Below are 57671 nucleotides of genomic sequence, written 5' to 3' on the forward strand. Positions count from 1 at the left end.
GCATGGCGTACGCGTTGACGTACAGCAGAGGTTGTCACACCGTAATGGCGTGCAATCTCACCCAGACCCATTCCACACATCGCCTGTTTCAGGGATAACCACTCCGCTTCGCTAAGTGAGGTCAACGGACTGTCTACTGGCTCTGCGCCTCCGGTGACATAGGCATTCAATGTCAGAGCAATATGAGGGAAACTGCTGGCAGCATTCACAATCTCGCAGCCTAATATCCGGGCAAACCAGCGACGTCCCTCATCAGCCGGATCCATAAGGGCGGCAAACAATACAGGTGGCGGCTGACGACGACGCAGGGCCATCATTCGGTGCAAAGTCAACTCCGTCAGTGGTTCCTGCAGATGTAGGAAAATAAGGTCATCGTGCGTAAAGCGGTTTGTCAGTCGGTAATAGTAGTCGGTGTATTTCACCGTAAGCCCCGGAAAGAGTCGTTGCAGGTCCTGCGCGAAACTCCGCCGGTACTGATGACGGGAGGTATCCATAGGCCGTCGGTCCCCTTTTTATGTAAATAAAAGTCCTTTCCGCGCCGGGGGCGGAAAAAGCAATAAACTCCGTTGAGGTTGTTAATACCCAGTATAGAGATCTGCCAAATCAATTTAAAACAGATCTATGATCTACATTTCTTTCATATTCAGCAGAAAATAAAATAAATTCTCAATATTGATACGAATGTCAGATCTATGATCTATGAAACAATATGAAATCAGATGATAAGATCGATAATACAAATATGACAAAATAATCACCAATTAACAAAAAAGTGACTTAAATCACAAAACATTTTCGTTGCCCTAATCGGCATAAAAATATACTGGTAATTAAGGTGGTTAAATATAAGATGGACTGAGGGAGTGGTTTAGAAGGAAGATGAATTGAAATGGTGATTATTTTAAAAAGATTCTCAGGGCTCTTCTTATATATGGCATTGAAACAAAATGACACAAATTGCGAGAAAAGTTATGCGGACACTTGGCGTAAATTGAGATAATCTGCTGCATGCAATACAAGCAAATCTATAGTTCCCATTATAATTATCTTACTTTTTTATCCGGCTCCCGTGCCGGATTTTTTTTTGCTTGAAATACATCTGGAAGGTATTTTTTCAGTCCTGGCGGCCCACAATATATGGAGGGGGTATTATATTCTGCTAGCTGATACGAATATTCCTATGAAAAAAATAGCGATGATGTCGTCATTATGGCTTGTTTAACTATCCACCATATTAATTAAATCAATAGCATAAAAATATTTTTGTGGTTGTTGAGAGGCCAGTGATGAAGCCTCTCAATGAATATACGGAAACTAATGATATCAACCGTCTGGTTAAGACTATCAAGGGGGGAATAATAAACATCAACATTTATACTCATCTCATAAAAATAAGATGAATAAATTTTTAAAATACTACAAAAAAGCTATGAAAGATAAATTTCACATCATTGACCAAAGCAAACAATAAATTTATTATACAAGAATACATCACAGGATAATAAATCTTATCTAGCCCTTGTGGAAAGATGGTGTGTATTTAACCCAAAAGTCTTTTCCATGAAGGACACTTTTTTTGTAAACTCTATAACCTAACGAAAATGCCCATAATGCTGCTGTTTCAGAATCATCAAATGATTTCATAATTGAGTGTTCTATTAGAACACTGGCTTTGTCATTATCTTCTACAATATATGCTGTTTTGATCATATTCCGACACCTCTACACAGTATTGATTTTCTACAACCTGACGCTACCACTAAAGCAGGTATTGGAACAAGGAATATTAATATTCCACCATTTATAAAACAAATGATATAATTAATATCATTCCGGAGTTATCATTAGATGATTTTTTATGAAGTTAAGAATATCAAGTATTTGGTGAGGAATATGAATATCAAAATATATCGTTCAACAAACCATGAGATCCACTATTTGATGTCATACATAGGTGGTTGTATGGAAGTTATGAGCTTCATATATCTATATAAAGCTTTGATAGGGTTTATGACATCAAACATGGTTTTTGGAATAACTTCACTCGTAAAATTTAACTTTGACTTTGAATCTGTTTATCATATTTTAATTATTGTTATATGGGTTTTGATAAGTGCGATCCATCAAGTTATCGAATATAAATACATCAGCAAAATAAAAAGTCAGTGGCATGTTTATGCTATAAGCCTTACGTTAAATTGTTTTTTGATGATTACATTCATACTTCTGGGAAATTATATGATTGTAAATAATTTATTTTTAAGTCATCCGACTATTAACGTAATGCCATTAGTTACAATTGGCCTTGTCTTTATGTACATTCAAAATTTCATCATTAAAAACGGTGGTACCAAATTTCCAACATCAACTTCTGTTGTGACATCAGTTTACATACTAATGATAACGAAATTATGTCAATCTCTTCTGATAAATAAAAGCAAAGAAAAAACAAATTTAAAATTTGAAAGTTTACATTACTTCCTGGTAATCTTACATTTTTTTATTGGTGCTTTTATTACTGCAATATTGAATAAATATATTGGTTTTTATGCTCTCGTAGTTCCATTAGTGATATTAATTGCGTTTTGCGTTAAAATCTGGTCGTTACATATATCCCAATCTTCATGATATCGCAGTAGTGAGCATTATTGTGATGAAGTAAAGTGGGAATGCTATATCACTGTGTAAGTTGCAAAGGGTAAGAATATATGAGAGTGACTCTGAAGTGCCTGGTGGCAGTTTACATCACGCAATTATTTACTGGGGAAGAGTTACCTTTATGCTCAGAAGACAAACCTGAGAGTCGGAATGATTGCATATATGCATAATATGGTTGTAAACACATTAATATAACAGCAGCCAGTGCATACATGAGTATTCACTGGCCGCCGAAACAGAAGCATCTATAAAATATTCAGGGAACCTTATTACCTTTCTAAACAAAAACAAACTCAATTCATCCTAATATTATCAACCTATAGGATATGTTATCTAATCCAAAAATGAATAACGCCTATCCATTTTAATATCAGGAGCGATGACTGGCTGTTTATTTTAAATAATAGCAAACTCATAATATGAGAAGCTATAATGATTATATTATAACAGAAAACAATGATAACTATTTGATTCGTGTAAATATAAGGGTGTAGGGATTTTTATTTTCATCGAGCCATATAATTTCCGAACTATCACCAACAAACATTTCTGCATATATTGCGCGTGAGCGTAAATAAGAAATATTTTTCCCCAAGAATTTAGAAAAAGTACTGAGACTACTAAAAGATATCACATTACCCGTAGGTTCAATAACTTTAAGAGAATAGGCTCTTTGCCTCATTGCTCCAAGTATTGAAGGATTAAATGGAGAAAAGGTTCTAAATCCACTGATTGTTAATGGCATACTATACCCTCTAGAAAATGATTTCCAACATCAATTTAAAATTGACATTGTATTTATTAATGCTCCAGGTCTATATTACCATTCATATTTACTATGGCTGCGCGAATCAGAGTATGCACGGGATCTTTTGTCGACCTTTCATGCCACATAAGATTATACGCATAAGATGATGTTGCATTATTTAATTTGATCTCTCGGTATTCTCCTTCTTTCAGTAATTCTTCACCTGTCGTTCTGAGTGTAACTAAGATTACATCGTCGTCCGTTAGTTGCGAAATCCATTGTCTAAAGTTATTTGTCACCGTCATAAGAATATTTAACGTATTTTTGTTTATTCCATTTTTCTCAATAAAACTATTGAATAAATAGGGGCTAATGTTGTATACCAGAAGTGGTGCAGAGCATATCTTTTCAAGATCGATTTCACTCGCATACAGGCTGTTATTTTTCTTACATAGAAAAATCAATTCCGAGAAACCAAGAATGTTAGAGTGAAAACCTGCTGGTATATCATGAAAGAAATGACAGACGGCAACATCTATCTTTCCTTGTTTCAAATTCTCAAGAATTTCTTTAGAACCAGAGATATAGGGTGGGTAGAAGTTCAGTGAAATATCAGTATAGTTTGTTCTAATCTTTTGCAATAACGTAGGAGCTTCGTACAAATTAAACCAATGTGGTAAAATTATATTATATGATTTTTTAACTCCATTCTTTAATTGCTCTAAGATTGACTGGTTTGCATAGATAGTATTTTTTACGAGTGAGCACAATACTTCACCCACTGGCGTCAATGTGTAAACGTTATTTGATTTAATATATAATAAATCATTGAATTCCTTTCTCATCTCCATTAATAACTTACTCATTGATGGCTGACTTATACCAAGTGCAAACGCAGCAAAGCTGACACTCTGCTCATCAAAAAGCGTCGCTAACGCCACCATCCCTTGGTATGAGTTGTTAAACATTGAACGATAATAAGTATTATTCATATTAACCTTGTATTACATCTGATTCAATCTATCGAGCTACACGAAGTCCGCCTCTGACTCCATTCTTACTAAATAATACTTGCCACAACTGAATTTCTCTGGCTCTAAATGCACCAGCACAAGAACAAAGATAATAATGGAACATCCTTAAAAATCTTTCATCATAATCTTTTTTGTTATACTCCCAGTTATCAAGAAAGTTTTTGTCCCATGCCATCAATGTCATATCATAGTCTGCACCGAAATTATGCCAGTCTTCCATTATAAAACGTCCTTCGGTACATGATACGATTTCTTGTATGGAAGGCAGACGTCCATTAGGAAAAATGTAGCGATTTATCCATGGATCTACCCCACCTCCAGACTGATTGCTACCAATACAATGTAATAAAAATAATCCATCATCTGTTAAGATGTCATGCATTTTTTTGAAAAATATATCATAGTTTTTCAATCCAACATGCTCAAACATACCTACAGATACAATCCTGTCGAACTTTCCTTGTAACTCCCGATAATCGGTGAGTTCTATCACGACATCTAATCCATCACATCTGTCTTCAGCGAGTTTCTTTTGTTCGTCCGAAATCGTTATTCCTGTTACAGAAACATTATATTTCTTAGCTATAAATGAAGCTAACCCGCCCCACCCACAACCAACATCTAAAACCTTCATCCCTGGTTTTAACATTAATTTATCACAAATTAACGATAACTTTTTAACCTGTGCTTGTTCGAGATTATAAGCATCTTTCCAATATGCACAAGAATATTGCATCCATGGGTCAAGCATCGATTCGAAGAGATTATTGCCAAGATTATAATGTACTCTGGCTACTTTTCGGGAACGTGAAATAGACTGTAAATTAATTATCCTGGAAACAACATAATAAACCGCATCATGGAAGTTCCCCGTAACTTTGCTATCGATTCGCTTGTTTAATAATTTATAAAAAAATGAGTCAAGATACTCGCAGTCCCACCATCCATCCATGTAGGATTCGCCTAATCCCATTGAACCTTCTTTTAAAACACGTTTAAAAAACTGGGGGTTATGGACTTTTATATCGCCAGGTTTATCGCCATTTATAATGATGTCACATTGATATAACAATGAGTCTACAATTTTACGGCTGCGGGTAATATTGGTTAATTTTGTGCTGCTCATTACATCTCCTTAAAATACAGTAAAGAATGTTATGCAACTGACCTCACAAAAATCAACGAATATAAATATTCCAATACGGAATACTTCCGCTTTGAATATCGAAAAATATGCTTATCGTTTTCTCGTTTGCTTAAAAAATAACAACATATTATTTGATCAATGACAGCATATCTCAAAGACTAAAATCGACATGCTAATGCTTTATTTAGCATAATAATTTTAAATTGCGATAAAACCTGAAACATAAGAAAACATTTTTTCATTTGTAAGATTACTTAAAAATATTATTATCAGCGCACGCTGTTAGTCTGACCTGTGTATCATCCGTCGCCCTCGCCGGGCATACGGGTTCACGATAATGCCAAGACTACGGGTTAACGTCACACCATGTCAGTCGCACTAATAATGAACCTGTGGCGGCAAACGCAGCGAAAGTGTTATACCAACTTGTATCGCATCAAAATCAAGCGGCGCCAGGCACAGTTTTATCCAGATAGACCACTTGCAGTGGCAAAATGGTGCCGCGTTCAAAAAGCTTGTTCAGTTGAATCAGCAGGCGATTTTGTCCAGCACGAAGGGACTGCATGGCCTGCATTTTCTGAAACTGTTTTCGGGTAAAAGGCATAAATCCGGCATGCTCAGTGTGATGGATGCAGCTGTCTGTGAATAGTGGTACAACAGTCTGGAAAAAGACGATATTCCTTCAGTCAGTGAAGAGAATATCCTGAGCACGTTTGAGCAACTGCATCAGAGCAAAGGTGAGGTATTTGAACGTGACGTAATGAATGTCTTCAGGGGGAAGCTGGAACTACGGGACCAATAACCCCTGTGAAAATAATTGTCAGCGGGTTGATCAAATTGGACAGGTGGGGTTTTGGTCTTAACCAGTGCTGGTGCTCACTACGAGTCCGTAAACGGTCAGCCACCAGAAATAATTAAAATGGACGTAAAAACATCCGTTCAACCGTTAAATTTTGATGCTATGCAAACGAGGCCTTATTAGGGTGTTTTTATTTTATGAAACAAAATCCCTCCATGATTACCACTGTGATTGCACATCAAAATCTATTACTAGTCAGGATTTCAACATTATTATAAACACATTAATAATATTGAAGTTTAACGCGCAGTTATCAAATTTCAGTTTTGCGTATGTAATCGTTCTATGTCGTCACATCTGGCTACTTCCCGCGTTCTTTCAATTTATAAAAAAATGCTGTAATCCATCTTCATAGCCAGACTACGTAGATATATTGAAAGAATATTTTGGTTAAGATGAAAGATAACACTTATATTAATAGAGAAAAATTTAAATTTAGAATGAGGACGACCAAATACAATCCCACTCCGTACAGTAATTTAACAAAATGAACATCAAGAGATTATGATATATTAAATAAAATTAACCAAAAACATATTGACGAAAGCTATAACCCAAGCGATAAACGGATAAAATCATTGCCCCCCTAAAAATATTATTAAAAGGATTGATGATATGATCAGGAAAATCATCGCTAAGATTGCCAAAAGAAATAATAGCTATAATTACAACAAATCCTCCAACATCATCGAAGCTGAGACCTCGCTCGCTGAACAAAAAACAGAAAATTATAGTAAAATTATCTGCCATCATTTCACTTCTGGCATATCGACACTGAACCTGATAAGAACCTCGTTAATTTCAACTTATGAACAATTAAATACAGAAAAAGATAAAATAATCGAATTAAACGAGCAGAATAATAAAGCCATGCATTCTCTTGAATCACTCGTGATTGAGTTCAACGAGGCAGGCAAAGAATCATCAGAAATTAAAAAACAAATGACTCATCTAAAGTCATCACTGGTTGAAATTAATGATGCAATTAAAGACATACAAAAAATTGCCAATCATACAAACTTAATTGCAATAAATTCAGCGATTGAAGCCGCTCGAGTAGGTGAGGCAGGAAGAGGATTCAGCGTTATCTCTAAAGAAGTTAGACAATTGGCTGAAAATGTCAAAACATGCACTAACCATATATTTTTGCAAACAGAAACTCTCCAGAACAATGGATCCACGGTTGATATATCTATCGAAGCGCAATTAGCAATAATCACAAGAATAACTGAACATATAAACGAAGTTGTTTGCTCTATTAAAGGCGTAATTGAAAAGTCAGCCGCAATGAAATCTATTATTGATTACATATCAAATTTACTATTTTTAAGTATCATTAAAATGGACCATGTTATATGGAAAATAGATCTATATAAAAAACTTACAGAGAATAAATTAGATGAAGCGTTGACATCATACAGTCAATGCAGACTGGGGAAATGGTATTACGGCGATAACGGAAAATGTTACGCACATTTGCCCGGATATAAAAACCTCGAGGAACCTCATCAAATGTTACATAACTCCGGCGTTCTGGCAGTCGAGTATTCTGTTTCGGGCGATCACGAGCATATGTCCCTGGCATTAAAAAGAATGGAACTGGCCAGTGATGAGGTGATGAATCAGCTTGAGATTCTTGGCAGTGAAATATTCAGGGAGATTGTAAAATTTACGCCCAGTGATAATCCCTGACGAAATTTCTCGGTTGAATGCTCATATCAAGCAAGTATGCAAAGAACTGCATAGCTCAGGACTTGATGGATACTGCCCCAACCTTCTAAATCGCCGGGAATCTTTCTCATGCCATCAGCCAGAATCAGGGAAAGCGCTGATTCTTTTAATGATATTTAGATAGCTGATTTCCAGTGCTATCTCCCTCGGATAACGCCTGATGAAGATACCACTGCACGTCCAGCCAGAAATGATTCACTCCCTCAACAAATAAGCTGTCAGTTAGCTCAATCAGTTCAGTCCAGCTTTGCTGCAAATACAGACGCTTGAGCTGGGCGCGGTAATCACTTTTAGGGGGTACCAGGCGTGTACGTCCGGCGCCATCTGGCGGTGGAAGCTGGTTAACCGTATCGAGCCGCACGCTTTTCATCAAATGATGCGCCGCCAGCCAGCCGTCCGGCTGATCGCTCAGGTATTTCGCCAGTATCCTCAATATCCTCTACCACGACACGCCCATCACGCAGCGGGTGTGATGCCTGCAAGTCATCGCCAGGATCGGTCATTTCGGTTACCAGACTGCGCAGCCAGTTATTAAGTTCAAGCTCAAGCAGACGGCGATCTTTAGTCGTGCCAATATTTTCCCGCTGCAGGATTTTCAGGTAGTGAGCGATACGAGAAAGCAGGAAGATATATGGCAGACGTGAGTTAATCCGGCTGTTAGCCGTCGCTTCCGGAGTATCAAACTGCGCAGGTTTTTGAGCCGAGTTAGCAGAAAAGAAGCAGGCGTAATCACGATTTTTATAATATGAAAGCGGAATAAAGCCGAGATTAGCGAATTCAAACTCACGGGTTTCCGGAATCATTACCTCAGACGGGATTTTCACCTGATTACCTGTACCCAGATCGTACAAATGGATAGGCAAATCTTTAACCGCACCGCCCGCCTGTGGCCCACGGATCTGGACGCACCAGCCATTCTTGATAAAACTTTTCACCATGTTCACAGCGAAAGAGAAAGAGGCGCTGGTCCACAGATATTTTTCGTGATCCGGCCCCTTAACTTCTTCAACATAGTTAAAACTACGTACCGGCACGGTATCAGGGCCATACGGCAGACGCCCCAGTACACGCGGCATAGTCAGCCCGATATAGCGTGAATCGTCGCTATCGCGAAATGCTTTCCACTTGATGTATTCAGCACGTTCGAAATAATCATTGATATCTTTTATGGCCGCGACTTCTTCCATATTTTCTTTCAGGAAGAATTTAGGCCCCACGGAACCAATAAACGGCATATGACAGGCAGCCGAGACGCCAGAAATATTGCGCAGCAGTGCAATATCCTGCGGGCTGTTATCAAATTCGTACGCTGAAATCATTGCCGCAATGGGTTCGCCGCCTGGTTGGTCATATTCTTCAATATAAACATGACGGTATAACCCACTCTGAATAAGCTCCGGCGCGTCGTCAAAATCATCACGTAGCGCATCCTTGCTGATATCCATCATTTCTACACGGACATTTCGGCGAAAATCGATGCCGGTAATCATCGAATGCAAACCACGCCAGAGCGATTCTTGTTTTTGAAATTCTACATGATGCATAACTTCATTAACCTGGTCGCTAATCTGCTTATCCAGGCGAGCAATCTGCTCATCGAGCAGCGTTTTATCCAGACGTTCCTGGGGCTGCGCAGCATCCGCCAGACATGAGACCAGAACCTGAATCGCAGCGGTCACGCGTTCAGCCGGCGCGGCATCAGATAGCGCTTCATCGCTCTGCCACGCATCGATATTTTTTAATGTCGAAACCGGGGCAAGATTAATTTTGTCAAAGAGAGACTGATAAACGCTGCGTTCACTGGTCGTGGTGGTCGCGACTGAAGAAGTATGTTCCTGAACAGACATCAGCATATTCCTTTTATGATCCTTTACTATTCCTGCCGATTAAGCGGAGGAAACCCTGTATAGCGTTAAATCTCTTTCGGCATCATGGTTGCCAGTTCTTCACGCAGTTCCTGACTCAGGGCTGGATCTTTAAGGATGATTTCCAGCTCGCGACGAAAAGCGGCGTTATCGAGTAAGTTAGATTTCAGGTCACGCAATAAGTTACGCATAGCTAACAAAACGCGTAATTGTGGGATATTCCTTGCGACCTGTTCGGGTTCAAAATCGCGGATATTTTTAAAGGTAAGGTTAATATCGTCTTTTCTGTCATCGCCAGCCAACGTATTTTTAACACTCAGATTAACTACTGGTGAGAACTTAGCCAACACATCGTTAAAATTATTCTTATTAATATCAACCTTTTCGCGCTCTGATAATGGTCGTTGTTCTCTACCATTACTGAAATCCCCCACGGTCAAAAGCTTTAACGGCAATTCAACCTTTTTTTGCACGCCTCCGGTATGTAAATCTAACTTAATATTAACGCGTGCCGTCGGCACTTCATTCTGAAAACTGTCACCCATACGTCCCTCTCAGACCGGCGATTCCTGCCGATGTTTTGCGTTTCCTGACGGAGCACTTTTCCAATTGCTCAACGTGTTTCTTACAACGTCATTTCTGTGGGCAGTCAACAATTACCGTTAATGACAATTAATGATTATAATTAGTATGTCGATGTAATCCGATATATTCCACGCGGGAAAACATGATCGGCATCACTAATCAACCAAATAACATATTAGTGATATTTATTTAAAATCAAAATCAATAAAACATTTATTTAATACAAGCAGCAGGAATTAATCATCGTTAAAAGCATTCATCAGCCAAATGCATTTAAGCTATAAAATATTACCCAAGAAAATACTTATGAATTTATATATACACTACGTAACTTATTTAAATATAATCAGCACCAAGTTAACTGTAAATTAAAAAAGCCGGAGATAGACTCCGGCTTTCGTATTGCAATCAGAAACATGCCAAAAGATTACTCTTCCTTTACCACAATCAGCGGTTCGATATCGCTCTCTTTTTTAATCACCAGCGACTCATCGCCGCGCAAGCAGGTCCCGCCGTAGTTACCGCCTACGGTGAAAGTACAAACCTGAATATATTTACCGGCAATGTTTGGCAGACACCAAAGCTGCTGATAAATGTTCTTCTGCTCGGCAAACTTACCGCTGGTTTTATCCAGCAATTCTTCCTGATGACTCACCAGATCGATGTTGCTGCCACAGCGTCCTGCAATAGGTTTCACCGCATAACCGGTTTGCGCCAGCTCTTCATTAACCGTGAAATCGGTATCAAGCAGATAGCGGTGATGCGGAAAAAGCTGCCAGAGGATCGGCAAAATCGCTTTGTTGCCTGGGATCACCGTCCAAAGAGGTTCGAAGACCAGCACCTCCGGGCGCAGCAGCACGTCGATTAAACGCACTTCCTGATTGGTATGCCCGGTACGAATTGGCACCGCGGCGTACTCCGTTTCGCTAACCTCTCGCACCTGCTCTATCGCAGTTTCCCACGCCCAGGTTTTCCAGACACAGTTCACCAGGCGACCGTCACCGTCAATCAGTTGACCGGCATCATCCCAACATAGCTCATCGAGGCCATGCAGAATTTTGCTGTCAAACCCAGCCTGACGCAGCGCCTGCTGCATAAACTGTGCATGGTAATTTTCCTCTATATCTTTGTCCTGCATGATGTGGACAAAAGGACGCGCGCGGCTGTGCTTCCAGGCACCCGCCAGTTCGTTGATCAACCCTTCAGCCGGGTTGTGTCCCTGCCCTGTGTAGCCCCGCTCAGCCCATCTTTCGAGGATCAAACCGGCTTCGGTATGGCACGATGCGGAATCGGCGTTGTACTCATACACCTTCAGCCCGCGTTCATCCATACAGAAATCCATACGCCCCGTAATCATATGATGCCGACGACGCTGCCAGGAAAGGCGCAGTCGCGGCCAGAGGATTTTCGGAATATCGAACAGCGCCAACAGGTTGTCGTCTTTCAGTACCTTGTCGGTCGCGTGCAGGTACATCAGGTGCAACTCGTTCGTGGCTTTGATCAGCTCCTGCTCGGCACTCTCGGTAATGGTGAAGTACTGATGCGGATCCTGATTAATGACGTGGCCGTTGGCCAGCACGTAGGCTTTTTGCAGCGGATCCTGCTCATCCAGCCATTTACCGTCAAACTGTCCGTTATCTTCCAGTCGCGCACCGCCAATTTTCAGCGAGTCATTGGCGATTTCCGGCTGCGGCAGGCTGTAACGAGTATCCTCGGTCTGGATCATCCAGCCAAGGATGGTGGTGTCGTCAAAGGTATCCCGCAGAGTGTAGCAACCGTTTTCAACCACCATCTCCAGCTCGCGGGTCCACTGCTGTCCGGGAGGCAGCGGCGTATGGAGCACGTTCTGTTCGGCAATACGGATTTTGTTTTCCAGCAACTGGGTGACGACCGCCACATGGCCGGTATCTTTAAATTCGCCGCCTTTTTGCCAGATAAGCAACGCGCCTGCTACCGGTGCGCGGGGTGAACCATTGGGAAATGCCTGTAACGGCAAGATATTGTCATTCACCACTTCACGCAGGAAGCGTAAGGAGAAGATCTCCCAGGCCATGCCTACATCGGTGAAGACCACACCATAGTTAAGGAAGAGAAAGCGGCGTGCGAACTCTACGCACTGCCATTTGTGGCCCATGTATTCGTCGTCGATATAGCTGCGAAATGCCGCATCATCGTCGTAGTCCCGTGGGTCAAGGGAGCTGTAATCTGAAGAGTAGATTGCTACGCCGCCTGGGGCGTAGCCCAATAATGTCCCGAATGGGGCATCCTGACTGGTCGTTCCTTTGCTCATGCACCTTACCTCAAAACAATACAGCCTGAGCAGGTTGGCGTGAATTTTTCGCTCTGATTGCCTGCTCTGCGACACTAACCGGACAGAGGTCGACACCATCATACACCTCAACGCAGCGGCTGGCGCTCAGAGGCGAAAAATTCACAGCAGGATCTACGCCTGGGTAAGGATTACCGGCACGCTTTTATAGGCCGGAGTCAAACTTTGTGTATCCACCGCGTCCAACGAGAGCAGGACATTCGCTTCAGGCAGATACGCGCCAATTGAGCCCTCCGCCATGTTGTAAATCACCACCGTTAAACCGTACATGATGCGATCCGCACACGGCTGACCGTTGTCGTCCAGCGCCTGAACGTTAACCACATCACCCTGGCTCAGACCACGAGCCGCCGCTTCCTGGGCGCTTAAAAACACCACATCCCGACGACCAGTAATGCCACGATAGCGATCGTTCAGACCATAAATCGTGGTGTTGTACTGATCGTGGCTGCGTAGCGTCGCCAGCACAAGCGCAGCAGCAGGCTGGTTCTCCCGCTCTACCGCCCGCTGATGGCTGACGATAAAGTTGGCTTTGCCATTTACCGTTCGCCATTCACGGCGCGATGCAGGGGTATCCATACGAAACCCGCCCGGTTCAGCAATACGGGCGTTGTAGTCGTGGAACGCCGGGATCACGGCTTCAATGGCATTACGGATCAGCGCGTAGTCCCCGGTCAACGCTTCCCAGTTTACCGGCGAAAGCGGCAGCGTGGCGCGCGCCATGCCCGCCACAATCGCGGGCTCTGATTTTAGCCAGCGGGAAGCCGGTTTCAGCGCGCCACAGGACGCGTGAACCATCGACATCGAGTCTTCGACGGTCACCGACTGAATGCCCGTCGCCTGCATGTCGCGCTCGGTTCTGCCCAACGCGGGGAGCAGGTAGTTATGTTTTGCCAGCAGCAAATGCGATCTGTTAAGTTTGGTCGCAACGTGAACCTGCAGATCCAACTTTTTCATCGCCGCAAAGGTACGCTGCGGCTGCGGCATCGCCACCGCCAGATTACCACCCATGCAGATAAGCGCTTTTACGTCTCCGCGCTCAATGGCGCGAATACTCTCCACGCTGGAGCGGCCATGTTTGCGCGGAACGCGGATAGAGAAATGCGTCTCAAGGCGTTGCAGGAATTCTTCGGACGCCGCTTCGTTAATACCCACGGAACGATCGCCCTGCACGTTAGAGTGACCGCGCAACGGGCAGATCCCCGCCCCCGGCTTACCTATATTGCCTTTCAGCATCAGCAGGTTTACCAGTTGCTGGACGTTCTCAGTGCCGTTTTTATGCTGGGTGATGCCCAGACCATAACAAACGATAGTGGCACTGGATTTACTGTAGCTGTGCGCCAGATCTTCCATCTGACTGCGCGTCAGGCCTGAGTCCTGTTCCAGTTCCGCCCAGCTACGCTGGCGTAAGTCATCATACAACGCGGCATATCCGGCAGTGTGATCATCGATAAACGCATGATCGAGCGTCGGTTGTTGATCCAGTAAGATCCGTGCCTCATCCATTTCGATCAGCGCCTTCATGATGCCTTTGAGCAGCGAGGCGTCACCGCCCATTTTTACCTGGTAGTAGTCGTGGCTCAGCGCCGTCGCCTGACCGGTGAACATCTCTTTCGGACTTTGCGGGAAGCTAAAGCGCTCAAGCCCCCTTTCGTTCAGCGGATTAATGGAGATAATTTTAGCCCCGCGTTTGGCAACGTCGCGTAAGGTGGTCAGCATGCGCGGATGGTTAGTGCCTGGGTTATGCCCGATACAAATCACCAGATCGCAGTGGTCAAAATCCTCAAGTTCAACGGTCCCTTTTCCAAGACCGATAGCCGGCGTTAGCCCTGCGCTGGTCGGTCCGTGGCACATGTTTGAGCAATCAGGGAAGTTGCTGCTGCCATATTCGCGGGCAAACAGTTGATACAGGAACGCCGCCTCATTTGACGTTCTGCCGGAGGTGTAAAACTCAACCTGCTGGGCTGAATCATAACTGTGCAGACGCTCGCCGATTTCCTGAAATGCGATATCCCAATCCACCGCTCGCCAGGTATCTGATGCGGCATCGTATTTCATGGGATGCGTCAAACGACCGATATTTTCCAGCTCATAATCGCTGTAGTGCCAGAGTGCGGAAACCGGGTGACGGCTGAAAAATTCCGGTGACGCTTTCTTGTTGGTTGTCTCCCAGGAGACCGCCTTAACGCCATTTTCGCACAACTCCATTGGCGCCCGATGCTCTGGGTCCGGCCACGCACAGCCTGGACAGTCGAACCCTTTAACCTGGTTCATTTTGAACATCGCGATAATGTCGCGGGCGACAGCCTTTTGCGAAAACAGCGAAGCAGTAACGGCTTTTACCGCGCCCCACCCACCCGCCGGGCCCTGATAACCGCTTACTCCTGGAACACCTTTTTTCATTATTACTGCTTATTCACCACCAATTTTTGATGGTGAATACGGTAGCAATTTCCGTGCAACATTGATTTCCTCTTCATGGGGTACGAGCCAGGTACAATGAACGGGTTAGATTTATCTTCCCCTTTCAGCACAAAACGGCATAAAGTCCCAATCTGTTAAATTGAGTTCTACCTGGCTGCTACACTGCATCAAACAACCACTCAGAAGGCAGATCACTATGTCAGACAATACCTATCAGCCCGCGAAAGTCTGGACGTGGGAAAAATCGAACGGCGGCGCGTTCGCCAATATCAACCGCCCTGTTTCCGGCGCCACCCACGAGAAAACGCTGCCGGTTGGCAAACATCCGCTGCAGCTCTATTCGTTGGGAACGCCAAATGGGCAGAAAGTGACGATTATGCTGGAGGAGTTGTTAGCACAGGGCGTGAAGGGCGCGGAATACGATGCCTGGCTCATCCGCATTGGCGATGGCGATCAGTTTTCCAGCGGCTTTGTGGAGGTGAATCCGAACTCGAAGATCCCGGCGCTACGCGATCACTCGCAAAACCCACCGGTTCGCGTATTCGAATCTGGCGCAATCCTACTCTATCTGGCGGAAAAATATGGTTATTTCCTGCCGCAGGATTTGGCTAAGCGTACAGAAACGCTGAACTGGTTGTTCTGGTTACAAGGCGCTGCCCCGTTCCTTGGCGGTGGCTTTGGTCACTTCTATAATTATGCGCCGGTTAAAATTGAATACGCGATTAATCGCTTCACCATGGAAGCCAAGCGCTTACTCGACGTGTTGGATAAACAGCTAGCGCAGCATCAGTTTGTCGCCGGAGATGAATACACCATTGCCGATATGGCGGTCTGGCCATGGTTTGGTAATGTGGTTCTGGGCAACGTGTACGACGCGGCAGAGTTCCTTGACGCCGGAAGCTACAAGCACGTACAGCGCTGGGCAAAAGAGGTGGCAGCGCGTCCGGCGGTTAAACGTGGTCGGATTGTAAACCGCACTAACGGACCGCTGAACGAGCAGCTTCATGAGCGCCATGACGCCAGCGACTTCGACACCAGCACCGAAGATAAGCGCCAGGGCTAACGCAAGATGCCGGATGGCGGCATAAATGCCTTATCGGGCCTACATCTAAGGCATAGGCCCGATAAGCGCAGCACTATGAGGCACAAACCGGTTGTCACGCGCTGGTGACGTCGTACTCCATGCGGCGAAGTGCGTCTAACGTGGCTTTAGCTTCATCTTCATCAATGATGCTCATGGCGAACCCTACGTGCACCAGCACCCATTGCCCGACCAGCTCAGCCGTATCACCTTCACAAATCAGGGCAATATTGACATCACGTTTGATGCCGCACACTTCAACCTGCGCAAGTTGGTGAATATCTTCACCAACGGCCAGAACCTGACCAGGGACTCCAATACACATATCTGACTCCGCCCCATAGCAACCTATGGGTTATTCGACTTCAATACTTTTCACTTTCAGTGAATCGCCCGCATCAACTCGCAGACGATCCCCCTGACAATGTGGGCACTGCGCATCATGCTGGGTGATTTCCACAACCTGACTGCAATCCCAGCACCATGCCTGGGCTGGCTTGTAATCAATATGCAGCTCACACCCTTGCGCCAGCGTCCCCTGACAGACGATGTCGAAACTGAAACGCACGGCGCTCTCTTCAACGCAGGAGAGCGCCCCGATTTCCAGCCAAACGCCGGTTACTCGTTTGACACCGTGCTGCTCTGCCTGCTGTTGAACAATCTCAACCGCGCTCTGACAAAGGGACAGCTCATGCATTTTCGCAGTTCCGACGACCCAGCAGCAGCGCGCGGCGATTGAGCTGCGGCGCATTTGGATCGCTCACCGGCAGCGATAACAGCATTCGCGCGCAATCGTCAGTCAAGCGTACGCCTTCCTGCGCCGACATATTGTGCGAAAGCGGTGACATCAGTGAACAGGAAAGGTATTGCGATACGCCCTCCAGTTCACCAACGGTAAAGGTCATCTCGCCATACGGCAGACGCAGCCCGATTTTTTCGCTGACTTTACGTACCGGCCAGATCTGGTCTGGTCCAGGGAAAATCAGTGCGCTGAGCATCCAGGGTGTGATAACACACCCCGTCCACTGCCCTTCAAACAGCGTAAAATCAGAGACATATACCGGCATGTTCGGATGCAGAAAAGAAAGATCGTGCATCGAGCGCCGGGCAACCTCTTCAAACGCTGCCTGAATCTGCATCTTCGGGGCCGTCTGAAAACCGACAAACTCCTCAGACATGAGCCGCCTCCCGAGGGATCGCTTCAACGCCTGATTCGCGAAGCGCGGCAAGAACCTGCTCAAGCGCAGGTTCAATCATCGCTTCGACCGTTGGCGTTAGCCCGATATGCGGCTCCAGCGATTCCGGAATAATGCCGACTAACGTCAGCTTTTTCGGAAACTCGCCGGTGAAACGCAGGGCCGACAAAACGTCGGCCAGGCCAAGCTGGTGCGGTGAGATTTTGTTGGTAAACAACGCCGGGATCTCTTCATCCCGCAGGACCATCATCGTTCCTGGCGTGTTTTTCTTCGACACAATAGCGTCAGCAATGATCAGATGATCTCTGTTCACCATATCGCCGAGAAGCTCCATCCCAGCCGTACCACCGTCCAGAACATCAACAAAGTCTGGCAGGATGTACCGTTGCTCTAATGCCTCAACGATACGTACCCCGATGGCTTCGTCGGTCAGCAAAATATTGCCGACCCCTAAGACTAATATCCGCATTACAGAACCTTAACTGAGACCACTTCGTTCCCGTCAACGTCCACCACATGCACCGCACATGACATACAAGGGTCGAAGGAGTGAATGGTACGAACCACTTCCAGCGGTTTGTTTGGATCGGCAATCGGCGTTCCTACCAGCGAGCGCTCATACGGTCCCACTTCATCATTAAAGTTACGTGGGCCAGAGTTCCAGGTTGACGGTACAACCGCCTGGTAGTTGCTGATAATGCCATCTTTAATCACCATCCAGTGAGACAGCATACCGCGCGGCGCTTCGAGGAAACCAACACCTTTGAATTCGCCCGTTGCCGGAATATCCGGTTTCACGAAGGTGGTGTGGTCGCCTTTACCGATGTTCACGATCAGCGCGTTGTACTGATCCTGCAGAACGTTCTGCAGTTCACAGCAGTGAACGGTACGACCAATAATACGGCCCAGCGTAGAGTGCAACTGCGACACTTCGATAGTTTTACCGGTCAGCTTGGTGTAAATCGCGATGATTTCATTCAGCTTGGCATGAGTAGACTCGCGTTTGGCCGCCAGTTTACACAACATGTTGGCCAGCGGCCCCACTTCAACCGTTTTACCGTAGAAGGTCGGCGCTTTAACCCAGGAGTACTTACCGTCATCTGACCAACCGGTGTAATCAGGAACCGTTGTACCTTCCCACGGAGCCTGCGGCGCTTCGTCTTTGTACCACGCGTGTTTCGCACTCTCCTGAATCCCTTTGATCAGGTACTCATCGGAGTGAGAGGTGATCGGACGATAGGTCGACAGATCTTCATTGGTGATGTAACCCCCCGGGAACAGGAAGCTGCCGTTTTTACCGTCAGTCGGGAATTCCGGTGCGCTCAGATAGTTAACCGCACCCTGACCACGTTCCAGCCACTCAGGATAGAACGCCGCAATAACCGCAGTATCTACCTTGTAAACCTGCTCAACGAAGTCGCTCAGCTTATCAATGAAAGACTTGATGTACATCAGGCGTTCAAGGTTCAGCACGCCAAGACCGTCGAGGTTAATTGGGTTAGCAACCCCCCCTACTGCCAGGTTCTGGATGTGCGGCGTTTTACCGCCCAACAGCGCCACAACGCGGTTGGCATCACGCTGGCATTCCAGTGCCTGCAGGTAGTGAGCGACCGCAATCAGGTTCACTTCCGGCGGCAGTTGCATTGCCGGGTGACCCCAGCAACCGTTGGCAAAAATACCTAACTGACCGCTGGCAACAAGGTCTTTAATCTTGTTCTGAACCTTAGTGAACTCTTCTGCGCTGTTCAGGTGCCAGGAGGACACACCGTTCAGCATGGCAGACGCTTTCGCTGGATCGGCCTTCAGCGCAGAGGTGATATCCACCCAGTCCAGCGCTGAGAGCTGATAGAAGTGAACAATATGGTCATGCGTGGTGTGCGCGGCCAGAATGATGTTACGGATATACTGTGCGTTTACCGGAACATCAATATTCAGCGCGCTTTCTGCAGCACGAACGGAAGAGATAGCGTGAGTGGTCGTACAAACGCCACAGATACGCTGCACAATCATCCAGGCATCGCGCGGATCGCGGTTTTTCACGATCTCTTCCATGCCGCGCCACATGGTACCGGAAGCCCATGCTTTAGATACCACGCCATTTTCGATTTCGCAGTCGATGCGTAAATGACCCTCAATACGGGTTACCGGATCAATAGTAATTCTCTGGCTCATGCTTTGCTCGCCTCATGACGATTTTGATCGTTTTGTTTTAAAGGAGGAAGTATCGGCAGTAGACGAATGAGTACGATGTATGCACAAATCTCAATAGCCACAAAACCAATAGAAATCAACAGTTCTTCCCAGGTCGGGAAGTAGTGGTAGCCACCACCAGGATTGAACGCCACCAGCGAATAAGACAGACGCCATGTCGCACAACCCAGCAATGCGCTCAGCGCAGACAGATACAGCATGCGCGAGTCGTTACGCAGCTTAGTGACGCGCAGCACCACCAGCGGGAAGACCATCAGCACGACCTCAAGCCAGAACATGGCTGAGTAGAAATCGCCTGCAAACGCATACGACAGCTTGTCGCGATAGATCAGTTCGCCAAAGCGCAGAACCACGAAAATCGCCAACAGCACGCTGATGGTGTTCGTCAGCTTGATGAACAAACTTTTCTCGTCAGGGCCGTTACCTTTCAGACCAGCTTGTACTAACGAGCCTTCAAAGATGACGATCGAGAAGCCCATTATAAAGGCGGTTAATACCGAGAAAAGTGGCAACATTTCATAAGCTTGCCAGAGCGGATGCACCTTATAACCCGCAGAAATCATCAATGAACCCATTGAAGACTGGTGCATGGTTGGCAGCAGCGCGCCGAGGGCAATAACAAAGAACATCACTTTATTCAAACGCTTGAGAGAAACTTTCCACCCAAGACGTTCAAACAGAGCCGGAGCAAATTCCAGCGCCATGATGCCGATATAGATGGTCATACAGACCGCCGTTTCGAACAGTACCGAGTTCACATTGAAATGACCCGGAATGTAGAAATACGGCAGGTTCCAGTAACGACCGACGTCAATGGTGATCGACAGACCGCCCAGCGAGTAGCCAAACAGGCTCGCCAGCAGCGCCGGACGTACCAGCGGATGGTATTGTCCTCTGTTGAAAACATACACCGCCCACGCCAGCGCCCAACCGCCGCACGCAAAGCCAGTACCAATCAACAGGTCAAACGCGATCCATACACCCCATGGGAAACCGCCGTTCAGATCGGAGACTGAACCCAATCCGAAGACCAGACGTTTCACGATCAGGAGCATGCACAGGACGATAAGCGGCCCAAAAATAATGACCGGTTTGCTGATTATTTTTCCGCCCAGCGGTTTAGGATCATGACTCATGATCGTCTCCTCCATCGTGATGGTCGTTTTTCGTGTTACGACGAACCAGCACGGTTAAGCCCGCCAGCGCAGCCAGGGGTAGTATCATGCCCTTGTACAGGGAATGTTGAACATGTTCGGAACGCGCACCGGTTGAAAGATCATCCAGTTTCGGAAGATCCAAATCCTCGTAAGGAACACCCGTCAGCACCATAACCTGCGTACCACCACCCTCATTCTCACCGTACAGATGGGGGTAATACTTCGGTACCGTATGCAGGTAGGTATCGCCTGCTTTCACCGTTTGACGCGGATAGTGGTATTCGCTGCCAGGCTTCAGCGCGAGACGTTTTTTCGCCTCAGCCATCAGCTCTTCACGGGTACCAAAAATCACCGCACCGGCAGGACACACTTCAACACAACCCGGTAAACCGCCTTTGTCCAGACGCTCAACGCCTTTCTGGTTACAGAGTTCACATTTGTGAAGCGCACCAAACGGGTTGTTGTAGTCGTACTTAGGCACGTTGTACGGGCAGGCAACCATGCAGTAACGACAGCCTGTACAGACATCTTTGTCATAGTGGACGATGCCGGTTTTCGGATCTTTCTTCAGCGCGGAGACCGGGCAAACGGAGACGCAGTTCGGATCGACACAGTGCATGCACTGTTTCTTAATATATGCGTAGCCATTTTCTTCCTGGTCTTTGTTCACACCTGTTCCGCTACGCCACACCTGGATGATGTTATTGGTATACGGAGACAGTTTGTCGTTGTTCGACCAGGTCTGCTCGCCTTCCGGGTTACGCGCCGGGAAGTTGATATCCTGACACTTGGTGACACAGGCCTGGCAGCCTACGCACAGCGTCGAGTCATAGAGCATCCCCAAAGAACCAGGGATCGGCGGACGGTTTTCTGCAGCCGCATGGCTGATGGACGGCGCGGCGCCCAACAGCAATGCCCCGCTGGAGGCTGCTTTAATAAAGTTACGTCTGTTCACGGTTATTCTCCCCGTGAGTCAGCGTTATCTTTCTTCTGCTGACGCCCCAGTTCACGAACCGCCATCACGCTGACACCGGCAACCAGTCCTACTACGCCGCCAAGCAGCCCAATCGCTCCGGCAGAAACATTGCCGCCTTCTTTCATATTGACGTCAGGTTTCTCGGAACGTGGCGTTTGGTTTTCTACATGAGCAAGCTGGTGAATACCTTTATGGAAACCGACGCCTTCTTCGTTACAGCCGTAGCAAGGGTGACCGATAGCCACCGGCCACACGCCACCAACATCGCAGAATTGCAGCGTTGAACAGTTACCGTAGGTTTCTGGTCCTTTACAGCCCAGATGGTAGAGGCACCAACCTTCACGGTGGCCTTCATCGCCAAACTCTTTCGCAAAACGGCCAGCATCGAAGTGCGGGCGACGTTCGCAGTGTTCGTGAATCAAACGGCCATAGGCGAATGTCGGACGGTTTTTGGTATCCAGCTTCGGCGGCTTACCGTAAGTGATGATATGCGCGACCGTTGCAAGGAAGTTATGTGGGTTCGGCGGACAGCCGGGGATGTTGATAATGGTTTTGCCTGGCAGAACTTCCTGCAAGCCGACTGCACCCGTTGGGTTAACGCCAGCGGCAGCAACACCACCCCACGCGGCGCAAGAGCCGATGGCAATGATAGCGGCAGCGCCTTCAGCGGCCCGGCGGATGTGATCCACGATCGGCTCACCGGCAACCATGCAATAAATACCATTATCTTTTAGTGGGATAGAACCATCTACAACTAAAACATATTGCCCTTTGTACTTCTCCAGAGCGTTATGTTTATTCTCTTCAACCTGGTGGCCGAAGGCGGCAGAGAGTACCTCATGGTATTCGAGAGAGATGGTCTCCAGAACGAGGTTTTCCACTGTAGGGTGTGTCGCGCGAAGCAGCGATTCAGTACAACCCGTACACTCCTGAGCACCAATCCAGATAACTGGTGGGCGCTGAGGACGAGAAACTGATTCGGCCATTTCTGCGGCGGCTTTGCTACTGAGCCCCATGGTAGCGGCCAGTGCTGCACAAAGCTTCATGAAATCACGGCGATTGATGCCGTTCGAATTGATGAGAGAGTTATCTCCAGTCATTTTATAGTTATTCCGTTGCGAAGACCTGGCTTTTTATTTTGCACCATTCGCATGTTGCATATTGCGATCGGCGCGCCATTTACCACACTTTTTATATGGTTATGTGCGATATATTACTTCGACGGAGCAACAAAACGAAGGTGTTGGTCAATAGTGTAATTAATTAAAGCAACGGAATACCCCTTTCGGATCAAGCTTCGAGCCGATAGCCAGCCATGAAAAACCGAATTGTCGTACTGGACTGGTTCTCTTTAAAGAAATCCATCACCATCTCTTTATCCAGGCCATAGCGGCGCGTGAGGATGCCCGCCTCCCACGCGCTAAGCTGCCGATCGCCCGTTTTTTCAAACATACGATGTGAAAATCCCAGTATAAAACCGCGTTTATAATCAGCACAAAAATTGGCCACCATACGGGCGCTATCCGCGCTTGACGCGTTTAATCCGGCCATCAGACCTTTTCCAAAATGATTGTCCATGCGTAACCCCCAATCGCTATATAATAAATTATATAGCGATTTTTTAAGCAAAGGCCAGAGGTTTCACGTACTTTTTTGCGCCTGCTTAAAAGGACACCCACTCGTCCGTTTTGGCGGCCGCAGACGTTTTGCTGTCTGCTGAAGGGGAAGTGGTATTCGCAGCAGCGTATTGCACATCATTCGCAGACAGGCGGAACTGTTGCACCGAGCGTTGCAGCTCTTCCGTTTGTCGTTCCAGCGCCACAGCCGCGGCAGAGACTTGCTCAACCAATGCAGCGTTCTGTTGCGTGACGCTATCCATCTGGGTGATCGCCACACTCACCTGCGAGATGCCCTTGTTCTGTTCTTCCGAGGCAGAGGCAATTTGTTTCATGATAACGGTCACTTCGGTGGCACCGCGGAGAATTGCCTCCATGGTTAATCCCGTCTCTTTAACCAGACGAGCGCCCTGATCGACACGACGCGACGATTCGCCAATCAGCGTCTCAATTTCTTTCGCCGCTCCGGCGCTCCGGCTGGCAAGGTTACGTACTTCACCAGCAACGACGGCAAAACCACGTCCCTGCTCGCCCGCTCTGGCAGCTTCAACTGCGGCGTTAAGCGCCAGAATGTTGGTCTGGAAAGCAATACTGTTAATAACAGACGTAATTTCGGCGATCTGTTTCGAGCTGGCGGCAATGCCATCCATCGTCTCAACCACTTCAGAAACCAGCGTGCTGCCTTTACCTGCCGTCTCTGTCGCCGTATCGGCAAGCTGGCTGGCCTCACGCGCATTTTCGGCGTTAAGTTTTACCGTGGCGGTCAGTTGCTCCATGCTGGCAGCGGTCTCTTCCAGCGCCGCAGCCTGCTCTTCAGTACGTGAGGAGAGATCGTTATTACCGGTGGAAATTTCCGTAGCTCCTCGCCAGATGTTGTCACTACCTGAACGAATGGTACTGACGGCTTCGCGCAGGCTGTCCTGCATCGCGCATAGTAACGGCACCAGTTGGCCCACGCAGTTACGCCCAAAATCTTCAATAGGATGGCTGAGATCGCCCTGCGCAATCTGTTGGAACTGCTGACGGATGCGTCCCAGAGGTTTCACCATCATGGCGACGAGGTAACGGTCGGTAAAGAACAGTAGGGCAATACCGAGGATCACGGCAGTAATAATTAACGTCCGGATGATAGACGTTTTGCCATCGACCATAACACGGGTGGTATCAAGCCGCTCTCCTGCCGTGGCGTTAAAACGTTCGGCACTGGCGCCAAATTCACGGCTCAGCGCTGGCGTTATGGTGCTGGCATGTTCCGCAAAGGCCGTGAGCGTGCCCTGCTTTGCCAGCTGCATTTGCGGGATCACGCCATTGTCCAGCAGCGCCTGCCACTTCGTCAGTACCGCCGCGGCAACTTCCGGATCCATGGGGCCTGGAGACAATGTTTTCATCTCCTGGAGTTTTTTGCTCATGTTCTCAAGGGACTGCTGCGCCGGCGCAAAATCAGGCGTTCCGCCACTCATTTTGACGTCCATGGCGCGACTTAACCGCGTAACGAAGCGAAAGTACTGATCGTTCCCCTGACTGAGCACCGTCATCTGATGGACGAGATGACGGTCAATATCATTGCCTTCAGATATTTTTGATAAAGAATGAAGACTGAATAAACCCACGCCCGACCAGAGCAGGCAAAAAAGTCCTAGTATTGCCAACATGACAATACGAATAGTGAAGTTTTTCAGCAAACGCATAATAATTTCCTTGCCGTTGATGAGGAATTCGCCATCAGGCGATACTTATCCTTGTTATCGGCAGGCAACAGAGAAGATATAATGCGTTCTTTATTTTTTTACTTTCTTAAGTACATTCAATATCTATTTACACTATATCAACATGAATGCTAATGAAATTAGCTAGCATTACTATTCAGATGATTAGCCTGAATCATTTAATAATCCTTTGTTTTATATCGTAAATATTCATTAAACCATGTAAGAGTGCGTTTCCAGGATAAATCAGCAGCAGTGTTATCATAACGTGGTGTCGAATCATTATGAAAACCATGATTAACGCCGGGATAGATATATGCCTCATAGACTCTCTTATTGGCCTTGAGTGCCTCCTCATAAGCAGGCCCCTCGTTAATTCGGATACCATCATAGTAATCGAGCAACTCTTGTGGAAAGTCTTTCGCAGTTAAACGCGGCATGGCAGCGCTCCTGATTGATGTTTTTATACGCAAAACACAGTGGTCTGTTTTTACCCAGTTTTTCATCCCAGTGTGACCTGGTGAACGGGATCTTCAGCGGGAACCCGCTAGAATAGAAACGTTGTTTCGAAATTCACCTGCACTAAGGAGATCTCATGGCCTGGTTTGCCAATCCTGAACGTTACGAGCAGATGCTCTATCGTTACTGTGGGCGCAGCGGTTTGCGTTTACCCGCGCTATCGCTGGGTTTATGGCACAGTTTTGGGCACGTTCAGGCGCTGGATTCACAGCGCGCCCTGCTGCGTAAAGCATTTGATTTAGGCATCACGCATTTTGATTTAGCCAATAACTATGGACCGCCTCCGGGCAGCGCAGAAGAGAATTTTGGCCGATTACTGCGCGAGGATTTTGCACAATATCGTGATGAGCTGATCATCTCCAGCAAAGCAGGCTATGACATGTGGCCAGGTCCATACGGTTCTGGCGGTTCGCGCAAATACCTGCTCGCCAGCCTCGACCAGAGCCTGAAACGCATGGGCCTCGACTATGTCGATATCTTCTACTCACACCGCGTTGACGAAAATACGCCAATGGAAGAGACCGCCTCAGCCCTGGCCCATGCGGTGCAAAGCGGTAAAGCGCTGTATGTCGGTATCTCATCCTATTCCCCGGAGCGTACGCAGAAAATGGCCGAGCTGATGCGGGAGTGGAAAATTCCGTTGCTGATCCACCAGCCTTCTTACAACCTGCTTAACCGCTGGGTAGACAGTAGCGGTTTGCTGGATACACTGGAATCCAACGGCATGGGCTGTATCGCATTTACGCCGTTGGCCCAGGGGCTGCTGACGGGGAAATACCTCAACGGCATTCCGGAAGGTTCACGCATGCAACGTGAAGGGAAAAAAGCCCGTGGGCTGACGGAAAACATGCTGACGGAAGAAAATCTTACCAGCCTGCGTTTGCTCAATGAGATGGCGCAACAGCGAGGACAGTCGATGGCGCAAATGGCCTTAAGCTGGCTGCTGAAAGACAACCGGGTGACTTCGGTATTAATTGGCGCCAGCCGGCCGGAGCAACTGGAGGAAAACGTTCAGGCGTTGGCGAACCTGACGTTCAGTGCCGAAGAACTGGCGCAGATCGATAAGCACGTCGCAGACGGTAAGCTGAACCTGTGGCAGGCCTCATCGGACAAATAGCTGTTTATCACTCCGTGCCGGAAGGTGTCGTTAACCTCCCCGGCACGTAATGCAGACCCGACAGTCCCCTCACACTTCTTCCGCGTTGATCTCCGGGCGTTGATACTCCGGCCAGACCAGCGCGACAAGTGCAGGATAAGCCTCAAGACTGAACTCCCTGAAGCACTGACGCAGGTTGAGCACGTCCAGGTCAGCATGCGGGACCTTCTCACCGCTCAAACAGCGTTTTTTAATATTGTCGTAATATTTATACACCGCAGAGTTGAGGTCGCTGCAACGCCGCTGTGCATCAAATAATCCAGGAATCTCATTCAACTCCACCATTGTCATCAGTTTGATCGTGGAGTGGATAAAATCGATATATTCGTGATTAACGCGCCAATACCAGACTGGGGTAATCGAATTCATCAATACCGAGAAATGGTCCTCGCCTTCTTCTTTACTCAGCATTTCCGGCTGGTTTTCAGAATGTCCATTTTCTGCATATCGGTTTTTATTTACACTGCGCATTAAAAAAAGTACCCCGCAGGTCAGCAATAGCAGGGTTATAACAGAATAAAATATACTGTTCATATACTGGCTCCATTTTTTTTGATTTTAAAATTACGCCATGCTATTGTCAACGCGGCCTGATTTATTTAAAACAACATATCATTGGCATCAAAGGATATTTCAACATGCTTCCTGAGCATCTTGTTCCCTCGCATTTTCACTTATCCAGTCCATCTACCAATACTGAACCCGTAGATAATAGTGAAAATTTGAATCAGGGAAAGAGAACGTTAAGCGATTACGAACCCGATATTTTGATTAGCGCTACAGCTACCGGTCAGGCACGCAATATGTTATTTGAAGAGTGTGATCGTCATTTAAAAGAGCGTTTGTTTCGTGCCGCGAAAATTGAGTCATTCACTCGCTTGCTCAATTCACTACAAGCAGAAGGCGACATTAACGCTCAAGAATTAAGTAAAATTTTGTCCACAAAAACAGCTATCATAAATGAGCAAGGTAATAAAATTTGGCTTAATTTAATCACACGTGAAACCAGCGATCCTATTTTTTATTCTCTGGAAAAGAAATAAAATGAAAGATATTGAGGATAATAATGTTTATTTGGCTTTAGATGACCATAAAAGCGATGAGTTTGTCTTAAAGCAAAATTTAGCCGTGTTGATTGCCAATAAAAACGCGACGCTGGAAAGCGTCGCTCAGGAGATTGTTTCTATCCCCGCCGCGCTGGTACGAATGAAATGGCAAAATCGCCGTGAGATTTATGCGCTACAAGCTAAAGAAGAGATCTACGGCGCCGCCATTGAGGCCATTATGGAACAGCAACCGGAACTGCGGGACAAAATAATGACCCGGCTGGAAAGCGCATATCAGCATATTCTCAGGCGAGAAACAGCCACCCTTCGCCTGACGCGTAAACTGTCTGAAGGCAACTACGAGCCAACCAGGATAACGACAGTCGCCCTGGATGAAGACAGATAAGGGCGAGTGGAGAACGTTGAATCAGGAGCTGCAGGCCGGGTAAGGCCCCCCCTCACCCGGCAATGAGGATTACTTCGCTTTTACAGTCTCTTCACCAACCAGACCAATCTTCAGGAACCCCGCCTGATGCAAAGCATCCATAACCTTCATCATGGTCTCATAATCGACGGTTTTATCCGCACGGAAGAAGATCGTAGTGTCTTTCTTGCCATCAGTCAGCGTATTTAACTCGCTAATCATGGTATCGTCCGTCACCTGGTTGTTGCCAATAAACATACTCTTATCGGCTTTCACAGACAGGTAAACCGGTTTTTCCGGACGCGGTTGCGGTGTGCTGGTGGAAGCAGGGAGATTCACCTTCACATCCACCGTTGCCAACGGCGCAGCCACCATAAAGATGATCAATAAAACCAACATAACGTCGATAAACGGCGTCACGTTTATTTCATGCATTTCACCGTTATCGTCCAGGTTTTCATTAAAGCTCATTGCCATGGAACATTATCCTACACGTAATTTCTGCGCAGCACGTACCGGATGCGCGGATGCGCTAGCGTTCAGGTCGAGATCGCGACTTTGCAGCAACAGCACCTGCGCCGCGACATCGCCCAGCATCGCTTTATAGCTGCCAATCTGACGTGCGAAAACGTTATAGATAACAACTGCAGGAATTGCTGCAACCAGACCAATCGCGGTGGCTAACAGCGCTTCTGCGATACCCGGCGCAACAACGGCCAGGTTGGTCGTTTGGGTTTGCGCGATCCCGATGAAGCTATTCATGATGCCCCATACCGTACCGAACAGCCCGACGAACGGAGAGATAGCCCCGATGGTCGCCAGGTATCCGTTACCGCGCCCCATATGACGCCCTACCGCCGCGACGCGACGCTCCAGACGGAAACCAGTACGTTCTTTAATACCTTCGTTGTCGTCGCTACCTTCAGACAGTTCCAGCTCATTCTGCGCCTCGTTAATCAACAGCGCGCCCAGGCTTTTGCCATCGAATCCTGCGGCAATCTCACTTGCCTGGTCTAAAGAGCGAGCATCCACCAGCAGTTGCTGCTCGCGCTTAAGGCGGCGTTTCTGAGTAAAGAACTCAAGGCTCTTACTAAAGAAAATTGCCCAGGTGACCACTGACGCCAAAATCAGCCCAATCATCACGCACTTAACCACGATATCGGCGTGCTGATACATACCCCAGACGGAAAGGTCCGTCTGCATCAAATTATTACCCACTCTGTATCTCCAGGACGCAAGTCACAAAATCTGTGCGTAATGATATCAAAACGACGTCGAATTGATAGTCGTTCTCATTACTATTTACATAGTGCCGCACCTTTGGTTTCTTTTCCTTGCGCTTACGCAGTAAAAAAGTCACCAGACGCAGTTTGAGATTATTTTCTACTGTATGCCTGTTCTGCGGGATGCGTCATCTTTGATTCATGGTAGTTTAGACATCCAGACGTATAAAAACAGGTCAAACAACATGGCAGATAAACAACTTGAAACCAAACTTGTGCATGCAGGGCGCAGTAAAAAGTACACGCTGGGCTCGGTAAATAGCGTGATCCAGCGCGCTTCTTCGCTGGTTTTTGACACCTTAGAGGCCAAAAAACAGGCTACCCATAACCGGGCTAACGGCGCACTTTTTTACGGACGTCGCGGAACCCTGACGCATTTCTCCCTGCAGGAGGCGATGTGTGAACTGGAAGGCGGGGCAGGTTGCGCCTTATTCCCCTGCGGCGCGGCAGCCGTGGCAAACACCATCCTCGCTTTTGTGGAGCAAGGCGATCATGTGCTGATGACCAACACCGCCTATGAACCCAGCCAGGATTTCTGCACAAAAATTCTCGGCAAGCTTGGCGTGTCCACCGGCTGGTTCGATCCGCTGGTTGGCGCCGATATAGTGAAGCACATGCAGCCGAACACCAAAGTCGTATTTTTGGAATCGCCCGGCTCTGTCACCATGGAAGTGCATGATGTTCCGGCTATTGTTGCCGCCGTCAGAAGCGTTGCACCTGACGCGATCATCATGATTGATAACACCTGGGCTGCCGGGGTGCTGTTCAAAGCGCTGGATTTTGGCATCGATGTTTCTATTCAGGCTGGCACCAAATATCTGATTGGTCATTCCGATGGCATGGTCGGCACGGCGGTATCCAATGCCCGCTGCTGGGATCAACTGCGCGAAAATGCGTATCTGATGGGACAAATGTTGGATGCCGATACTGCCTATATGACCAGCCGTGGACTGCGTACGCTGAGCGTACGCCTGCGTCAGCATCATGAAAGCAGCGTAAAGGTTGCCGAATGGCTGGCCAGCCATCCGCAGGTCGCCCGCGTGAACCACCCAGCGCTGCCCGGCAGTAAGGGTCACGAATTCTGGAAGCGTGATTTCACCGGCAGCAGCGGTCTGTTCTCGTTCGTATTGAATAAGAAACTCAATCATGAGGAGCTGAGCGCGTATATGGATCACTTCAACCTGTTCAGCATGGCTTACTCCTGGGGCGGCTTTGAGTCGTTGATTCTCGCTAATCAGCCGGAGCACATTGCGGCAATTCGTCCACAAGGCGAGGTGGACTTCAGTGGAACGCTCATCCGTCTGCATATCGGTTTAGAGAATGTTGACGATCTGATTGCCGATTTAGCCGCAGGATTTGCCCGAATCGAGTAAAATTGCCCTAGATGGACATATATGCAGACACTTCTGGTGGAAAAGTCTGCAATTGTTGCGTCCGGGATCAAGGCATCCCGGACAATTCAGGAGTACAATCCACACATAAACGCTGTTCCACAGGAAAGTCCATGGTAGTCATTCAAGATATTGTCTCCGCGCTCTGGCAACACGATTTTGCCGCGCTGGCGGATCCACACGTTGTGAGCGTGGTGTACTTCGTTATGTTCGCCACACTGTTTTTAGAAAATGGCCTGCTGCCCGCCTCCTTTTTACCCGGAGACAGCCTGTTATTGCTGGCAGGTGCACTGATCGCTCAGGACGTGATGAGTTTTTTACCTACCATAGCTATTCTGACCGCCGCAGCCAGTCTGGGCTGCTGGCTGAGCTACATTCAGGGACGATGGCTGGGCAACACGCGGACGGTAAAAGGCTGGCTGGCGCAATTACCTGAAAAGTATCATCAGCGTGCCACTTGTATGTTTGATCAACATGGGTTGATGGCGCTGCTGGCCGGACGCTTTCTGGCATTCGTTCGTACCCTGCTGCCAACAATGGCGGGTATTTCAGGGCTTCCTAATCGTCGATTCCAGTTTTTTAACTGGCTGAGCGGACTGCTGTGGGTCACGGTCGTCACCGGCTTCGGCTATGCGCTGAGCATGATCCCGTTCGTCAAACGCCATGAAGATCAGGTGATGACCTTTTTAATGATCCTGCCGATTGCCCTGTTAACTGCAGGTCTGTTGGGAACGCTGTTCGTGGTGATTAAAAAAAAATACTGTAGCGCCTGAATCGCATCCGTAGGCCGGATACTCTCCGGCATTTCGCCTTATAGCACGCAGCTTTAAGGCGTACGGTGTACCTGTCAGGCCGACAAGAAGTCAACTCCCCTGCATCATTCTTATTCTGGCCGCATCCTCTCCCGGCGTTACGCCAAAGAAACGTTTAAACTCACGACTGAATTGCGATGCGCTCTCATAGCCGACACGCATGGCGGCCGCGCTGGCCTTCATTCCGTCGTGGATCATCATCATCCGTGCTTTATGCAGCCGATAACTCTTGAGATATTGCAGCGGCGATGTGCTGGTCACCGCTTTAAAATTATGATGAAACGCCGACACGCTCATGTTCGCTTCTGCCGCCAGCTGTTCTACATTGAGGTTTTCGGTGTATTTGGTTTCAATTCGCTTCAACACCCGGCTTATCAAACTGAAATGCGTCTGGCGACTAACCAGCGCAAGTAACGCGCCGCCACGCGGCCCGGTCAGCACATGGTAGAGGATCTCGCGAATGATCTGTTTTCCCAGAATACGCGCATCCAGCGGCCGCTCCATCACATCCAGCAGACGCTCAGCGGCACAGAGAATTTCGTCAGAGAGCGTCGCGGAGTTGATCCCGCTCGCCGCCATGGCGGGCTGGAACAGCTCGTCTTCCCCAATGTCCATCAACAGCTCCTGCAATTGCAGAATATCGACATTCAGGTAAATACCGGCCAGTGGAACCTCCGGCGTCGCATACGTTTCACATTCAAAGGGTAAAGGTACTGTCAGCAACAGATATTCGTTGGCGTCATAACGAAATACGCGTTCATTGATATAACCAATTTTATGCCCCGAAAAGAGAAATATGATGCCAGGCTGATACATCACCGGTGTACGCGCCGCTGGCTCAGTACCGTGGAGCAGACGAACATCTGGCAGCAGTTCGCTGAGTTTATTTTCATTATTTTTCAACTGCTTAATTTTATCTGTCAGCAGAAGGCAGATCTCATCACGGTTCATAGAGCACCAGTTCATCATCGGTTTGTAACTCTGCCATAATGCGCAGATTTATACTTTTTCTCCAGTCGTCTGTAGAAATGGGCAAGACATCGGCAGAAATGAGCATTGAGAGCTACGCGACTGACGACCACAATGTTCATCATCCGGCAGATACTCTCCTGCCCTCTTTTTTACCCACATAAGGGAACGAGCAATGAACAATTTTAATCTCCATACCCCAACCCGCATTCTGTTTGGTAAAGGCGCAATTGCACAGTTGCGCGATCAAATCCCTCAGGACGCTCGCGTACTGGTTACCTACGGCGGCGGCAGCGTGAAAAAAACCGGCGTTCTGGCACAGGTTCAGGACGCGCTAAAAGGTCTGGACGTGATTGAGTTTGGCGGTATTGAGCCGAACCCGTCTTATGAAACGCTAATGAACGCGGTAAAAATCGTACGTGATGAGAAAGTGACGTTCCTGCTGGCGGTGGGCGGTGGTTCAGTGCTGGATGGCACCAAATTCATCGCGGCTGCGGCACAGTACGCGGACGGCGTTGATCCATGGCGTATTCTGGAAACCCACGGTAATGACGTAATAAGCGCCATCCCGATGGGCTCCGTATTAACCCTGCCAGCTACCGGCTCTGAATCTAACTCCGGTGCGGTAATTTCACGTAAAACAACTGGCGATAAACTGGCCTTTATGACCCCGTTTGTGCAGCCGGTATTTGCCGTGCTGGATCCGGTTTACACCTATACACTGCCGCCGCGTCAGGTTGCTAACGGTGTCGTGGATGCGTTCGTTCATACCGTTGAGCAGTATGTGACCTATCCGGTCGACGGGAAAATTCAGGATCGCTTTGCCGAAGGCATTCTGCTGACGCTTATCGAAGAAGGCCCGAAAGCATTGCAGGAGCCGGAAAATTACAACGTCCGTGCAAACGTCATGTGGGCGGCAACCCAGGCACTCAACGGCCTGATTGGTGCAGGCGTACCACAGGACTGGGCAACGCATATGCTGGGTCACGAACTGACCGCAATGCATGGTCTCGATCATGCCCAAACGTTGGCCATCGTTCTGCCAGCGCTGTGGAATGAAAAACGCGATGCCAAGCGCGCCAAATTGCTGCAGTATGCTGAACGCGTGTGGAATATCACCGAAGGAAGCGATGACCAGCGCATCGATGCCGCCATTGCAGCAACCCGCGCTTTCTTCGAGCAAATGGGCGTACCGACTCGCCTGTCTGACTACGGTCTGGACGGCAGTTCTATCCCGGCGTTACTGGAAAAACTGGAAGCCCATGGTAATACAAAACTGGGAGAACATCAGGACATTACGCTCGACGTCAGCCGTCGGATTTACGAAGCTGCCCGCTAAGGTTTTTTGACCTCCACCTTTCGTTTTTGGGTATTTATACCAGGCTTAAGTCACACCTATGTCACCGGAGTATGTTCCGGTGACAGACATTAAGGGGGGAATTATGACCACTCCAACCATTATAAAACTACAGGATGGCAACGTCATGCCACAACTGGGCCTGGGGGTCTGGAAGGCAAGCAACGAAGAAGTCATCACCGCCATTCATAAAGCGCTGGAAGTGGGGTATCGCTCAATCGATACCGCGGCAGCGTACAAAAATGAAGAAGGTGTCGGCAAAGCAATACGCGATGCAGGCGTGCCGCGGGAAGCGTTATTCATTACCACTAAGCTGTGGAATGATGACCAGAAACGCCCCCGGGAAGCCTTACTCGAAAGCATGGAGAAACTCCAGCTTGATTACCTCGATCTGTATCTGATGCATTGGCCCGTTCCGGCGATCGACCACTACGTTGAAGCGTGGGAAAGCATGATAGACCTGCAAAAAGAAGGGCTGATTAAGAGCATCGGCGTGTGCAACTTTCAGATCAACCATCTCCAGCGGCTAATGGATGAAACCGGCGTACCTCCGGTGATTAATCAGATAGAACTTCACCCGCTCATGCAACAACGCCAACTGCACGCCTGGAACGCCACACATAAAATCCAGACCGAATCCTGGAGTCCACTGGCACAGGGCGGCAAAGATGTCTTCGATCAAAAGATAATCCGTGACCTCGCAGAGAAATATGGCAAATCACCCGCGCAGATTGTCATCCGCTGGCATCTGGATAGCGGCCTGGTGGTGATTCCGAAATCGGTCACCCCTGCGCGTATCGTAGAAAACTTTAACGTCTGGGACTTCCGCCTGGATAAAGATGAATTAGGCGAAATCGCGAAACTCGATCAGGGTAAACGTCTGGGACCCGATCCAGACCAGTTCGGCGGTTAACCCCTTCCTTCCAGCCCGACACTCTCGTCGGGCCTTTTCTGATTTGAAATATCAGGAAACAATTCACACACATATATTGATGTATTTCTTGCAATCCCTGGAGCAGCATTACGCAACATAACCTGTTAATTATTCAGTAAATATATTCATGATATGAATATATTTATAACACCTATAGGTGCGTAACCGTGACTGAGAAAAAAAGCAATAGTGTCAAATGGCTCCCATTGATTCTTATAACACTCATTTCCGCTGGACTGTGGCAGCTTACCCCGCCGACAGGGCTAAGTACGCCAGCCTGGCATTCAGCAATTATCTTCGTCGCCACCATCGCCTCTATCGTGGCGAAAGTGTTACCCATCGGCGCAGTCGGCATTATTGGAATTACGGTTTTTGCACTCGCCTATGCTGCCGGAGATAAAACCGCCAGCGGCGCTATCACCACAGCGCTAAGCGAACTGAACAGTTCGCTTATCTGGCTTATCGTCGTCGCTTTTATGATTGCCCGCGGGTTTATCAAAACAGGCCTCGGACGACGTATTGCGCTGCAGATGATCCGTTTGCTTGGCAAACGCACTCTCGGACTCGCCTACGGTCTGGCCTTTGCCGATCTGATCCTATCCCCCGCAATGCCGAGCAATACGGCACGCTGCGGCGGCGTCATCTACCCCATTGCCGACTCCCTGGCGCGCAGTTTTCATTCGAATCCGGAAGATGAGTCCCGCAGTAAAATCGGTACCTTTCTTATCACCTGTATTGGCAACGTCAACGACGTCACTGCCGCACTATTTATGACCGGCTACACTGGCAATCTGTTAGCGGTGAAGCTGGCGGCCAATGCGGGCGTCACGCTGACCTGGGGCGGCTGGTTCATGGCGGCGCTGCTGCCTTGCCTGGTCTCCTTACTGCTGGTTCCATTGCTGGTCTACTGGATTGTACGCCCGGAAATTAAACACACACCAGATGCCCCGAATCTGGCGCGTAAAGAGCTGGTGGAAATGGGTCGGATGTCTCGTGGCGAATGGCTGATGCTGGCTACCGTCGGCGTGCTGCTGGTGCTGTGGATTTTTGGCGATACGTTAGGCGTCGACGCCACCACTGCCTCGTTCGTGGGACTGTCTATTTTATTACTAAGCGGTGTTCTGAGCTGGGAAGACGTCAAAAGTGAAAAAGGCGCTTGGGACACACTGATTTGGTTTGCCGCGCTGCTGATGATGGCAAACCAGCTGAAAAAACTGGGTTTTACCACCTGGTTTGGCAATCTGATCGGTGACAGCCTGAGCAGCACCATGCACGGTACCAGTTGGGTAATCGTCCTGCTGCTGCTGAACGCCGCCTATTTCTATACTCACTACTTTTTTGCCAGCGGCAATGCACAGATTGCCGCGCTGTACGCCGTTTTCCTCGGCGTCGGTCTGCATTTGAACATCCCCGCTGCCCCCACGGCGCTAATGCTGGCCTTCACCAGCAGTTTGTACTGCTCGCTCACCCAGTACACCCACGCTCGCGGTCCAATCCTGTTTGGTGCAGGGTACGTTCCAACGGGCGTCTGGTGGCGCACAGGCTTTATCATCAGCCTGTTTAACCAGGCGGTGTTTATCACCGTGGGGTTGATGTGGTGGAAGGTATTGGGTCTGTACTAAACTGACTGCGTCCTGACGACATACCTTACTGCGGAGAAAAGGAATGACCTGTATTTTCTGTCAAATTATTGAAGGCAAAGCCCCCTGCCATAAGGTCTGGGAAGACGAGCACCATCTGGCTTTTCTGTCTATTTTCCCGAACACTGACGGTTTTACCGTGGTGATCCCGAAAAAGCATTACCCCAGCTATGCCTTCGATATGCCGCCGCAGGCGTTGGCTGACCTGATGATGGCAACCCAAAAAGTGGCTAAGAAACTGGATAAGGCTTTCCCGGATGTCAGTCGTACGGGGATGTTCTTCGAAGGTTTCGGCGTAGACCATGTGCACAGCAAATTAAGCCCTATGCACGGTACTGGCGACCTCCCCCACTGGAAACCGATTGAGTCGCGGCAGACCAAATTTTTCGAGCAGTATGAAGGCTATCTGTCATCACACGACCATGAACGAGCGGATGATGCAAAACTGGCCGCATTAGCGGCCAGAATTCGTGAGGCATAACGTTGGATGTGATTGCCGGGTAAAGCATTTGTACCTTATCCGGCATTCAATCTGGCATTAACGCCCCGCAACTTTGCCGCGTTTTTTGTTCGCGGCAGGCGTCTGGCGCTGATGAGCCACTGGCGTATGCTTGGTCAACGCAGGACGGGAATGACGGTTCTGGCGACGTGCTTCACGCATCTCTTCCAGCGTAGGCGCCGGAACCAGACATTCACGACGACCGCCGATCAGATGCTTTTTACCCATGTCTTCCAGCGCCTGGCGGATTAACGGCCAGTTAGCTGGATCGTGGTAACGCAGCAGGGCTTTATGCAAACGGCGCTGCTTATCGCCTTTCGGCACCACCACATCTTCACTCTTATAACCAATTTTACCCAGCGGGTTTTTCCCGGTGTAATACATGGTTGTGGAGTTCGCCAGCGGCGATGGATAGAAGTTCTGCACCTGATCCAGACGGAAGCGACGTTGTTTCAGCCACAGCGCCAGATTCACCATATCCTCGTCACGCGTACCCGGGTGCGCGGAGATGAAGTATGGGATCAGGTATTGCTCTTTACCCGCCTGTTTAGAGTAGGTATCGAACAGCTCCTTAAAGCGATCGTAGCTGCCCATCCCCGGCTTCATCATCTTCGACAGCGGGCCTTCTTCAGTATGCTCTGGCGCAATCTTCAGATAGCCGCCAACGTGGTGGGTCGCCAGCTCTTTGATATAGCGCGGATCTTCAACCGCGATGTCATAGCGCACACCGGAAGCAATGAGGATCTTTTTAATGCCTTTCAAATCACGCGCCCGGCGATAAAGGTTAATCGTCGGTTCGTGGTTGGTATCCATATGCGGACAGATATCCGGGTAAACGCAGGACAGACGACGGCAGGTCTGCTCAGCACGCGGTGACTTACAGCGCAACATATACATGTTCGCCGTTGGGCCACCGAGATCGGAAATCACGCCGGTAAAGCCCGGAACGGTGTCGCGAATGGCTTCGATCTCATTGATTATCGAATCTTCAGAGCGGCTCTGGATGATGCGGCCTTCGTGCTCAGTGATCGAACAGAACGAACAGCCGCCAAAGCAGCCACGCATAATGTTGATCGAGAAACGGATCATCTCGTAGGCCGGAATGCGGCTATCGCCATACGCCGGGTGCGGCACGCGCTTGTACGGCAGCGCAAAGACGCTGTCCATCTCTTCGGTAGAAAGCGGAATAGCTGGCGGGTTAATCCAGATGTAGCGATCGCCATGCTTTTGCATCAGCGCACGCGCGCAGCCTGGGTTGGTTTCGTGGTGCAGGATACGCGACGCATGCGCATACAGCACTTTGTCACCCTTCACTTTTTCGAAAGATGGCAGCAGCACGTAGGTTTTTTCCCACGGTTTCGGGCGCGGCGGCTGTACCGTTACCGCTTTCGCTTCCTGCTTTTTCGGGGCGACCGGTTTGTTGTCGGCACACGGCAGATCTTCGCCGTACGGATGCGGGATCGGGTCAATTTTGCCCGGCGTGTCGAGGCGCGTGGAATCCACCCCACTCCAGCCCGGTAGTGCTTCTTTAACCATAATCGCAGTGTTACGCACGTCGCGGATCTGATCGATGGTTTCCCCCATCGCCAGACGATGCGCCACTTCCACCAGCGGGCGCTCACCGTTACCAAACATCAGCATGTCGGCTTTTGAATCCACCAGCACGGAGCGACGAACGGTATCAGACCAGTAGTCGTAGTGCGCGGTACGGCGCAGACTGGCCTCAATACCACCGAGAATAACCGGCACATCTTTCCATGCTTCTTTACAGCGCTGGGTATAGACCAGCGTGGCACGGTCCGGGCGTTTGCCCGCCACGTTGTCTGGCGTATAGGCATCGTCATGGCGCAGTCGGCGATCGGCCGTATAACGGTTGATCATCGAGTCCATATTGCCTGCGGTTACACCAAAGAACAGGTTCGGTTTACCCAAACGCATAAAATCGTCTTTGTTGTTCCACTCCGGCTGGGCGATAATCCCAACACGAAAGCCCTGAGCTTCCAGCATACGGCCGCAAATTGCCATGCCAAAGCTGGGGTGATCGACGTAGGCATCGCCGGTAACCAGAATGATGTCGCAGCTATCCCAGCCAAGTTGGTCCATTTCGTCGCGTGACATCGGCAAAAACGGTGCCGGGCCAAAACAGGCAGCCCAGTACTGCGGCCAGGAGAAAAGGTCTCTGTCCGGCTGGATCAGGGATATTGCGCTCATAGTGCTTCCAAAAATGGTAAAAAAATAATCAAAGGCCGGGGATTATACGCTGTATGTCGGCAAGAAATGAAGTGGAGTCTGAACCAGACGAGTAGAAAGATTTATAAATTGTTAAATTTTACGCAGCCCATTTTGATCCATCATTATTAACGCCATGCCGACCAGCTGAGGTCACTCTTTTTGGCGGGGGATTTTTCATTGCGACTCAACGATTCACTGCATATTTCCCAGTTACGGGTGGTTGTTCACCTGTGCGGATTTCTGGTTCTTCTCTACAGCTTCTCCATGCTGCCACCGATGACCATTGCTTTGTTAAACAAAGAGCGGAGCTTTTTCGCTTTTTTCAGCACGTTTATGACCTTCTTTACCCTCGGCGGCGGCGCATGGCTGGCAACCAAGCATGCGGGTATTCAACTACGAACCCGGGATGGCTTCGTCATTATCGTTCTGTTCTGGCTGCTGTTTTCGTTTATCAGCGCGATGCCGATGTGGATGGACGACGGCTTAAATCTCTCTTTTGCCGATGCCCTGTTTGAAGGGGTTTCCGGTATAACCACCACGGGTGCAACGGTGATTCACGACGTCAGCGCGTTGCCGAAATCGTATCTCTACTATCGGGCCCAGCTCAATTTTATTGGCGGACTGGGGGTTATTGTCCTCGCCGTGGCGGTATTACCGCTTTTGGGTATCGGCGGCATGAAGCTGTATCAGTCTGAAATGCCGGGGCCCTTTAAAGAAGAACGCCTCACGCCAAGACTTGCCGATACTGCACGTACGCTGTGGCTGACCTATGTCATTTTGGGTCTAATCTGTACTCTGGCCTACTGGGCAGCCGGGATGTCGTTTTTCGACGCCTTGTGCCATGGGCTGTCGACGGTCTCCCTCGGCGGTTTTTCCACGCGCAGTGAGAGTATCGGCTTCTATGACAGCCATGCGATTGAGCTGGTCGCTGGGGTGTTTTCCCTGTTGTCTGCTTTTAACTTCACCCTCTGGTACGTGGCTATTGCGAAACGTACCTTCAAACCCTTTCGTCGCAATGCCGAACTGCGTTTCTTTCTGCTTATTGCGCTGGTTGTCACCGTGATCGCCACCTGGCAGGTCTGGCGGGCGGGCATGTATGGGATAACGGACAGTCTGGTGCATGCTTTTTTTCTCGCCAGCTCCATGCTGACGGATAATGGCCTGTCCACGGCGGATTACGCGCAGTGGCCCTCGCATACCATCTTTATGCTGCTCAGCGCCAGTTTCTTCGGCGGTTGCGTGGGCTCGACCTGCGGTGGGATTAAGGTGCTGCGCTTTTTAATTATGTTCAAGCAGTGCCGTCAGGAGCTACACCAACTCGCACATCCTCGCGCTTTACTGAATATCAAAGTGGGTAATAGCGTGGTAAGCGACCGCGTGGTGCGTTCGGTATGGAGCTTCTTCTTTCTTTACGTTTTGTTCACCAGCTTTTTTATCTGGGCGCTCAATCTGATGGGCTACGATCTTTTCTCCTCTTTTGCCACCGTCGCCGCCTGCATCAACAACATGGGTCTGGGATTTGGCGTCACCGCAACGACATTTGGTACTTTGAACGATGAAGCAAAACTGCTGATGTGCGCGGCCATGATCCTGGGGCGTCTGGAGATTTACCCCATTCTAATCCTGTTCTCGCGCATGTTCTGGCGGGCGTAACGGAAACCCCGGAGCATTACGGCGCCGGGTTCACTAACATCTGTCCGATCGAACCACGGTCCGCCATTTCCAGCGTCTGACTGTTAAAGTAAAACGGGAAATGGGCCCAGGAAGGTTGTCCGTAGTAGACCAGTAATTCAACCTGGCCGTCGACCCAAACGGTATCTTTCCAGCCTCTGTCTTCCGGGAACGGCATCGCGCCATTCACATTACGGATCAGGAACGAGACGCCTTCAATATGGAAAGACTGAGGCATATCCGCCCGCACCGTCCAACGCTCCCAGGAGCCTTGCTGAGCGGTAATATCCATGCGATTGACGTCCCACAGCTGACCATTGATACCAGGATCATCATCCAGGCTGATGTCACGACTGCGAATCGGCGAACCGCTGAGGATTTCCGTTGGCAACAGGCGCATTGGCAGGCTGTCGGTCACCAGCGGCAGGAGGCCAGTCGGACGCAGCGTCAATACCAGCGTGGAGATAAGAATACTGGAAGGCTCAAAGAATCCGCGGATCCTGTCGACAATGCTGGCCGCCTCACCGCAGGTGATAGAGACCTCATTACCGTTAGTCATATCCACCAGAATTTCACGGCGCTCGCCAGGCGCCAGCGAGAGCTGCTTCACCGAAACGGGCGCAGGTAAAAAGCCCTGATCGCTGGAAATCACATGCAGCGCACGGCCATCGCTCATTTGCAACTGGTAACGGCGCGAGTTTGAGGCGTTGAGCAAGCGCAAGCGCACCCAGCCGCGAGAAACCTCGACATACGGACTTTGCACCCCGTTGACCAACAGCGTATCCCCAACAAAACCACCGCTGCCGGGTTCGCTGTATTCCGGCGCACCAAAGTTGTCCAGACGCTTGTCCTGGATAATGATCGGAAAATCATCCACCCCGTAGTGATTGGGGATAGACAGCGATTTACTCACTTCATCCTCAACCAGCCACATCCCGGCAAGGCCATTATAGACCTGCTGGGCTGTACGATTTGGTGTATTGGCGTGATACCACAACGTGGCGGCATTCTGCCGAATCGGCAGCACCGGCGCCCAATCCGCATTAGGAGACATCATGCGTGCCGGGCCGCCCATTAGCGGGCCAGGTACCTGTAAACCGGCGACAGTCATCGAGACATTTTCAGTCAAACGGTTGCTGTAGATAAGCTTGACGTCATCCCCTTTCCAGACGCGGATTGTCGGTCCCAGGTAGCGACCGTTAATTCCCCAGACAGGTGCGCGCGTGCCTTGCGTGAAGGACCAGTGCGCGCGCTGCAGCGTCATAAATAGCGGCTGCCCCCGACGGGACTCCAGCAGCGGAGGTACGGGTAACGGTTGTTGCTGACCGGCAGCATTAGCCTTCAGCGGAACAGCACCTGCACACAGTGCGATCCCCGATGCCTGAATGAACTGACGCCGACTGAATGACATATAAACTCCATGAAAAACTGGCGATTAACACACAGGAAATCTTTTCCTGTAAAAAACCCGAATAGCACGGATTAAACCTTACCGGCGGCTTCCCGTTCAGCAACTTCTTTATCGAGTTCTGCGATTTTTTGTTCCATCAGCGTACGGCAATGCGCTGCCAGTTCACGAACCTGATCTTTTCCAAAGTGGCTAATATCCACCGGCGGCAACATCTCGACAATCGCCAGACCATTATTGAGGCGATTTAAATTTATCTTGTTCGAGGTTGTTGAAACGCACACCGGAATAACCGGGACACCTGCCGCAATCGCCGCGTGAAACGCACCGGTTTTAAACGGCAACAAACCGCGACCGCGGCTGCGTGTTCCTTCCGGGAACATCCAGATAGAAATGCGACGTTTTTTGAAATGGTTAACCACGGCTGCAATGGTGCTGTGCGCTTTTGCGCGGTTGTTTCTGTCAATCAGCAGGTTACCGGTTAGCCAGTAAAGTTGGCCAAAGAACGGGATCCACAGCAGGCTTTTTTTACCTACCGTTACCGTCGGCGGCTGAACGATATTCGCAGCGGTAACCATGTCGTAGTTGTTCTGATGGTTACAAATATAGATAGCATTACCATAGTTCTGCGCGTCTGCCGGCATGCGGCATTCGACCTTCAGACCATAAAGGGGAGCCAGGCGGCCAAACATGTGGCCAAACGTGGCGACGTGTTTAGGATTTCGTGGGCTGAACAGACAGTATATGCACCCGAAGATACAGACCAGAACGCAGTAAATAACAGTAATGATGACACGAAAAATATATAGCATAACAACCTCTAAAGGCCTAAGAACCTGGCGTTTTACGTCACCGGATGCACAACTCGGCATCAGGTTAGGGCTTTGTTAAGAACGGCTCTTAAGGAAAAGCGTATTGTTAATCGCAACGCTCGAATAAACAACGGTTTCACGGGAATTTTTAACGTTGGCTCTCCCTGCGCGAAAACAGGGAGAGCTGGACGGTAGCGTTATTCTTCGCTGTCGCCGTGACTGGCGCGTCGAGGCGAATCAATGTCAATGCGATCGATACGCTGCAGGCCGCGCATTAGCGTACCGCGACGACCACGCTCGCCGGTAACTTTTTGCAACTCTTCAGGACGCAGTTTAATTTTGCGCTTGCCGACGTGGATAGTCAGCGTGCTTTGCGGCGGTAACACATAGAGCAGCGCCAGACCATCTTCGCCTTTTGCCGCTTCCGCTGCGGGGATATTAATGATCTTGTTCCCTTTGCCCTTCGACAACTGCGGTAAATCGCTTACCGGGAACATCAACATGCGACCGGCCTGAGTAATCGCCAGCAGCATATCGGTTTCATCTTCAATCACTACCGGCTGCATAACGCGCGCATTTTCTGGCAGCGTAATCAATGCTTTACCCGCACGGTTACGTGCTACCAGGTCATTGAAGGTGCAGACAAAACCATAGCCCGCGTCGGATGCCATCAGCAGTTTCTGGTCGTCGCCTTCCATCAGCATGTGCTCAACCGTCGCGCCTGGCGGCAGCGTGAGCTTCCCGGTCAACGGCTCACCCTGACCACGCGCCGACGGCAGCGTAATCGGGTCGATGGCGTAGCTGCGTCCGGTCGAGTCAACGAACACTACCGGTTGGTTGCTCTTACCCTTCACCGCCGACTTAAAGCTGTCGCCCGCTTTATAGCTTAATCCTGGCGCATCGATGTCGTGGCCTTTCGCGCTACGCACCCAGCCACTCTGGGACAGCACAATAGTCACCGGCTCAGACGGCAGCATGTCATGCTCGCTCATCGCCTTCGCTTCTTCACGCTCCTGCAGCGGAGAACGACGATCGTCACCATAGGCCTCGGCGTCAGCCTGCAGCTCTTTCTTCAGCAGGTTACTCATTTTACGCTCGGAGGCCAGAATGCCCTGCAACTGATCGCGCTCTTTCGCCAGCTCATCCTGCTCACCGCGGATTTTCATCTCTTCGAGTTTGGCAAGATGGCGTAATTTCAGCTCGAGGATGGCTTCAGCCTGGGTTTCAGAAATGCCAAACCGCGACATCAGCTCTGGCTTTGGTTCATCCTCATGACGAATAATTTCGATCACTTCATCAATGTTGAGGAACGCCGCCAGCAAACCTTCGAGGATGTGCAGGCGTTTAAGCACTTTTTCCAGACGATAGTTGAGGCGACGACGCACGGTATCGCGGCGGAACGCCAGCCATTCAGTGAGGATCTCCAACAGGTTTTTCACCGCCGGACGCCCATCAAGCCCGATCATGTTCAGGTTGATGCGGTAACTTTTTTCCAGATCGGTGGTCGCAAACAGGTGGTTCATCACCTGTTCCATATCCACGCGATTGGAGCGTGGGACAATCACCAGACGGGTCGGGTTTTCGTGATCTGATTCGTCGCGCAAGTCGTCGACCATCGGCAGCTTTTTATTACGCATTTGAGCGGCGATCTGCTCCAGCACTTTAGCCCCGGAAACCTGATGCGGCAGCGCGGAAATCACCACCGCGCCGTCTTCTTTCGACCATACCGCACGCATACGTACGGAGCCGCGTCCGTTTTCGTAAATCTTACGAATCTCCGCACGCGACGTAATGATCTCTGCTTCGGTCGGATAATCCGGCCCCTGCACGATATCCAACAATTGATCCAGCGTCGTTTTCGGCTGCTCAATCAGGGTGATCGCTGCTTTAGCCACTTCACGCAGGTTGTGCGGCGGAATGTCCGTCGCCATACCAACGGCGATACCGGTAGTGCCGTTTAACAGAATATTCGGCAGACGCGCAGGCAACATCTTCGGCTCCTGCATGGTGCCATCGAAGTTAGGCACCCAATCCGACGTGCCCTGGCCGAGTTCACCCAGCAGGACTTCCGCATATTTAGACAGGCGGGATTCGGTATAACGCATTGCCGCGAAGGATTTCGGATCGTCCGGTGCCCCCCAGTTCCCCTGCCCGTCAACCAGCGGATAACGGTAAGAAAACGGCTGCGCCATCAGCACCATCGCTTCATAGCAAGCACTGTCGCCGTGGGGGTGGTATTTACCCAGTACGTCACCGACGGTACGGGCGGACTTTTTAAATTTGGCGCTGGCATTCAGCCCCAGCTCGGACATCGCGTACACGATGCGACGCTGAACGGGTTTCAAACCATCGCCGATAAACGGCAACGCCCTGTCCATGATGACGTACATGGAGTAGTTCAGATAGGCGTTTTCCGTGAATTCATGCAGCGCCAGGCGCTCTGCCATATCGCTCATTAATCGTGGTTCCTCAACTTTGTACCCCTTTATTGAAGGGCAATATTGCCGCAGATACTACCCTATCTGGCGTGTTGAGTCACAAAGAAAAGGGCCACGAATGCGGCCCTGATGAGGATTATTTGGCAACTTTGGTAATCTGTTTCACGTCTATTTCAACGGAGTTCCAGTCTTTATCCACTTCACCCTGGATTTCAACCACATCCTGCGGCGTGACGGTTACGCCGTTCCAACGCTTGTGGTCGATATCGACATTCACTGTGCCAGTCGCATCTTTAAACACGTACAGGTCGTCGGAAATGCGCTCTACAATGTTCCCGCGCAGGGTAACCCAGGTGTCATCACGCAGCGATTTGGCGCTTTCTACCGTCGTGCTGCTGCCGTTAGGGCCAACAAAGCCGCCGTTTTGGCTTTGTGTAGTCGTTGTCGGTCCAGAGAAGCCGCCCTGCTGCGCGGCCAGAACAGGTGCGGAACACAGTGCCATTACGGCAACCATTGCAGCTAATTTTTTCATCGTCATGTCTCCCTTTCATGTTGGTTTACGACTATTAAATAAGTTAATCCTTAACAAGTTCTTAAGGCAAAAAAAGATACTTTTTTTGCTGTACAGAGGCTGTAGCCACAGGTTTACTTGACGGTAATGAGAGTGACCGCAGGGAAGAGCATATGCGTATTTTACTGGTAGAAGATGACACGTTGATTGGCGACGGCCTGAAAACAGGTCTGAGTAAAATGGGTTTCAGCATCGACTGGTTTACTGAGGGTCGTCAGGGAAAAGAAGCGCTCTACAGCGCCCCTTATGATGCGGTGATCCTCGACCTGACGCTGCCAGGCATAGATGGGCGGGACATCTTGCGCGAATGGCGAGCCAACGGGAAGCAAGAGCCGGTGCTGATTCTGACCGCCCGTGACGCGCTGGCGGAACGCGTGGAAGGTCTGCGCCTCGGCGCGGATGACTATCTGTGTAAACCCTTTGCGCTGATCGAAGTTGCCGCAAGGCTGGAGGCGTTGGTGCGCCGTGCCAGCGGCCAGGCCACCAGCGAACTGCGCCACGGTCAGGTGACGCTTAACCCCGGCGCGCTGGTCGCCACGTTCGCAGATGAGCCATTATCACTCAAGCCAAAAGAGTTCGCACTGCTGGAACTACTGATGCGCAACAAAGGGCGCGTACTCCCCCGCAAACATATTGAAGAAAAACTGTATAACTGGGATGAAAACGTCTCCAGTAATGCGGTTGAGGTACACGTCCATCACCTACGCCGTAAGCTCGGCAGCGACTTTATCCGTACCGTGCATGGCATTGGTTATACCCTGGGTGACGCATGAAACTCACACAACGCCTCAGCCTGCGCATCAGGCTAACACTGATTTTTCTGATTCTTGCATCTGCGACCTGGGCCGTTTCCAGCTTTGTGGCCTGGAAGCAGACCACCGATAATGTCGATGAGCTGTTTGATACGCAGTTGATGCTGTTCGCCAAGCGTCTCAGCACGCTGGATATCAGCGACGTTACTACGTCTCATAATATGGCCCGCACGCCGAAGAAGCTGAAGCACGGCCATATTGATGATGACGCGCTGGCGTTTGCCATCTATTCCACCGACGGCAAAATGGTCTTGCACGATGGCGATAAAGGCCAGGATATTCCCTACAGCTACAGCCGGGAAGGCTTTAGTGATGGCCAACTCAATGGCGACAACGATCCGTGGCGCTTTCTGTGGCTAAATTCCGCAGACGGTAAATACCGCATCGTGGTGGGTCAGGAATGGGAGTATCGGGAGGATATGGCGCTGTCGATCGTCACCGCTCAGCTAACGCCCTGGCTGATTGCGCTGCCGCTCATGTTGCTGATCCTGGTGGTCATGCTGAGCCGCGAACTCAGGCCGTTAAAAAAACTGGCGCAGGCTCTGCGCTGGCGTTCACCGGAATCGGAAGAGCCGCTCGACCCGAAAGGTGTGCCAAGCGAAGTACGCCCACTGGTTGAATCGCTCAATCAACTTTTTACACGTATTCATACCACCATGGTACGCGAGCGGCGCTTTACCTCAGATGCCGCCCACGAACTGCGCAGCCCGTTGACCGCGCTGAAAGTACAGACCGAAGTGGTGCAGCTGTCCGACGATGATCCGCAGGCACGACAAAAAGCGTTAATGCAGATGCAAACCGGAATTGACCGCGCCACGCGTCTGGTCGATCAGCTACTGACGCTTTCGCGCCTCGACTCCCTCGATAATCTTCAGGATGTGGCGGAAATCTCGCTGGAGCAGCTCCTGCAATCTGCAGTGATGGACATCTACCATCCGGCGCAGCAGGCCCACATCGATGTGCGTTTGCAGATTAACGCGCACGACATTACACGCACCGGGCAACCACTGTTGCTCAGCCTGATGGTCCGCAATCTCCTGGATAATGCGGTTCGCTACAGCCCGCGGGGAAGCATTGTGGAAGTGACGCTCAACGCCCGAAATTTCAGCATTAAAGATAACGGGCCAGGCGTTGCGCCGGAAGTCCTGACGCACATCGGTGAACGCTTTTATCGTCCCCCGGGACAAAGCGTGACCGGCAGCGGCCTCGGCCTGTCAATCGTCCGTCGTATTGCGACGCTGCATGGAATGTCAGCCTCGTTTAGCAATGCGCCGGAAGGTGGGTTTGAAGCGAAAGTCAGTTGGTAATTGCATTATTGTTGCTCACGTAGCAAAAGACTTTGCACATTTTGCTAATTTCACCGCAGTGCTGGTAGGGGTAAAATCGCCCTCAAACGTTATTCTTTGAGGACACAACATGAGCAACATTCTGATTATCAATGGTGCGAAAAAATTCGGCCATTCCAATGGCCAACTAAATGACACCCTGACCGAGGTCGCGGACGGCTTCCTGCGCGACCTCGGGCATGATGTTAAAGTCGTACGCGCAGACAGCGACTATGACGCACAAACAGAAGTGCAGAATTTTGTTTGGGCAGATACGGTTATCTGGCAAATGCCTGGCTGGTGGATGGGCGCGCCGTGGACGGTGAAAAAATACATTGATGATGTATTCACCGCAGGGCACGGCACGCTGTACGCCAGCGATGGCCGCACACGTTCAGATGCGTCTAAAAAATACGGATCCGGCGGGCTGATTCAGGGCAAAACCTACATGCTGTCTCTGACCTGGAACGCACCGATGGAAGCCTTCACTGAAAAAGACCAGTTCTTCCATGGCGTTGGCGTTGATGGCGTTTATCTCCCGTTCCATAAAGCAAACCAGTTCCTGGGAATGGAAGCGCTGCCGACCTTTATCACCAATGACGTGATTAAAATGCCAGACGTCCCGCGTTATATCGCAGAATATCGCAAGCATCTGAACGAAATTTTTGGTTAACTGGTAACCTGGAATTAGAAGGAGTTAACCATGCTTACCGTTATTGCAGAAATCCGTACACGTCCAGGTCAACATCACCGCCAGGCGGTACTTGATCAGTTCGCTAAAATCGTTCCGACCGTACTGAAAGAAGAAGGTTGTCACGGCTACGCGCCGATGGTCGATCATGCTGCTGGCGTCAGTTTTCAGACCACGGCACCGGACTCAATCGTGATGGTTGAACAGTGGGAAAGCATTGCGCACCTTGAAGCGCATTTGCAAACACCGCATATGAAAGCCTATAGCGAAGCAGTGAAAGGCGATGTGCTGGACATGAATATCCGTATTCTGGAGTCAGGCATTTAAGATTGCCGAGTTGCCGGATGAGGCGTTTTAGGCCACCATCCGGCATTCAACCGCAGCGCCACCGGGCACTCCTTACCAGTAGAGCTTCCAGCTCTGAGTGAAGCGCATTAACGCTTCAACGTAGAAATAATCCCCCCAACTTGCACACTCATCGACCCCTTTGTTGCTCGACAGGTGATACACCGAGTGTTTCAGTAGCCCGTTCCCCTGTTCATCTTTACCCATCAGATAATGCCTGGTCAGCGAGGACATGATCCCCATCGCCCACTGTTGATAGCGCTCGCGATCCGGATCGGTCACCGGCAGATGTTTAATCAGCTCCAGCAGACCACAGACGGTAATCGCCGCCGAAGATGAATCGCGCAGCGCATCGGTTCCGACTAATGCCAGATCCCAGTGGCAAACGGCATCTTCCGGCAGGCGATTAAGAAAGTAGTTGGCCAGCTTTTTCGACAACTGCACCATTTGTTTATCGCCAGTGTAAATATAGCTCAGCAGAAAACCATAAATCCCCCATGCCTGCCCACGCGACCAGCAAGAATCATCAGCATAGCCCTGCTGGGTATTACCATAACGCGGCGCGCCGGTTTGCACGTCCATATAGTAGGTGTGGAAGGTCGACGCATCCTGGCGGATCAGATATTTGGCTGCCTGCGCAACGTGGGCCTTCGCCGCATTCGCAAAACGCGGATCGCCCGTTTGCTCGCTCGCCCAGTACAGCAGCGGCAGATTCATATTGCAGTCAATGATCATCCGTCCGGCCTGATCGGGATCGCGAAGATCGCCCCACGCCTGGATGATCTGCGCCTTTTCATGAAAACGCTCCAACAGCGCTTCAGCCGCCATCAGGGAAAAACCTCGAGCATCGCGATTGTCCGTCAACCGCCAGGCCGCCACACAGGAAAGCGTGTAGAGGAATCCCAGGTCGTGGGTGTTGGTATCGTGGCGTCCGGCAATACGCAGGCCAAACGAACGCACATGCTTCTCCGCCATCTCACGAAATTTGCTCTCACCACTCATTTCCCACGCCAGCCATAACTGCCCAGTCCAGAAGCTGGTCGTCCATTCCACATTCTCTGTCAGTGGGTAATAACCTTGCACACAGGTTTCGGCAGGGAATTGTTCACCGAATTCCGTTAAATGACGGCTAATCAATTCGAGGACATGTTCTCGGGCGCAACTTATTTGATCCTGAAAACTGCCGGGATTAACCGGACTGCCAGGAAATGTGCGCAACGATTCCTCAACGATATGATTTAACATATTTCGGTTCCTTATGACGTAAATTATTTTGCAGGGTTATTTTCAGCAATATCGAGAGCGATATTTTTGCCTCGTTTACTCTGACAGGCAGATAAAGTAAATGCCGATATCAATGTAAAAGTCAGCGCCACAATGCCCATAATGATATATGTCTTCTCAAAGCCTATCCGGTCGTACATTAATCCGGCGGGAGAGGAAACCACCACGTTACCGACATACAGCATGGCCTGATAACCCAGTAAATACATGGTCGCATTGACACGTTTATCAAAATGCTCGGCAATATATTTAAAGACAGAAACCAGTAATAAACAGATCTCCAGACCGTATAGTGGCTTCAGCACAGAAATGAGCAGGTGGGAGTCGCACAGGCCTGAGATAACCAGTCGTGCGCCCACCAGCGTCCCAACAATCAGCAGGCCACGCTTCGCACCAACATAATTGACGAATAGCGGAATGACCATGTACATGAAAAATTCCATTCCCGATTGTACGGTGCCCAGATAACCAAAGACGGCGTTCCCTTCATGTACATCGGCAAAGAAAGTAACGAAGTACCGGGAGAACTGCTGCTCCGCGATAAACATCATCCACGCCACGCCCGCAACGTACAGGCAGAATGCCCAAAATTTGCGATTACGCAGCAGGGCGTAAACATCCGCGGGTGCGATCTTCTCTTTGGTTAGCACCTCCGAGGCATTGGCCGCATTGACATTGACTTTCAGACTCACCAGAACAACCAGCATCACCACTGACGCCAGGCTGCCGAGCATAAAGTTATAGGCCGGTGAGAGGTTAAACAGCAGGCCAGAGAACGATGACGCCACCGCCCAGCCAAGCGACCCCCACATACGGATCTGCCCAAACTCCATGCCGTTCAGACGGCTGTAGCGGTCAGAATAAGATTCACAGGCAGCCACCCCGGCATACCATGCAAAGCTCAAGTAAATCGCGCCAACAATAATACCCAGCATGGTATTGGAGAGTAATAATGGCTGATAGACATAAATAAAAAACGGTGCCATTAACGCTGACATCACCACGACGAAATAGAGCAGATATTTACTCATACCTATTTTATCGAGGATATAGCCATAAATAGGTTTCAGAATAACCGAGAATATACCATTCACAGCAAATACGGTGCCGATCACCGTACCGCTCAACTGCGCCTTTTGCCCCAACCAGATAGCCAACAAGCCAATACTTGCAGACCAGGTAAAGAAATAGAGGAATATAAAACTGCTTATTTTATAATATTCAGTCCGATTTCCCGTTGAATTATTTTTCATACCACCCTCGCTATAAAAAGAACGACAACTGGCGTGCATTTTCAGGCTGCTGAATAACAACCTGGTTATTGTTGATAGATAGCTGCGGAACGGTGGCGTACTGTCTTTGCTGCCCGCTGGCGCTCACGGCGCAGCAAAGCCAGCTTTGGCCCTGCGGGATTTCGCTGGTCAACACAGGAATCGACGCGCATTCCGGGAACATGATGCTACTGTTCGGTGGCGTGACCACGCTATCTGGCTGACGAAATATGGACGGCGACAGATCAACGATAACGCTGGTTCCGTTGCATGCCGCAAGGAGACATCCACGCTCACGTAACCGAGGCTCGGCTTTCATCACCGCAAATCCTCCCTCCACCGTTTGCAGCGTTCGCGCACTGTTAATACGGTGCAGGCGAAGATGCCATTCGCCAAACGGAATCAGCCAGGTCTCAATCATGACGTCATGCCAGGGAGACCAGCGGGACCAGATATAATTCTCATCGACCTGAACCTCGTCGCACTGACGGCGGCCACGATAGTAGCCATCACCGTCCGCCAACAGCAGCATAGAGTCACAGGCTGCATGCTTGATGCCGTAACGGCCACGCTCAATGGTGAAACCAAAGCGGCTGGAGTAAGCAAATTTGGTGTATTTGGCTTCGGTATTAACGTAGTTGTTCAGTTCAAGCTGGCCTGAGGTCAGCATCATGACATGCTCAGAATGCTCACTATGCTGCAGGATCTGCGCAGCATGGGGGATAACGCATTTTTCAGCGAGTCGCGGTAGCGCCAGCTCTTCAGCCTGCCAGAATGGATGATCCTCCGGCAGTGCAAGAATCAAAAAGACCTTCAATGCCCAATAAGGCGATCCCGGCGAGTTGTAGTCTTCACACATCGCCAGATTCGGGTAGGCAAACCCCAGCGTCAGAATGCCATCACGATCGAAAATCGGCTGCTTCTGCCACCAGCGCAAATGACGCAGGATCACTCCTTTGATTATGCCTGGCGAAAGAACATCCAGTTCGGCAAACGCCACCGCGCTCCAGAAGGCAACCATGGCAAAACGGTAGGTCAGGCTGCGACCAAATGGCACCGATGCGCCGTCAGCGGCGGACAGGTAAATAAAATCTTCTGCAAACAAGCGCGAACGTTCACGCAGAACGACAGCGCGTTCGGTATCATCCGGGCTGAGGGTGGCATACAACAGGCCGTAGAAGTGAAAAGCCATTGAGATGTAGTAATCTTTCGGTCGACCGGGACCATCGGAATACCAACCGTCGCCAAGATAGTAGGCTTCCATCAGCTCAAAGCGGCGATCGATAGCCGCCTGATCGTAAGGCATACCCGCACGCTTGAAACCAAGCTGAACGATAATCGCAAAATAGTTCCAGTTGCTGTCCGGCATTTGCGAGTCGGTTATCTGATTCAGCCAGCGGTGCAGATTCTCGCGTTCGCTCAGGGAGAAATGCTCCGTTAATTGCGTCTGTAACAATGCCAGACCCAGGCCATAAGCCGCCATCTCAACCAGACGCTGATCGTAAGGACCGGTATCTCCCCAGTAATGTGGGCTTTGTGGGTCAGTACCGAGTTTTATCGCCTGAATGTACTTTTCGGCAAACGGCACTTTAGCCCCGCCAGCCATCAGCGGAAATAGCCCCCACAACGCCCGGGAAAGCCCTTCCATACTGGCAATATCCGCGCTGTAGTGAGCACAGGTATTGCCAAGAGAAAACTGAGCCTGCCCCGCCGGAAACTGCCGATCCAGCGCACGTAAAATGGCGTTAACCGCACACATTACGTCTTTGCGTGATGACAATGGATTTGATTTTTCTTCAGTTGCTGACCACATACTCTGCCCCTCTGAATTAAGTGGCTAAAGAATAGTGAATCGCAGACCAGCAGAAATGTTACGTCAATCACACCACCAGAATTAAAGTAAAACAGCGATTGAGAAAATTTAAAAATAGGGTTTATAAATTACCATTCGGCGGCAAAAATTTAAATTTATTGCACTATGACTTTATCCTCACCGCAAGAACGTCTGGAGCTGATCGCCCTCAATGATGCGGTTGCATCGTTCAGTCGTTTATTCGCTAATACCGTGCGTTATCACCACTGGCATCAGTGTCTGGAAGTGCTGTATGTGGAAGAAGGCTTTGGCGTGGTCACGGTTGACCATAAGCAGTTCACCATGCGACCGGGACGCATGTTCTTTTTCCCACCGTTTACTCTACACAAGATCTGGGTCGATGAGCAGGCACGGGATAGTTATCGGCGTACCATCATTCATCTCGATCAACATGCGGTGCTGAAGGTGCTTCGCGACTTGCCACACACTCAGCAGCATCTGCAAAATCTGAGCATTCGCGGCAGTGAAGCATGGGTCGTCGACGCGGCGGATGTTCATCCGCATGTTGATTTTCTCTTCAGCCGTTATGAAAAAATGGTCACTCAGAAACCGCTAAATACAGAACAGGTTGCTTGTTTGTTAGTCAACTTACTCGGCCTGTTACCCGACGATAATGGCAATATGCCGGAAATTAGCAGCGGTATTGCCAGTCAGGTGATGTTCTGGCTGGATGAGCATTACACTCACAAATTTAGTCTGGCAGCGCTGGCGCAGGAGCTGAATAAATCAAAAAGCTATGTTTCCCGACGCTTCCAGATGGAAACGGGCGAGAGCATTCTTGACTATCTCAATACGCTGCGACTGCGAAAAGCCTGTGAAGCGCTGTTACACAGTGAAATCAGCGTGCGGGAAGTTGCTCAAAAGGTGGGATTTTCGGAGGTAACGTACTTTATCAGCGCCTTCGGCAAAGGCATTGGCGAGACGCCGTTGCAGTATCGCAAGCGGCATAAACATTAACGCCGGAAAGCACATTGCTTTTCCGGCATTCAACGGTCAATTAACCTTCAAGATCCGCCAGGTCGCCCTTCTCCTGCAACCAGTTACGACGATCTTCAGAACACTTCTTGGCCAGCAGCATATCCATCATGGCGTTGGTACGCTGATCGTCTTCATCATCGATGATGAGCTGTACCAGGCGACGGGTGTTCGGATCCAGCGTCGTTTCGCGCAGCTGCATCGGGTTCATTTCACCCAGACCTTTAAAGCGCTGGACGTTCGGCTTGCCTTTCTTGCGCTTTAACTGCTCCAGTACGCCCGCTTTCTCTTCTTCCGTTAGCGCGTAATACACCTCTTTACCCAGGTCGATACGGTATAAAGGCGGAAGCGCCACGTAAACGTGTCCGTGTTTCACCAGCGTACGGAAATGCTTCACAAACAATGCGCACAGCAGCGTGGCAATATGCAGGCCATCGGAGTCCGCATCCGCCAGAATACAGATCTTACCGTAGCGCAGCTGGCTCAGATCGTCGCTGTCCGGATCGATGCCGATCGCCACCGAAATATCGTGAACTTCCTGTGAGGCCAGCACTTCATCGGAAGAGACTTCCCAGGTGTTAAGGATCTTACCTTTGAGCGGCATGATCGCCTGATATTCACGATCGCGCGCCTGTTTGGCCGAGCCACCCGCCGAGTCACCTTCGACGAGGAACAATTCAGTGCGATTGAGATCCTGTGCGGTACAGTCCGCCAGTTTCCCCGGCAACGCCGGACCGCTGGTCAGCTTTTTACGTACCACTTTTTTCGCCGCGCGCAGACGACGCTGGGCGCTGGAAATCGCCATCTCAGCCAGCAGCTCGGCTGACTGCACGTTCTGGTTCAGCCACAGGCTAAAGGCATCTTTCACCACGCCAGAAACAAACGCCGCACACTGACGTGAAGACAGACGTTCTTTGGTTTGACCGGCAAACTGTGGATCCTGCATTTTCACAGACAAAACGTACGCGCAGCGATCCCAGATATCTTCCGCCGACAGCTTCACGCCGCGCGGCAGGATATTGCGGTATTCGCAGAACTCGCGCATCGCATCCAGCAGGCCCTGACGCAGGCCGTTGACGTGCGTCCCGCCCTGCATGGTTGGGATCAGGTTCACATAGCTTTCGGTCAGCAGCTCGCCGCCTTCCGGCAGCCAGAGCAGCGCCCAGTCCACGGTTTCTGTTTCACCGCTGAAATTACCGATAAACGGTTTTTCCGGCAGCGTCGGCAGGCCATTCACCGCTTCGCTCAGATAGTCATTCAGACCATCCTGGTAGCACCAGCGCTGTTCGCTGTTGTTGACCTCATCCTTAAAGGTGATCTCAACGCCCGGGCACAGTACCGCTTTGGCTTTCAGTACGTGCGTTAAGCGCGAAACGGAAAAGCGCGGGCTGTCAAAGAAGCTTTCATCCGGCCAGAAGTGCACGCTGGTTCCGGTATTGCGTTTACCGCAGGTACCGACTACCTGTAAATCCTGCACCTTATCACCGTTCTCAAACGCGATGTTGTACACCTGCCCGTCGCGGCGCACGTTCACTTCGACACGCTTCGACAGGGCGTTGACCACGGAGATCCCTACCCCATGCAGCCCGCCAGAGAACTGGTAGTTCTTATTGGAGAACTTACCACCCGCGTGCAGACGACAGAGGATCAGCTCTACCGCCGGAACGCCTTCTTCAAGGTGAATGTCTACCGGCATGCCGCGGCCATCATCAATGACTTCCAGAGACTGGTCGGCATGTAAGATCACGTCCACGCGTTTCGCGTGGCCCGCCAGTGCTTCATCCACACTGTTATCAATCACTTCCTGTCCAAGATGGTTCGGACGGGTTGTATCGGTGTACATCCCTGGGCGACGGCGTACCGGCTCAAGCCCAGTGAGTACCTCAATGGCATCAGCGTTATAAGTTTGCGTCATGGTTTAAATAAGCAATTCGAATTGATCGTCAGAAACTGTGCAGTCCAAGGAAATCGACAATCGGGTTGAAATAATCTTCGAAGCCCGTGAATGCGTGGTTTCCGCCCTCAATAACTGTCTGACGGCAGGAGGCGTAATACGCCACCGCCTGGCGGTAGTCCAACACTTCATCGCCCGTTTGTTGAAGCAGCCAGATCAAATCCGGCGCTTCCAGCGGGTCAATCTGCATGACTTTAAGATCGTAAATATGGCGTGACTCTAGCACATATTGCTGCCCCGTGTAGGGGTTCTCGTTTTGACCGAGATAGTCGACCAGTAGTTCATAAGGCCGTACAGCGGGGTTCACCACCACGGCTGGCAGCATAAAACATTGCGACAGCCAGGTGGCGTAATAGCCGCCCAACGAGGAGCCGACAATTCCCAACGACTCTCCGCCATGTTCAAGAATGATCGATTCCAGCATCTCTGCAGCATGGGCCGGATACGGTGGTAGCTGCGGCACGATCATCTCTACGTGCGGATGATGCTCCGCCAGCCAGTTTTTCAGTAAGCACGCCTTCGCCGAACGAGGAGAACTGTTAAATCCGTGAAGATAGAGAAGCGTAGACATCAGTAGCCTTCTGAAGCGGTATCAGGGTGGAAACGATTACCCTGCAGACGGCGAACCTGAGTCTGCAACGTCCCGTCAGCAAAAA

At 49.8% G+C, this 57671-nt stretch carries 54 protein-coding genes and 2 pseudogenes (2 of these 56 cut by a window edge); 19 read left to right on the top strand and 37 right to left on the bottom strand.

What is annotated here, in order from left to right:
• Positions 1 to 494: the 5' portion of a helix-turn-helix transcriptional regulator gene (locus OGY15_RS04420; protein ID WP_151218370.1), read on the bottom strand. Its footprint begins 208 nt before the window's first position; 494 of the gene's 702 nt are visible here — the first part of the coding sequence; it begins with the start codon at positions 492 to 494; its stop codon lies off the left edge, out of view.
• A gap of 1018 nt (positions 495 to 1512) precedes the next feature.
• Positions 1513 to 1710: a hypothetical protein gene (locus OGY15_RS04425; protein ID WP_151218371.1), complete on the bottom strand. Its 198-nt coding sequence runs from the start codon at positions 1708 to 1710 to the stop codon at positions 1513 to 1515.
• Positions 1711 to 1941: 231 nt separating this feature from the next.
• Here OGY15_RS04425 and OGY15_RS04430 point away from each other — a divergent pair, with 231 nt between their 5' ends.
• Complete coding sequence (locus tag OGY15_RS04430) at positions 1942 to 2628, top strand: YoaK family protein (protein ID WP_255588852.1); 687 nt, start codon at positions 1942 to 1944, stop codon at positions 2626 to 2628.
• Between the two features lie 493 nt (positions 2629 to 3121).
• On the opposite strand, the gene OGY15_RS04435 is transcribed toward OGY15_RS04430, so the two are convergent.
• The 4 genes from OGY15_RS04435 to OGY15_RS04450 form a co-directional block, all read right to left on the bottom strand.
• Positions 3122 to 3403, bottom strand: a complete 282-nt coding sequence (locus tag OGY15_RS04435; protein WP_286538485.1) for a hypothetical protein — start codon at positions 3401 to 3403, stop codon at positions 3122 to 3124.
• 56 nt (positions 3404 to 3459) lie between these two features.
• Positions 3460 to 4398, bottom strand: a complete 939-nt coding sequence (locus tag OGY15_RS04440) for a LysR substrate-binding domain-containing protein (protein ID WP_151218373.1) — start codon at positions 4396 to 4398, stop codon at positions 3460 to 3462.
• A gap of 28 nt (positions 4399 to 4426) precedes the next feature.
• Positions 4427 to 5566, bottom strand: coding sequence for a cyclopropane fatty acyl phospholipid synthase (gene cfa, locus OGY15_RS04445; protein WP_187253229.1), 1140 nt, complete (start codon positions 5564 to 5566; stop codon positions 4427 to 4429).
• A gap of 463 nt (positions 5567 to 6029) precedes the next feature.
• The gene (locus tag OGY15_RS04450; protein ID WP_286538787.1) at positions 6030 to 6152 is read right to left on the bottom strand and encodes a hypothetical protein; all 123 of its coding nucleotides are present in this window, start codon (positions 6150 to 6152) and stop codon (positions 6030 to 6032) included.
• Between the two features lie 39 nt (positions 6153 to 6191).
• On the opposite strand from OGY15_RS04450, the pseudogene OGY15_RS04455 reads away from it, so the two are divergent.
• Both OGY15_RS04455 and OGY15_RS04460 read left to right on the top strand, forming a co-directional pair.
• A pseudogene (locus OGY15_RS04455) lies at positions 6192 to 6460 on the top strand (DUF4942 domain-containing protein); the annotation flags it as partial.
• A gap of 601 nt (positions 6461 to 7061) precedes the next feature.
• Positions 7062 to 8138, top strand: a complete 1077-nt coding sequence (locus OGY15_RS04460) for a methyl-accepting chemotaxis protein (RefSeq protein WP_187258993.1) — start codon at positions 7062 to 7064, stop codon at positions 8136 to 8138.
• Positions 8139 to 8322: 184 nt separating this feature from the next.
• Here OGY15_RS04460 and OGY15_RS04465 read toward each other — a convergent pair.
• From OGY15_RS04465 to OGY15_RS04485, 5 genes and pseudogenes are all read right to left on the bottom strand, one after another.
• Positions 8323 to 8607: pseudogene (locus OGY15_RS04465) on the bottom strand (type VI secretion system domain-containing protein); the annotation flags it as partial.
• Positions 8519 to 10024, bottom strand: coding sequence for a type VI secretion system contractile sheath large subunit (tssC, locus tag OGY15_RS04470; RefSeq protein ID WP_286538492.1), 1506 nt, complete (start codon positions 10022 to 10024; stop codon positions 8519 to 8521). The pseudogene OGY15_RS04465 and the gene tssC, both read right to left, overlap by 89 nt.
• Before the next feature lie 65 nt (positions 10025 to 10089).
• A complete protein-coding gene (tssB, locus tag OGY15_RS04475; RefSeq protein WP_151217707.1) occupies positions 10090 to 10587 on the bottom strand; it encodes a type VI secretion system contractile sheath small subunit in 498 nt (165 codons plus the stop codon).
• A gap of 467 nt (positions 10588 to 11054) precedes the next feature.
• Positions 11055 to 12917, bottom strand: coding sequence for a bifunctional glutathionylspermidine amidase/synthase (gene gss, locus OGY15_RS04480; protein WP_151217708.1), 1863 nt, complete (start codon positions 12915 to 12917; stop codon positions 11055 to 11057).
• A gap of 153 nt (positions 12918 to 13070) precedes the next feature.
• Positions 13071 to 15359 carry an FdhF/YdeP family oxidoreductase gene (locus tag OGY15_RS04485; RefSeq protein ID WP_286538497.1) on the bottom strand — a complete coding sequence of 763 codons (2289 nt, stop codon included), beginning with the start codon at positions 15357 to 15359 and terminating at the stop codon, positions 13071 to 13073.
• A 217-nt stretch (positions 15360 to 15576) separates the two neighbouring features.
• On the opposite strand from OGY15_RS04485, the gene yghU reads away from it, so the two are divergent.
• Positions 15577 to 16443, top strand: a complete 867-nt coding sequence (gene yghU / locus OGY15_RS04490; protein WP_151224345.1) for a glutathione-dependent disulfide-bond oxidoreductase — start codon at positions 15577 to 15579, stop codon at positions 16441 to 16443.
• Between the two features lie 94 nt (positions 16444 to 16537).
• Here the strand turns inward: yghU and hybG are convergent, their stop codons facing one another.
• From hybG to OGY15_RS24785, 11 genes are all read right to left on the bottom strand, one after another.
• Positions 16538 to 16786: a hydrogenase maturation factor HybG gene (hybG, locus tag OGY15_RS04495; protein ID WP_003024459.1), complete on the bottom strand. Its 249-nt coding sequence runs from the start codon at positions 16784 to 16786 to the stop codon at positions 16538 to 16540.
• 30 nt (positions 16787 to 16816) lie between these two features.
• Entirely contained in the window at positions 16817 to 17158 is a 342-nt protein-coding gene (gene hypA, locus OGY15_RS04500) for a hydrogenase maturation nickel metallochaperone HypA (RefSeq protein ID WP_003024462.1), read from the bottom strand.
• A complete protein-coding gene (hybE, locus tag OGY15_RS04505) occupies positions 17151 to 17639 on the bottom strand; it encodes a hydrogenase-2 assembly chaperone (protein ID WP_151217711.1) in 489 nt (162 codons plus the stop codon). Before hybE ends, hypA begins: the two co-directional genes overlap by 8 nt.
• Entirely contained in the window at positions 17632 to 18126 is a 495-nt protein-coding gene (locus OGY15_RS04510; RefSeq protein WP_286538504.1) for a HyaD/HybD family hydrogenase maturation endopeptidase, read from the bottom strand. Before OGY15_RS04510 ends, hybE begins: the two co-directional genes overlap by 8 nt.
• On the bottom strand, positions 18126 to 19829 hold the full coding sequence (hybC, locus tag OGY15_RS04515) for a hydrogenase 2 large subunit (protein WP_003024476.1): 1704 nt from the start codon (positions 19827 to 19829) through the stop codon (positions 18126 to 18128). Before hybC ends, OGY15_RS04510 begins: the two co-directional genes overlap by 1 nt.
• Positions 19826 to 21004, bottom strand: coding sequence for a Ni/Fe-hydrogenase cytochrome b subunit (gene hybB / locus OGY15_RS04520; protein WP_003024479.1), 1179 nt, complete (start codon positions 21002 to 21004; stop codon positions 19826 to 19828). Before hybB ends, hybC begins: the two co-directional genes overlap by 4 nt.
• Positions 20994 to 21980, bottom strand: coding sequence for a hydrogenase 2 operon protein HybA (hybA, locus tag OGY15_RS04525; protein ID WP_187253248.1), 987 nt, complete (start codon positions 21978 to 21980; stop codon positions 20994 to 20996). The genes hybB and hybA overlap by 11 nt, the downstream gene beginning before the upstream one ends.
• Positions 21981 to 21982: 2 nt before the next feature.
• On the bottom strand, positions 21983 to 23101 hold the full coding sequence (hybO, locus tag OGY15_RS04530; protein WP_040233985.1) for a hydrogenase 2 small subunit: 1119 nt from the start codon (positions 23099 to 23101) through the stop codon (positions 21983 to 21985).
• A 190-nt stretch (positions 23102 to 23291) separates the two neighbouring features.
• Complete coding sequence (locus OGY15_RS04535; RefSeq protein ID WP_151224347.1) at positions 23292 to 23579, bottom strand: DUF2623 family protein; 288 nt, start codon at positions 23577 to 23579, stop codon at positions 23292 to 23294.
• An 85-nt stretch (positions 23580 to 23664) separates the two neighbouring features.
• Positions 23665 to 25305: a methyl-accepting chemotaxis protein gene (locus tag OGY15_RS04540; RefSeq protein WP_187253249.1), complete on the bottom strand. Its 1641-nt coding sequence runs from the start codon at positions 25303 to 25305 to the stop codon at positions 23665 to 23667.
• Positions 25306 to 25502: 197 nt separating this feature from the next.
• A complete protein-coding gene (locus OGY15_RS24785; protein ID WP_502872268.1) occupies positions 25503 to 25829 on the bottom strand; it encodes a dienelactone hydrolase family protein in 327 nt (108 codons plus the stop codon).
• An 89-nt stretch (positions 25830 to 25918) separates the two neighbouring features.
• Between OGY15_RS24785 and OGY15_RS04550 the strand changes: the two genes are divergently transcribed.
• On the top strand, positions 25919 to 26959 hold the full coding sequence (locus OGY15_RS04550) for an aldo/keto reductase (RefSeq protein WP_187253250.1): 1041 nt from the start codon (positions 25919 to 25921) through the stop codon (positions 26957 to 26959).
• Positions 26960 to 27028: 69 nt separating this feature from the next.
• Here the strand turns inward: OGY15_RS04550 and OGY15_RS04555 are convergent, their stop codons facing one another.
• Positions 27029 to 27532, bottom strand: coding sequence for an ESA_00282 family adhesion-associated protein (locus OGY15_RS04555; RefSeq protein ID WP_286538508.1), 504 nt, complete (start codon positions 27530 to 27532; stop codon positions 27029 to 27031).
• Positions 27533 to 27636: 104 nt separating this feature from the next.
• Here OGY15_RS04555 and OGY15_RS04560 point away from each other — a divergent pair, with 104 nt between their 5' ends.
• On the top strand, positions 27637 to 28041 hold the full coding sequence (locus tag OGY15_RS04560) for a hypothetical protein (protein ID WP_187253251.1): 405 nt from the start codon (positions 27637 to 27639) through the stop codon (positions 28039 to 28041).
• A gap of 1 nt (position 28042) precedes the next feature.
• On the top strand, positions 28043 to 28450 hold the full coding sequence (locus tag OGY15_RS04565; RefSeq protein ID WP_187259009.1) for a cytoplasmic protein: 408 nt from the start codon (positions 28043 to 28045) through the stop codon (positions 28448 to 28450).
• A gap of 69 nt (positions 28451 to 28519) precedes the next feature.
• On the opposite strand, the gene exbD is transcribed toward OGY15_RS04565, so the two are convergent.
• Together exbD and exbB are read right to left on the bottom strand one after the other, a co-directional pair.
• On the bottom strand, positions 28520 to 28945 hold the full coding sequence (exbD, locus tag OGY15_RS04570; protein ID WP_151217715.1) for a TonB system transport protein ExbD: 426 nt from the start codon (positions 28943 to 28945) through the stop codon (positions 28520 to 28522).
• Between the two features lie 6 nt (positions 28946 to 28951).
• Positions 28952 to 29686, bottom strand: a complete 735-nt coding sequence (gene exbB, locus OGY15_RS04575) for a tol-pal system-associated acyl-CoA thioesterase (RefSeq protein ID WP_151217716.1) — start codon at positions 29684 to 29686, stop codon at positions 28952 to 28954.
• Positions 29687 to 29936: 250 nt separating this feature from the next.
• On the opposite strand from exbB, the gene metC reads away from it, so the two are divergent.
• Positions 29937 to 31124, top strand: a complete 1188-nt coding sequence (gene metC, locus OGY15_RS04580; protein WP_252838758.1) for a cystathionine beta-lyase — start codon at positions 29937 to 29939, stop codon at positions 31122 to 31124.
• 131 nt (positions 31125 to 31255) lie between these two features.
• Positions 31256 to 31915: a DedA family general envelope maintenance protein YghB gene (gene yghB / locus OGY15_RS04585; RefSeq protein WP_187253254.1), complete on the top strand. Its 660-nt coding sequence runs from the start codon at positions 31256 to 31258 to the stop codon at positions 31913 to 31915.
• A 90-nt stretch (positions 31916 to 32005) separates the two neighbouring features.
• On the opposite strand, the gene OGY15_RS04590 is transcribed toward yghB, so the two are convergent.
• Complete coding sequence (locus tag OGY15_RS04590) at positions 32006 to 32905, bottom strand: AraC family transcriptional regulator (RefSeq protein ID WP_029139662.1); 900 nt, start codon at positions 32903 to 32905, stop codon at positions 32006 to 32008.
• 193 nt (positions 32906 to 33098) lie between these two features.
• Here OGY15_RS04590 and yqhD point away from each other — a divergent pair, with 193 nt between their 5' ends.
• The 4 genes from yqhD to OGY15_RS04610 all read left to right on the top strand — a co-directional run bounded on the left by yqhD (position 33099) and on the right by OGY15_RS04610 (position 37335).
• Positions 33099 to 34262: an alcohol dehydrogenase gene (yqhD, locus tag OGY15_RS04595; protein WP_286538513.1), complete on the top strand. Its 1164-nt coding sequence runs from the start codon at positions 33099 to 33101 to the stop codon at positions 34260 to 34262.
• A 103-nt stretch (positions 34263 to 34365) separates the two neighbouring features.
• Positions 34366 to 35193 carry a 2,5-didehydrogluconate reductase DkgA gene (gene dkgA / locus OGY15_RS04600; RefSeq protein WP_151217720.1) on the top strand — a complete coding sequence of 276 codons (828 nt, stop codon included), beginning with the start codon at positions 34366 to 34368 and terminating at the stop codon, positions 35191 to 35193.
• Positions 35194 to 35381: 188 nt separating this feature from the next.
• Complete coding sequence (locus OGY15_RS04605; RefSeq protein ID WP_187253256.1) at positions 35382 to 36836, top strand: DASS family sodium-coupled anion symporter; 1455 nt, start codon at positions 35382 to 35384, stop codon at positions 36834 to 36836.
• Positions 36837 to 36879: 43 nt separating this feature from the next.
• Positions 36880 to 37335 (top strand): HIT family protein, encoded by a 456-nt coding sequence (locus OGY15_RS04610; RefSeq protein ID WP_187259011.1) that lies wholly within the window; start codon positions 36880 to 36882, stop codon positions 37333 to 37335.
• A 57-nt stretch (positions 37336 to 37392) separates the two neighbouring features.
• Here the strand turns inward: OGY15_RS04610 and OGY15_RS04615 are convergent, their stop codons facing one another.
• Positions 37393 to 39564 carry a YgiQ family radical SAM protein gene (locus tag OGY15_RS04615; RefSeq protein WP_286538516.1) on the bottom strand — a complete coding sequence of 724 codons (2172 nt, stop codon included), beginning with the start codon at positions 39562 to 39564 and terminating at the stop codon, positions 37393 to 37395.
• 198 nt (positions 39565 to 39762) lie between these two features.
• Between OGY15_RS04615 and OGY15_RS04620 the strand changes: the two genes are divergently transcribed.
• Complete coding sequence (locus OGY15_RS04620) at positions 39763 to 41238, top strand: TrkH family potassium uptake protein (protein WP_151224351.1); 1476 nt, start codon at positions 39763 to 39765, stop codon at positions 41236 to 41238.
• A 16-nt stretch (positions 41239 to 41254) separates the two neighbouring features.
• Here the strand turns inward: OGY15_RS04620 and ftsP are convergent, their stop codons facing one another.
• The 4 genes from ftsP to OGY15_RS04640 form a co-directional block, all read right to left on the bottom strand.
• Positions 41255 to 42667: a cell division protein FtsP gene (gene ftsP / locus OGY15_RS04625; protein ID WP_151217723.1), complete on the bottom strand. Its 1413-nt coding sequence runs from the start codon at positions 42665 to 42667 to the stop codon at positions 41255 to 41257.
• A gap of 71 nt (positions 42668 to 42738) precedes the next feature.
• The gene (gene plsC, locus OGY15_RS04630) at positions 42739 to 43476 is read right to left on the bottom strand and encodes a 1-acylglycerol-3-phosphate O-acyltransferase (protein WP_060854968.1); all 738 of its coding nucleotides are present in this window, start codon (positions 43474 to 43476) and stop codon (positions 42739 to 42741) included.
• 197 nt (positions 43477 to 43673) lie between these two features.
• Positions 43674 to 45932: a DNA topoisomerase IV subunit A gene (gene parC / locus OGY15_RS04635; RefSeq protein WP_286538519.1), complete on the bottom strand. Its 2259-nt coding sequence runs from the start codon at positions 45930 to 45932 to the stop codon at positions 43674 to 43676.
• A 118-nt stretch (positions 45933 to 46050) separates the two neighbouring features.
• Positions 46051 to 46446, bottom strand: a complete 396-nt coding sequence (locus OGY15_RS04640) for a YgiW/YdeI family stress tolerance OB fold protein (RefSeq protein WP_005123105.1) — start codon at positions 46444 to 46446, stop codon at positions 46051 to 46053.
• Between the two features lie 152 nt (positions 46447 to 46598).
• On the opposite strand from OGY15_RS04640, the gene qseB reads away from it, so the two are divergent.
• From qseB to OGY15_RS04660, 4 genes are all read left to right on the top strand, one after another.
• Positions 46599 to 47258: a quorum sensing response regulator transcription factor QseB gene (gene qseB, locus OGY15_RS04645; RefSeq protein ID WP_151217725.1), complete on the top strand. Its 660-nt coding sequence runs from the start codon at positions 46599 to 46601 to the stop codon at positions 47256 to 47258.
• Positions 47255 to 48604 (top strand): quorum sensing histidine kinase QseC, encoded by a 1350-nt coding sequence (gene qseC / locus OGY15_RS04650; RefSeq protein WP_187259012.1) that lies wholly within the window; start codon positions 47255 to 47257, stop codon positions 48602 to 48604. The genes qseB and qseC overlap by 4 nt, the downstream gene beginning before the upstream one ends.
• A gap of 109 nt (positions 48605 to 48713) precedes the next feature.
• Positions 48714 to 49295 carry an NAD(P)H-dependent oxidoreductase gene (locus OGY15_RS04655; protein WP_151217727.1) on the top strand — a complete coding sequence of 194 codons (582 nt, stop codon included), beginning with the start codon at positions 48714 to 48716 and terminating at the stop codon, positions 49293 to 49295.
• Between the two features lie 30 nt (positions 49296 to 49325).
• Positions 49326 to 49640 (top strand): putative quinol monooxygenase, encoded by a 315-nt coding sequence (locus OGY15_RS04660; protein WP_003024557.1) that lies wholly within the window; start codon positions 49326 to 49328, stop codon positions 49638 to 49640.
• A 72-nt stretch (positions 49641 to 49712) separates the two neighbouring features.
• Here the strand turns inward: OGY15_RS04660 and OGY15_RS04665 are convergent, their stop codons facing one another.
• From OGY15_RS04665 to OGY15_RS04675, 3 genes are read right to left on the bottom strand one after another with little or no spacing between them, the layout of a single operon-like run.
• Positions 49713 to 50903, bottom strand: a complete 1191-nt coding sequence (locus OGY15_RS04665; RefSeq protein WP_210905375.1) for a glycoside hydrolase family 88 protein — start codon at positions 50901 to 50903, stop codon at positions 49713 to 49715.
• A gap of 23 nt (positions 50904 to 50926) precedes the next feature.
• Positions 50927 to 52195, bottom strand: coding sequence for an oligosaccharide MFS transporter (locus tag OGY15_RS04670; protein WP_151217729.1), 1269 nt, complete (start codon positions 52193 to 52195; stop codon positions 50927 to 50929).
• A 10-nt stretch (positions 52196 to 52205) separates the two neighbouring features.
• On the bottom strand, positions 52206 to 54026 hold the full coding sequence (locus OGY15_RS04675) for a DUF2264 domain-containing protein (RefSeq protein WP_210905376.1): 1821 nt from the start codon (positions 54024 to 54026) through the stop codon (positions 52206 to 52208).
• Positions 54027 to 54191: 165 nt separating this feature from the next.
• On the opposite strand from OGY15_RS04675, the gene OGY15_RS04680 reads away from it, so the two are divergent.
• Positions 54192 to 55043 (top strand): helix-turn-helix transcriptional regulator, encoded by an 852-nt coding sequence (locus OGY15_RS04680; protein ID WP_286538530.1) that lies wholly within the window; start codon positions 54192 to 54194, stop codon positions 55041 to 55043.
• A 40-nt stretch (positions 55044 to 55083) separates the two neighbouring features.
• Here OGY15_RS04680 and parE read toward each other — a convergent pair whose 3' ends face one another.
• The 3 genes in view from parE to cpdA are tightly spaced (at most 28 nt apart) and all read right to left on the bottom strand, a layout consistent with a single transcriptional unit that may run on beyond the window.
• Positions 55084 to 56976, bottom strand: coding sequence for a DNA topoisomerase IV subunit B (gene parE, locus OGY15_RS04685; protein WP_286538533.1), 1893 nt, complete (start codon positions 56974 to 56976; stop codon positions 55084 to 55086).
• Between the two features lie 28 nt (positions 56977 to 57004).
• Positions 57005 to 57586 carry an esterase YqiA gene (yqiA, locus tag OGY15_RS04690; RefSeq protein WP_151217732.1) on the bottom strand — a complete coding sequence of 194 codons (582 nt, stop codon included), beginning with the start codon at positions 57584 to 57586 and terminating at the stop codon, positions 57005 to 57007.
• Positions 57586 to 57671: the final stretch of a 3',5'-cyclic-AMP phosphodiesterase gene (gene cpdA, locus OGY15_RS04695; protein ID WP_187253262.1), read on the bottom strand. Its footprint extends 742 nt past the window's final position; the window shows 86 of its 828 coding nt (coding positions 743–828); its start codon lies beyond the right edge, outside the window — the gene reads right to left on this strand; the stop codon is at positions 57586 to 57588. Before cpdA ends, yqiA begins: the two co-directional genes overlap by 1 nt.

The sequence above is a fragment of the Citrobacter sp. Cu231 genome (assembly GCF_030332265.1).
Classification (GTDB): Bacteria; Pseudomonadota; Gammaproteobacteria; order Enterobacterales; family Enterobacteriaceae; genus Citrobacter; species Citrobacter meridianamericanus.

What these genes read in the sequence shown, in the direction of transcription:
- OGY15_RS04425 (WP_151218371.1), bottom strand. Translation starts at nt 1,710, where the DNA reads ATGATCAAAACAGCATATATTGTAGAAGATAATGACAAAGCCAGTGTT.
- OGY15_RS04430 (WP_255588852.1), top strand. Translation starts at nt 1,942, where the DNA reads ATGTCATACATAGGTGGTTGTATGGAAGTTATGAGCTTCATATATCTA.
- OGY15_RS04435 (WP_286538485.1), bottom strand. Translation starts at nt 3,403, where the DNA reads ATGCCATTAACAATCAGTGGATTTAGAACCTTTTCTCCATTTAATCCT.
- OGY15_RS04440 (WP_151218373.1), bottom strand. Translation starts at nt 4,398, where the DNA reads ATGAATAATACTTATTATCGTTCAATGTTTAACAACTCATACCAAGGG.
- cfa (WP_187253229.1), bottom strand. Translation starts at nt 5,566, where the DNA reads ATGAGCAGCACAAAATTAACCAATATTACCCGCAGCCGTAAAATTGTA.
- OGY15_RS04450 (WP_286538787.1), bottom strand. Translation starts at nt 6,152, where the DNA reads ATGCAGTCCCTTCGTGCTGGACAAAATCGCCTGCTGATTCAACTGAAC.
- OGY15_RS04460 (WP_187258993.1), top strand. Translation starts at nt 7,062, where the DNA reads ATGATCAGGAAAATCATCGCTAAGATTGCCAAAAGAAATAATAGCTAT.
- tssC (WP_286538492.1), bottom strand. Translation starts at nt 10,024, where the DNA reads ATGTCTGTTCAGGAACATACTTCTTCAGTCGCGACCACCACGACCAGT.
- tssB (WP_151217707.1), bottom strand. Translation starts at nt 10,587, where the DNA reads ATGGGTGACAGTTTTCAGAATGAAGTGCCGACGGCACGCGTTAATATT.
- gss (WP_151217708.1), bottom strand. Translation starts at nt 12,917, where the DNA reads ATGAGCAAAGGAACGACCAGTCAGGATGCCCCATTCGGGACATTATTG.
- OGY15_RS04485 (WP_286538497.1), bottom strand. Translation starts at nt 15,359, where the DNA reads ATGAAAAAAGGTGTTCCAGGAGTAAGCGGTTATCAGGGCCCGGCGGGT.
- yghU (WP_151224345.1), top strand. Translation starts at nt 15,577, where the DNA reads ATGTCAGACAATACCTATCAGCCCGCGAAAGTCTGGACGTGGGAAAAA.
- hybG (WP_003024459.1), bottom strand. Translation starts at nt 16,786, where the DNA reads ATGTGTATTGGAGTCCCTGGTCAGGTTCTGGCCGTTGGTGAAGATATT.
- hypA (WP_003024462.1), bottom strand. Translation starts at nt 17,158, where the DNA reads ATGCATGAGCTGTCCCTTTGTCAGAGCGCGGTTGAGATTGTTCAACAG.
- hybE (WP_151217711.1), bottom strand. Translation starts at nt 17,639, where the DNA reads ATGTCTGAGGAGTTTGTCGGTTTTCAGACGGCCCCGAAGATGCAGATT.
- OGY15_RS04510 (WP_286538504.1), bottom strand. Translation starts at nt 18,126, where the DNA reads ATGCGGATATTAGTCTTAGGGGTCGGCAATATTTTGCTGACCGACGAA.
- hybC (WP_003024476.1), bottom strand. Translation starts at nt 19,829, where the DNA reads ATGAGCCAGAGAATTACTATTGATCCGGTAACCCGTATTGAGGGTCAT.
- hybB (WP_003024479.1), bottom strand. Translation starts at nt 21,004, where the DNA reads ATGAGTCATGATCCTAAACCGCTGGGCGGAAAAATAATCAGCAAACCG.
- hybO (WP_040233985.1), bottom strand. Translation starts at nt 23,101, where the DNA reads ATGACTGGAGATAACTCTCTCATCAATTCGAACGGCATCAATCGCCGT.
- OGY15_RS04535 (WP_151224347.1), bottom strand. Translation starts at nt 23,579, where the DNA reads ATGGACAATCATTTTGGAAAAGGTCTGATGGCCGGATTAAACGCGTCA.
- OGY15_RS04540 (WP_187253249.1), bottom strand. Translation starts at nt 25,305, where the DNA reads ATGCGTTTGCTGAAAAACTTCACTATTCGTATTGTCATGTTGGCAATA.
- OGY15_RS24785 (WP_502872268.1), bottom strand. Translation starts at nt 25,829, where the DNA reads ATGAAAAACTGGGTAAAAACAGACCACTGTGTTTTGCGTATAAAAACA.
- OGY15_RS04550 (WP_187253250.1), top strand. Translation starts at nt 25,919, where the DNA reads ATGGCCTGGTTTGCCAATCCTGAACGTTACGAGCAGATGCTCTATCGT.
- OGY15_RS04555 (WP_286538508.1), bottom strand. Translation starts at nt 27,532, where the DNA reads ATGAACAGTATATTTTATTCTGTTATAACCCTGCTATTGCTGACCTGC.
- OGY15_RS04560 (WP_187253251.1), top strand. Translation starts at nt 27,637, where the DNA reads ATGCTTCCTGAGCATCTTGTTCCCTCGCATTTTCACTTATCCAGTCCA.
- OGY15_RS04565 (WP_187259009.1), top strand. Translation starts at nt 28,043, where the DNA reads ATGAAAGATATTGAGGATAATAATGTTTATTTGGCTTTAGATGACCAT.
- exbD (WP_151217715.1), bottom strand. Translation starts at nt 28,945, where the DNA reads ATGGCAATGAGCTTTAATGAAAACCTGGACGATAACGGTGAAATGCAT.
- metC (WP_252838758.1), top strand. Translation starts at nt 29,937, where the DNA reads ATGGCAGATAAACAACTTGAAACCAAACTTGTGCATGCAGGGCGCAGT.
- yghB (WP_187253254.1), top strand. Translation starts at nt 31,256, where the DNA reads ATGGTAGTCATTCAAGATATTGTCTCCGCGCTCTGGCAACACGATTTT.
- OGY15_RS04590 (WP_029139662.1), bottom strand. Translation starts at nt 32,905, where the DNA reads ATGAACCGTGATGAGATCTGCCTTCTGCTGACAGATAAAATTAAGCAG.
- yqhD (WP_286538513.1), top strand. Translation starts at nt 33,099, where the DNA reads ATGAACAATTTTAATCTCCATACCCCAACCCGCATTCTGTTTGGTAAA.
- dkgA (WP_151217720.1), top strand. Translation starts at nt 34,366, where the DNA reads ATGACCACTCCAACCATTATAAAACTACAGGATGGCAACGTCATGCCA.
- OGY15_RS04610 (WP_187259011.1), top strand. Translation starts at nt 36,880, where the DNA reads ATGACCTGTATTTTCTGTCAAATTATTGAAGGCAAAGCCCCCTGCCAT.
- OGY15_RS04615 (WP_286538516.1), bottom strand. Translation starts at nt 39,564, where the DNA reads ATGAGCGCAATATCCCTGATCCAGCCGGACAGAGACCTTTTCTCCTGG.
- ftsP (WP_151217723.1), bottom strand. Translation starts at nt 42,667, where the DNA reads ATGTCATTCAGTCGGCGTCAGTTCATTCAGGCATCGGGGATCGCACTG.
- plsC (WP_060854968.1), bottom strand. Translation starts at nt 43,476, where the DNA reads ATGCTATATATTTTTCGTGTCATCATTACTGTTATTTACTGCGTTCTG.
- parC (WP_286538519.1), bottom strand. Translation starts at nt 45,932, where the DNA reads ATGAGCGATATGGCAGAGCGCCTGGCGCTGCATGAATTCACGGAAAAC.
- OGY15_RS04640 (WP_005123105.1), bottom strand. Translation starts at nt 46,446, where the DNA reads ATGAAAAAATTAGCTGCAATGGTTGCCGTAATGGCACTGTGTTCCGCA.
- qseB (WP_151217725.1), top strand. Translation starts at nt 46,599, where the DNA reads ATGCGTATTTTACTGGTAGAAGATGACACGTTGATTGGCGACGGCCTG.
- qseC (WP_187259012.1), top strand. Translation starts at nt 47,255, where the DNA reads ATGAAACTCACACAACGCCTCAGCCTGCGCATCAGGCTAACACTGATT.
- OGY15_RS04655 (WP_151217727.1), top strand. Translation starts at nt 48,714, where the DNA reads ATGAGCAACATTCTGATTATCAATGGTGCGAAAAAATTCGGCCATTCC.
- OGY15_RS04660 (WP_003024557.1), top strand. Translation starts at nt 49,326, where the DNA reads ATGCTTACCGTTATTGCAGAAATCCGTACACGTCCAGGTCAACATCAC.
- OGY15_RS04665 (WP_210905375.1), bottom strand. Translation starts at nt 50,903, where the DNA reads ATGTTAAATCATATCGTTGAGGAATCGTTGCGCACATTTCCTGGCAGT.
- OGY15_RS04670 (WP_151217729.1), bottom strand. Translation starts at nt 52,195, where the DNA reads ATGAAAAATAATTCAACGGGAAATCGGACTGAATATTATAAAATAAGC.
- OGY15_RS04675 (WP_210905376.1), bottom strand. Translation starts at nt 54,026, where the DNA reads ATGTGGTCAGCAACTGAAGAAAAATCAAATCCATTGTCATCACGCAAA.
- OGY15_RS04680 (WP_286538530.1), top strand. Translation starts at nt 54,192, where the DNA reads ATGACTTTATCCTCACCGCAAGAACGTCTGGAGCTGATCGCCCTCAAT.
- parE (WP_286538533.1), bottom strand. Translation starts at nt 56,976, where the DNA reads ATGACGCAAACTTATAACGCTGATGCCATTGAGGTACTCACTGGGCTT.
- yqiA (WP_151217732.1), bottom strand. Translation starts at nt 57,586, where the DNA reads ATGTCTACGCTTCTCTATCTTCACGGATTTAACAGTTCTCCTCGTTCG.